This window comes from Streptomyces sp. NPDC023541, assembly GCF_055559995.1.
In genome coordinates, this window is sequence record NZ_JBVHJO010000019.1 from 55,749 (window position 1) to 113,419 (window position 57,671).

Genomic DNA, 57,671 nt, shown 5'->3' on the forward strand with positions numbered 1-57,671 from the left:
TGCGCATCGAGAAGGCGGAGCCGCCCGCCCGGACCGACGCCTTGGAGACCGCGGCGCGTGCGGTGCTGGTGCTGCTCACCGACGAGCGGGCGCGGGGCGAGGGCGAGTGGGCACAGGCGGTCCGCGACTGGCAGGACGCACGGATCCGCAAGGTGGTCCGGCGGGCGCGCGGGGCGGAGTGGCGCAAGGCGCAGACCCTGCCGGGCGTCACGGTCCACGGCGACGCCGCAGAGGTCCGGGTCTTCCCGCCGGTGCCCCTCGACGGCTGGCCCAAGGAGCTGGCCAAGCTCCAGGTGTCGGGCACCGACCTCGACGACCCCGAACCGGTCCCCGCGGCCGGCGGCCCCGGCCTGCCGGTGCTGTGGCTCAACCCCGACCTCGACATGTCGGCGGGCAAGGCGATGGCCCAGGCCGGGCACGCGGCGCAGCTGGCGTGGTGGGAGCTGACGCGTGCGGAGCGGGCCGCCTGGCAGGAGTCGGGCTTCCGCCTGGCCGTACGGACCGCAGCGCGCGAGCGGTGGGCCGGGCTGAGCGGGAGCGGGCTGCCGGTGGTCCGCGACGCCGGGTTCACCGAGATCGCCCCCGGCAGCGCGACCGTCGTCGCGGACCATCCGGCGCTCCGCGCCCGCCTCTGACGGCCGCCCGGCGGCAGGGGCGCGCGCGGCGGCAGGGCACGCGCGGCGGGAACCTCAAATGTTGCTCTGAACGTCCCCTCGTGCGGATTGGCGCGACTGCGTCGGGGCCATGACATCCGCACACGGTACGAAGAGAGGGGGCGAGGGGACATGAAGCCCATGGCACACCTGGGGGTGGGCATCGGCTGGCGGCCGGAGATCGCGGACGCCGTCGAGCGGCTGGACGGCCTGGACTGGGTCGAGGTGGTGGCCGAGAACATCTGCCCGGGCCACCTGCCCGAGCCGCTCCGGCGGCTGCGCGAGCGCGGCACGCGGATCGTGCCGCACGGCGTCTCGCTCGGCCTCGGCGGCGCCGACCGCCCGGACCCCGAGAAGCTGGCGGCGCTCGCCGAGCGGGCGGTGGCGCTGGGGGCGCCGCTCGTCACCGAGCACATCGCCTTCGTACGGACCTCCTCGCCGCTGCTGGAGGCCGGGCACCTGCTGCCGGTGCCGCGCACCCGCGACGCGCTGGACGTGCTGTGCGAGAACGTGACGATCGCGCAGGACGCGCTGCCGGTGCCGATGGCGCTGGAGAACATCGCCGCGCTGTTCTCGTGGCCGGGTGAGGAGCTGACCGAGGGGCAGTTCCTCACGGAGCTGGTCGAGCGGACCGGGGTCCGGCTGCTCATCGACGTGGCCAACCTGCACACCAACCGGGTCAACCGGGGCGAGGACCCGGCCGCCGTCCTCGACGCGATCCCGCTGGAGGCGCTTGCGTACGTGCACGTGGCGGGCGGCGTCGAGCGGGGCGGTGTCTGGCACGACACCCACGCGCACCCCGTACCGCCGGTGGTGCTCGACCTGCTGGCCGAGCTTCGCTCCCGGGTGGAGCCGGCGGGCGTCCTGCTGGAGCGCGACGACGACTTCCCGACCGAGGCGGAGCTGGCGGGCGAACTGGCCGCGATCCGCGAGGTGGTGACGGCCCGCGGCGCGGCACCGCAGCCGGCGGCACCGGAGCCGATGACGACGCTGCCGGTGGCGACGGTGGCGACGGACGCCGGGCAGGCGGCCGCGACGGAGCCCGAGCGGGGGGCCTGCGAGGCAGCCCGGATCCGGGTGGCGCTCGGGCAGGCCGCCCTGCTCTCCGCGCTCGTGGCCGGGACACCCGTGCCCGAGGGCTTCGACCGCGCGCGCATCCGCACGCAGGTGCGGGCACTGGCCGCCAAGCGGGCCGACGTGGTCGCCAAGGTGGCTCCGGAGCTGCCCGGGATCCTCGGCGGCCGCGACCCGTACCGCGAGGCCTTCCTGGCGTACGCCAAGCGCCGGCCCATGACCGCCGGGTACCGCCGGGACGCGCTGGACTTCGCCGAACACCTGCTGATCCAGGACCTGCCTGCCGACCCGGCCGCGCGGCGCCGGCTCACCGCCTGGTGGCGGGAACGAGCGGGGGCCAGGCCGCCGCGCCGCGTCGTGCGCTGGGCCCGGGCGCTCGCGGGGAGGGCAGCGTGAACATCCTCGCCGTCGCGATCTGGATCGCCGTCATCGTCTCCTGCGTCCTGCTCGTGCGCGGGCTGCGCGGGGCCCGGCCCACGCCGACCGGCCCGTCGGCGGGCCTCCACGACCTGTCCGAGACCGCGTTCGTGGTGGGCGGCCCCGGCACCGTCGTGGACACCGCGCTCGTCTCGATGCTCGGGGACGGCCGGCTGGTCGTCGGCGGTCCCGGCATCGTCCAGGTACGCCCCGGGGCGCGGGCCGCCGACCCCGCCGAACGCGCCGTGCTCCAGGCGCACGCCGGAGCCCCCTCGGGGTGGCTCTACCAGGTGCGCTACTCCGCCATGTGCGACCCGGCCGTCCAGGAGATCGGGGACGCCCTGGCCGCCCGCGGCCTGATCGTCCCGCCCGGCACCGGCCGGACCTGGCGCCGCTGGGGACTGGTCCAGGCCGTCGTGTGCGTGGTCTGGCTGGTGGCGTCGGTCCCCCTGACCGTCGTGGGCTTCGCCCTCGACTCCGGCCCCCGCGTGCCGTTCATCGTGATGGTGGCGCCGGCACTGTTCGCGGGCATCGTCGTGGGCCTGTTCTGCACGGCCCGGGCCCGCAACCGGGTCACCCCGGCCGGGCTCCGGGCGCTGCTCGCCATGCGCTCCGCGTACGGGAACGACCGCACGCCGCACGTACAGACCGCGCTCTTCGGCCTGCGCGGCCTGCGGGACCCGTTCCTGCGCCAGCAGCTGGTGCCCGCCGCGCGCGGCACCCGGCTGGCGGCGGCCCAGTCGGGGGCGCGCTCCCACCACCACTCGCACACGCCGTCTTCCGACTCCTCGGCCGAGCTGCTGCCGGTGCTGTGGTGCGCCACGAGCGACGGGGGCGGCGGGAGCGGCGGTTCGGGCTGCGGATCCTCCGGCGGCGGTTGCGGAGGCAGCAGCTCCAGTTGCTCGGGCGGCAGCGGTTCGAGCTGCGGCGGCAGCTCCTCCAGCTGCAGCAGCTCCTCCGGTTCCAGCTGTTCGAGTTCGAGCAGCTCCAGCTGTTCCAGCAGTTCCAGCAGTTCCTGATACGGCGTCCGGGTCACGGCCGCCGACACCGGCCGGTGATCCTTTACAAGGGTGGCACCGCCTGCCTCTCATCGGTCCATCAGATGAGAGGCAGGGGCCGTCATGCGCACGAGAACCGCACGCCACGAAGCCGTCGCGGCCGTCCTCCTCCTCGCCCTGGGCGCGCCCACCGCCGCGGCCGCTCCCGCCCCACGGGCTCCGGCCGCCGCAAGCGCGGAGGACACCGCCGCCGAGAGCGGCGACGCCGAGAGCGCCGGCGCCGCGCTCGTCGCCCGACGCGCGGCCCTCGCGGCGGCCTCCCGGGACGGGGGCCGCGGCGCCGGTCTCGACTTCCGTACCTGCCCCGCCGCCGAGGCCCTGCCGTCGGACGTCCGGTGCGCCACCCTGCGCGTCCCGCTCGACTACGCCCGTCCCGACGGCCCGCAGATCTCCCTCACCGTCAGCCGGGCCGCCGCCACCGGGGCCCGCGGCGCCGCCCGCCAGGGCGCGCTCGTGCAGAACCCGGGCGGTCCCGGCGCCTCCGGAATGCACTTCCCGCTCGTCGCCGGCCTCCCCGGCTGGGAGCGGATCGCCGCAGCCTACGACCTCGTGGGCTACGCCCCGCGCGGAGTCGGACGCTCGGCCCCGCTGTCCTGCCGGGACCCGGCCGCCGGCGCGAAGGGCCCCACCCAGGAGCCGGTCCACCCCTCCGCCGCGTACAAGATGCAACGCCTCGCGCAGGCCCGGGAGTACGCCCGCGGCTGTGCCCGCCGGGCCGGAGCGGCCCTGCCGCACTACACCACTCTGAACAACGCCCGTGACCTGCACGTGCTGCGCGCCGCGCTCGGCGAGGACAAGCTGACCTTCATGGGTGCCTCGTACGGCACCTACCTCGGCGCCGTCTACGCCACCCTGTACCCGGGCCACGTCCGCCGGATGGTCCTCGACTCGGCGGTCGATCCCGATCCGCGCCGTGTCTGGTACCGCAACAACCTCGACCAGTCACGCGGGTTCGAGGCGCGCTGGCACGACTTCCGGGCCTGGGTGGCCCGGCACCACGCCACGTACGGGCTCGGCACCACCCCGGCGGCCGTGCAGGCCGGCTACGAGCGGGTGCGCGACGCGGTGTCCCGCACCCCCGCCGGCGGGACCGTCGGGACGGGCGAACTGCGGGCCGCCTTCCTCCAGGCCGCGTACTACGACGACGTCTGGCCGGAGCGGGCCGCGGCCCTGGCTGCGTTCCTGCGCGGCGATCCCTCGGTGCTGGCCGCCCAGGCCGCCCCCGACCCGGCGGCGGCGGCCGAGACCGAGAACGCGACGGCCGTCTACACGGCGGTGCTGTGCAACGACGCCCCCTGGCCCGCGGACTGGGGCACCTGGGACCGCGACCACACCCAGCTGGCCCGTACCGCGCCCTTCGAGACCTGGGCCAACGCCTTCCTCAACCTGCCGTGCGCCTCCTGGCCCGTGCGCGGCCGGCAGTCGCCGGTGCCGGTCGGGTCCCAGCCCGAGCGGCTGCCGCGGACCCTCGTGGTCGCGGCGGAACGGGACGGCGCGACCCCGTACCCGGGTGCGCTGGAACTCCAGCGGCGGCTCGGTACGGAGGCGTCACTGGTGACGGAGACGGGGGCCGGCTCCCACGGTGTGGCCGGCGGACGCAACGGGTGCGTGGACCGGCACGTGGAGCGGTATCTGCTGACGGGCGCCACCCCGGGGTGGCGCGTCCGTTGCGCGCCGCATCCGGAGCCCGCACCGGTGTCGCTGGACGACCGGGCAGCGAGCGCCCGCAGGGCACTGCTGCCGCCTGTCGTCTGAACTTCCGGGCGGGATCTCCGGCTGCGTCGTTTCGGGGGCTGGGCCTCCCGATCCACCGGAGGCACTCACCTGACGGTGTGGTCGTCCTCCGGTCCTTCCCCCCAGGGGAGGTATCAGGCGAGCCCGGCCACCAGGTCGGCGACGGACTTGCGGCGCCCGGTGTAGAAGGGCACCTCTTCACGGACGTGCATACGGGCCTCGGAGGCACGCAGGTGACGCATGAGGTCGACGATGCGGTACAGCTCGTCCGCCTCGAAGGCCAGCAGCCACTCGTAGTCGCCCAGCGAGAACGAGGCGACGGTGTTGGCACGCACGTCAGGGTAGCCGCGGGCCATCTTGCCGTGGTCGGCGAGCATGCGGCGGCGGTCCTCGTCGGGCAGCAGGTACCAGTCGTAGCTGCGGACGAAGGGGTAGACGCTGACGTAGTCGCGGGCGACCTCGTCGGCCAGGAAGGCGGGGATGTGCGACTTGTTGAACTCGGCCGGGCGGTGCAGGGCCATGTTCGACCACACCGGCTCCATCGCGCGGCCCAGCTTGGTACGGCGGAACAGGTTGTACGCGGTCTGCAGCTCGTCCGCGGTCTCCGCGTGCCACCAGATCATGATGTCGGCGTCAGCACGCAGGCCGGAGACGTCATAGGTGCCGCGGACGGTGATGTCCTTGGCAGCCAGCTGGTCGAACAGCTCCTGGACCTCGTCGGCGAAACCGGCGCGGTCCTCCGGCAGGACGTCCTTCAGCTTGAAGACGGACCACAGGGTGTAGCGGATGACCTCGTTGAGGTCCTTCGCCTTCTTCCCCGCGTTGGGAATCTTCTCTGGTGCAGTCATGTTCCTATTGTCCCGTGCGCTGATCAGTGGTCGGCGCCAGGGGTGCCGTACGCGCAGCGAGCGCGGCGACCACCGCGTCCGCGGCCCGGTCGGCGCTCGCGATGCAGGCCGGAATGCCCACGCCGTCGTAGAGCGCGCCGCACACCGCGAGGCCGGGCAGGGCCTCGACGGCGCCGCGGATCCGGGCGACCCGGCCGAGGTGGCCGACCGGGTACTGGGGCAGCCCGCCGTCCCAGCGGGTGACGGTGGAGGCGACCGGCCGGGCCGTCAGGCCCACGGCCTCGCCGAGGTCGGCGAGGGACACCTCGACGAGTTCGCCGTCCTCGCGCTCCAGGTCGCGCTCGTCGGCGTACCGGCCCACGGAGGTGCGCAGCAGGAACAGGTCGGGATCGGTGCCCGCCCAGGCCCACTTGTTGCTGGAGAAGGTGGACGCCTTGATGGTCCGGCCGTCGACGGGCGGTACGAGGAAGCCGCTGGCGCCGCCGCCGGAGACGGCCCCGGGCAGGTCGCTGCGCCGGAAGGCCATGGTGACCAGTGCCATCGAGGCGTATTCGACCTGGTGCAGTTCGGCGGCGGCGGTCGGCGCGAGGGTGTCCAGCAGTCGGGCGGCGGGCCCGGCCGGGACGGCCAGGACGACACCGTCGGCTTCGACGGTCTCCTCGGCGGCCACGACGCGCCAGCCTTCAGCCGTACGAAGGACCTCGCGGACGGGGGCGCCGGTGACGATGCGCGCTCCGGCCGCGCGGCAGGACTCGGCCACGGCGAGGGGGAGGCGTCCGATGCCTCCCTCGATGCCGGCGAAGACGGGGCCGGCCTGCTGCGACCGGCTCTGCTCCCTGCGCTGGATCTCCCGTACGCCGTCGCCCAGCAGGGCGTGGGTGCGGGCGGCCTCGAAGAGCTGGGGCACGGCGGCCCGCATGGAGATGCGGTAGGCGTCGCCCGCGTACACCCCGCCGAGCAGCGGTTCCACCAGCCGGTCGACGACCTCCCGGCCGAGGCGGGCGGCCACGTACTCGCCGACGGCGACGTCCTCACCGATCTCGGTGGGCGGCAGTGTCCGCTCGGCCTCGATGCGGGCCATGCCCTCGGCGGAGAGGACTCCGGAGGCGGCGAGCGGTCCGAGGTCGCCGGGGACGCCCATGACGTGGCCGCGCGGCATCGGCCGCAGCGCGCCGCGGGTCCACAGGTGGGCGGTGGCGGTGGCGGGCGGCTGCACCGCGTCGGCCAGGCCGACGGCCTCGGCGAGGGCCACGGCCTCGGGGCGGCGGGCGAGCACGGACTCGGCGCCGAGGTCGACGCGGGCCCCGGCGAGCACGCCGGAGTACAGCTTGCCGCCGAGCCTCTGCCCGGCCTCCAGCAGCGTGACGCGGGCGCCTTCGGCGAGCAGCCGGTGGGCCGCCGCGAGGCCCGCGATGCCGCCGCCGATGACGACCACGTGGCCCGGGGAGCCGCTGGAGCGGGTGGGGCTCACCGGCCGATCCGTACGCATGTCCGCTTCGTGCATGGACACATCGTCTCAGACCGATCACCGAGGCCGGACCGTGACCGCATCGGGACCGGCCCGGAACCGCGTGTGCGAAACCCGCGACGGGACCCTGTACGTCGAAACGGCAACACCAGCCGATCATCGGGGGTTTACAAGATGCGTGCTCATGCGGCGGCGGCCCTGGCGGCCCTGTCCCTGGCCGGGGCTCTGACGCTCACCGGCTGCGGTGCGGGCGGCCAGGGGGCCGCTAACGACAAGGCGGCGGTCGCGCCGCCCGCGGCGGACGGGAAGACCCGGGAGGGAGCGGCGGGCGCCGCGGCGGCGCCGGCCCCGGCGGGGTCCGGCGGGTCATCCGGCAAGAACGACGGGGCGCCGGTCGCGGTCCGCCCGAACGTCATCCGTACGGCGACGCTCGGCATCGAGACGGCGGACGTCCAGAAGACGCTCGCCGCGGCCCGTACCGCGGCCGACGGCGCGGGCGGGTACGTCGGCAACGAGTCGACCGAGCGCGGCAAGGACGGCCGGATGACCTCGACGGTGACCCTGCGGGTGCCCGGCGAGCGCTACGACGCCGTCCTCGGTGCCATGGAGGGCAGCGGGAAGCTGCTGCACCGCAAGGTCGACGCGCAGGACGTCACCGAGAAGGTCGCCGACATCGGCAGTCGCGTCTCTTCGCAGCAGGCGAGCGTGGCGCGGGTGCGGGAGATGATGGGCAAGGCCTCGGCGCTGAGCGAGGTGGTGATGCTGGAGGGCGAGCTGAGCCGGCGTCAGTCGGACCTGGAGTCGCTGCTGGCGCAGCAGACGGCGCTGAAGGACCAGACCTCGATGGGCACGATCACGCTGCAGGTCTCGGAGCCGGCGCCGGCCGCGGTGGAGGAGAAGAAGAAGGAGCCGACCTTCCTCGGTGCGCTGAGCGGGGGCTGGGACGTCTTCACGCGGATCCTGCGCTACCTGATGGTGGCGCTGGGCGCGTTGCTGCCGTTCCTGCTGACGGCCGCGGTGGTGGCGCTGCTGGTCCGGGGGTACCGGCGGTGGCGTCCGGCGCGGCCGAAGGCGGGCCCGGCCCCGAAGCGGCCGCCGGTGCCCGCGGCGCGGACGGCGCCCTCGGCGCCGGCCACGACTCCCGCTCCGGCCACGGCTCCGGCTCCGGCTGCGGCTGCGGCTCCGGCTGCGACTGCGGCTCCGGACATCGAGGCCGACGTGCAGGACTGAACGCGCGTTCGCCCGTAGCGTGTTCACCAGTCGACGGCGGTGAAGGGGCGGTACGGGCGATGGCGACGGAACGACTGGTGGTGGTCGGGGGCGACGCGGCGGGGATGTCCGCCGCGTCGCAGGCCCGCAGGCTGCAGGGACCGCAGGAGCTGGAGATCGTCGCCTTCGAGCGCGGCCGCTTCACCTCGTACTCGGCCTGCGGCATCCCGTACTGGGTCGGCGGTCTGGTCGCCGAGCGCGACGACCTGATCGCCCGCACCCCCGAGGAGCACCGCGCCCGGGACATCGACCTGCGCACCCGCACCGAGGTGGTGGAGCTCGATCTGCCCGGGTCCCGGGTCCGCGCCCGCGATCTGGACGGCGGATCCGAATCCTGGACGCACTACGACAAGCTCGTCCTGGCCACGGGCGCCCGGCCCGTACGCCCGCGCCTGCCGGGCATCGGCGCGCACGGGGTGCACGGCATCCAGACCCTGGACGACGGCCAGCGCCTCATGGACGCGCTGGAGCGCACGCGGGGTCGGCGGGCGGTCGTGGTCGGCGCGGGCTACATCGGCGTGGAGATGGCCGAGGCCCTGGTGCTGCGGGGCTACGAGGTGACCGTCCTGCACCGGGGCGAGCAGCCGATGGCCACGCTGGACCCCGACATGGGCGGCCTGGTGCACACCGCGATGAACCGCATGGGGATCCGTACGGTCGCGGGCGCCGAGGTCACCAAGATCCTCGCCGACGAGGAGGGCCGGGCCCGCGCGGTGGCCACGGCGGCCGGCGAGGAGTACCCGGCGGACGTGGTGGTGCTCGGCATCGGCGTGGAGCCGCGGACGGCACTGGCCCGCGCCGCCGGCCTCCCGCTCGGCCCCTCGGGCGGGATCCTCACCGACCTGTCGATGCGCGTGCGCGGTCACCAGGACGTCTGGGCGGGCGGCGACTGCGTGGAGGTCCTCGACCTGGTCGCGGGCCGCACCCGGCACATCCCGCTGGGCACCCACGCCAACAAGCACGGCCAGGTCATCGGCTCGGGCGTGGGCGGCGGCTACGCGACCTTCCCCGGGGTGGTCGGCACGGCCATCAGCAAGGTCTGCGACCTGGAGATCGCCCGTACGGGGCTGCGCGAGCGGGACGCGCTGGAGGCGGGCCTGCGCTTCGTGACGGCCACCATCACCTCCACCAACACGGCGGGCTACTACCCGGGCGCAGCGGAGATGACGGTGAAGATGCTGGCGGAACGCCGTACGGGCCGGCTCCTCGGCGTCCAGATCGTCGGCGGAGCCGGCTCCGCGAAGCGGGTGGACATCGCGGCGGTGGCCCTGACGGCGGGCATGACGGTGGAGCAGGTGGTCTCGCTGGACCTCGGCTACGCCCCGCCGTTCTCCCCGGTCTGGGACCCGGTCCTGGTGGCGGCCCGCAAGGCGGTCTCCGCGGTCCGCGCGGCGGGCGTCTGACCGCTCCGCGCGAGGCGCAGCTCCGAGCGGACCAGTTCCAGGAGGCGGCCCGTCCGGTTACGGCCGCCCCCCGGACCCTTCTCGCGCCTGAACGTGCGGTTCTCTGCTCAGTGGGCCGTCTTGGTGTGGACGTAGTCCACCAGGCGGGTCAGCGCCTCGGGGTCGGTCGTCGGCAGGACGCCGTGGCCGAGGTTGAAGACGTGGCCTTCCAGGCCGGCGGCCGCCGCGAGGACCTCGTCCGTCTTGGCCTCGACCGCCTCCGTGGTGGAGAACAGCACGGCCGGGTCCAGGTTGCCCTGGAGGGCCTTGCCAGGGCCGACGCGGCGGGCCGCCTCGTCGAGCGCGACCCGGTAGTCGACGCCCACGACGTCCGCACCGGCCTCGCCCATCAGGCCGAGGAGTTCGCCCGTGCCCACGCCGAAGTGGATCCGGGGGACGCCGTAGGAGGCGACGGACTGCAGGACCTTCGCCGAGGCGGGCATGACGGAGCGGCGGTAGTCCGCCGGGGCGAGCGCGCCGACCCAGGAGTCGAAGAGCTGGACCGCGGAGGCGCCGGCCTCGATCTGGACCTTCAGAAAGGCGGAGGTGATCTCCGCGAGGCGGTCCAGCAGGTCGGCCCAGAGCTGCGGGTCCCCGTACATCAGGGCCTTGGTGTGCTCGTGGTTCTTCGAGGGGCCGCCCTCGACGAGGTAGCTCGCGAGGGTGAAAGGCGCGCCCGCGAAACCGATCAACGGCGTGGAGCCCAGTTCACCCGTGAGCATGCCGATCGCCTCGGTGACGTAGGTGACGTCCTCAGGGGTGAGGTCGCGCAGCTGTGCGAGGTCCTCGCGGCGGCGGATCGGCTGGGCGACGACGGGGCCGACGCCCGGCTTGATGTCCAGGTCGACGCCGATGGCCTTGAGCGGGACCACGATGTCGGAAAAGAAGATCGCCGCGTCGACGTTGTGGCGCCGCACCGGCTGCAGGGTGATCTCGGTGACCAGGTCGGGCCGCATGCAGGACTCGAGCATCGCGGTGCCCTCGCGGACCTTGCGGTACTCGGGGAGGGAGCGCCCGGCCTGCCGCATGAACCACACCGGCGTGTGAGGTACCGGCTCCCGCCGGCACGCCTTCAGGAAGGCGGAATCGTACGTCTGGCTCGGCTGGCCCTTGGGGCTGTCGTTGGCGCTCACGACCCAAATCTTCGCACGTATGAAGAAGTGCCCGGCCCGGCACGGGTGTCCCTGCGCCGTACGGGCTCACATACCGCCTAGTCTTCCCCGCATGGCTGCGGCTCAGGGACGATTTTCAGATGGCGCCGACGGTACGGACAGTGCGAAGGAGAGCTCCGTCCCACTCCCGTTCCGCCGGGCGGTCGAGGGTTTGAAGAAGGCCCGGCTGCGCCCGGGGGTCGAGATCGACCCGACGAAGCCGCCCCAGCGGCTGGCGCCGTACGCCTACGCGCTGGAGGCCGCGGTGGTGGACGGGGAGGACGACCTGGCCGACGGCCGGCTGATCCTGCTCCACGACCCCGCCGGGCACGACGCCTGGCACGGGACCTTCCGGCTCGTGACGCTCGTACGGGCGGAGCTGGAGCCCGAGATGGCCGCCGACCCGCTGCTGCCGGAGGTGTGCTGGTCCTGGCTGACGGGGGCCCTGGAAGCGCGCGGGCTGCCCTACGGGGAGGCCGGCGGGACGGTGACCATGGCGAGCTCGCACTACTTCGGCGGGCTCGCGGAGCGGCGGCCCGCGACGCAAATCGAGATCAGGGCCTCCTGGACGCCGCGCGAGGGCGTGGGCGGCGTCCCGGACACCGCGGCGCACCTGTCGGCCTGGTGCGAGCTGATCTGCCAGATCGCGGGGCTGCCGCCGGTGGGTCCGACGGACACGGCGACGGGTGTGGTCTCCCTGCCACAGCGGCGCGGCCCGCACCACCCGTAGGCACAGGGCCGTACGGCCGCCTCCCCTCGGGGAACGACCGGCCGAACGCCGCAAGCGGGTGTCACAACGCGGCCTCCGTTGTGGGCTTCTGATCACCCGATGATCGATCGTGCGTCCGAATTGCCCGAATTGTTACTCACCAAATCGTGATCATTCCCTAAAGCCGGGCGGGTGACGTGCCGAAGGAGTCAGTGACCATCCGCACGGTTCGCACCGGCTTCCTTCCCCGAGCCGGCCGTCCCGCCACTCCCCCAGGAGGCCTAGGTGTCCGTTCTTCTCGAGCAGCCCGCAAGCCTGGTCGCCTACCGCCCGAACAAGCCGACGGCCATGGTCGTCGTGGCCGACCCGCGCGTCCGCTCCACCGTGACCCGCCATCTGTGGGCCCTCGGCGTGCGCGACGTGATCGAGGCGTCGTCCATCGCGGAGGCCCGCCCCCGCGTCGGCAGCCCGCGCGACATCTGCGTGGCCGACGTGCACCTGCCCGACGGTTCCGGTCTCACCCTGCTCTCCGAGACCCGTGCCGCAGGCTGGCCCAACGGGCTGGCCCTGTCCGCCGCCGACGACATCGGCGCCGTGCGCAACGCCCTCGCGGGCGGTGTGAAGGGCTACGTCGTCACCGGTACGCGGACCAACATCGGGCTCCCCACCCGGCCCGGTGCCGCCCCCATCGGCGCGGCCGCCGCCCGTATGCACCGCCGCCCCCCGGGTGCCCCGAGCCACCCGGGCGGCTACCGCGAGCTCTCCGGCCGCGAGGTCGAGGTCCTGCGCCTCGTCGCGGAGGGCCAGTCCAACAAGGCCATCGGCGTCTCGATGGGCCTGTCCGCCCTGACCGTCAAGTCCCACCTCGCCCGTATCGCCCGCAAGCTGGGCACCGGTGACCGCGCGGGAATGGTCGCCGTGGCACTGCGCACCGGGATCATCCACTGAACGCGGGCCGCGACCCCCGGATAGACCTCCGGGAGACCCCCGGAAAACACCCCGCGTACTGATCGCGCCCGTCGCCGGAACGTTCCGGCGACGGGCGCGTCGTATACACGGATACCCTTGACCGGTGACCGACGCCCAAGAGACCGCAGCAGACCTGCGCACCACCACCGGGGGCGGCCCCCCGGACGACGTCGTTGTTCCGCCCGGTGGGGTGCCGATCCCATTGTTGGAGCCCCGCGAGGGGATTCCCCCGGTGGTCGCCGACGCGGACGCCCTCGCCGAAGTGGTCGCGGCCTTCGCCGCGGGCACCGGCCCTGTCGCCGTGGACGCCGAGCGCGCCTCCGGATACCGCTACGGCCAGCGGGCCTACCTGGTGCAGCTGCGCCGCGAGGGTGCCGGGTCCGCGCTGATCGACCCGGTGGGCTGCCCCGACCTGTCCGCCCTGGGCGAGGCGCTCTCCGGCACCGAGTGGATCCTGCACGCCGCCACCCAGGACCTCCCCTGCCTGCGCGAAATAGGCATGGTTCCGACCTCGCTGTTCGACACCGAGCTGGCGGGCCGGCTCGCCGGCTTCCCGCGGGTCGGTCTCGGCGCGATGGTCGAGAGCGTTCTCGGCTACGCCCTGGAGAAGGGCCACTCCGCCGTCGACTGGTCCACCCGCCCGCTGCCCGAGCCGTGGCTGCGCTACGCCGCTCTGGATGTGGAGCTGCTGGTGGACCTGCGGGACGCGTTGGAGAAGGATCTGGACCGCCAGGGCAAGCTCGAGTGGGCCCGGCAGGAGTTCGACGCGATCGCCGCCGCGCCGCCGGCCGCGCCGCGCAAGGACCCCTGGCGCCGCACGTCCGGCATGCACAAGGTGCGCCGCCGCCGGCAGATGGCGGTCGTACGGGAGCTGTGGGAGTCCCGGGACCGCATCGCGCAGCGGCGTGACGTGTCGCCGGGCAAGGTGCTGGGCGACGCCGCGATCGTCGAGGCCGCGCTGGCCCTGCCCGCGAACGTGCACACCCTGTCGGCCCTGCCCGGCTACGGGCAGCGCATGGGCCGCCGTCAGCTCGACCAGTGGATGGCCGCCGTGGACCGGGCGAAGGCGCTGCCCGAGAGCGAGCTGCCGCAGCCGGGTGCGACCCCGGCGGGCCCGCCCCCGCCGCGTTCCTGGGCCGACAAGGACCCGGCGGCCGCGGCCCGGCTGGCCGCCGCCCGCACGGCCGTCTCGGCGCTGGCGGAGGAGCTGAACCTGCCCCAGGAGAACCTGATCACCCCGGACACGGTCCGCCGCCTGTGCTGGGAGCCGCCGCAGCGGCTGGACGCCGACGCGGTGTCGCAATCCCTGGCCCTCTACGGCGCCCGCCCGTGGCAGATCGAACAGGTGACCCCGGTCCTGGTCACGGCCCTGTCGGCCACCGCGTAGGACCTCGCCGCCGTGCCCCGGTCCGCGACGCACGGACCGGGGCACGACCGGATCAGAGCGGTTGCTCGGTGTAGTCGCCGTCCGCGTCCATGGAGAAGGTCCCGTTCGTGTGGCCGTCGATCTCGGTGTGCTTGAGCCACTTCCGGGACAGGTGGTGTACGTGCTTGGCCACCCGCTCCCAGGGGATCTGGTGGCCCGCGCAGGCGACTTTGAAGTGCATCTTCTTCGAACCCGGGATGGCCTTGTAGAGCTCGGTCACCGACAGGAAGGGAACGGTGCCCGGAGCGCTGTTCACCGTCTTGTCGTGCTCGCCGACGACGATGAGCACCGGCACCTTGTGGCCGAGGACGTTGTCCACCTTGGCGCCGGCCTTGTTCCAGCCCCACCAGAAGGGGTTGCGGTAGCGCAGCACGCCGGAGGGCACGCCGGACACCGGCGGCCCCCAGTTGCGGCCCACCACGTCACTCTCCATGATCGCCGCCCACACGGTGTCGACCATGCCCTCCTCACGCTGCTCGTCGCCGCAGCCGAGTTCCCTGTCCCAGGCGTCCTCGAAACCGTCCCGGCCGGTGATGTTCATCGGGAAGGTCCACAGGGAGGCCGGCGGGGGCAGCGCGTCCGGCCGGTCCCACTTGGTGCCGGGCTTGCTCGCGGGTCCGTCCGGCCGGAAGACCGGGGCGAGGAGGAACAGGCTGGAGACGTTGTCCGGGTACTGGATGGCGTACGGGCCCAGCGCCACCGCGGCGGCGGACCAGCCGAAGAGGGCGACCTGCTCCACACCGCGCTCGGCCTTGATGTATTCGACGACGCTGTGGACCTCGGCCCAGTCGCTCTCGGAGTCGCCGAGGTGCTTGGCGTACGAGGGGGTGCAGGGGGCCGCCAGCGGGTGGCCGTCGAGCAGGAGCTTCGCCTGCTGGGCGGCTGTGGTGTTGCACGGTTCGTTCATGACCGCCGGGCGCGGTGAGCGGCCGTGGCCCTGGAGGTCCATGGCGAAGACGTCGAAGCCCGCCTTGGCGAGGAACTGCATCCAGTTGTACTCGCCGGTGCCCAGGTCCGCGCCGGGCAGCACGGGGACGCTGCGGCCGTGCAGCATCAGGACGGCCGTGCGCTGGGTGGGATTCTTCGTGCCGTCGCGCTCCCGGACGAAGAGGTTGATCACCTCGCCCTCGTTGACGGGGAGTCTGGAGGCGTGCTTGACCTCGTGGTCGACCGCCTTGATCAGCATGGCGGGGGTCTCCGTTCAGGTCGGCCGGGTCCGGGACGGGCGCCCCGTACCCGGCCAGAATCAGCAGGCGCGCGCGCCTGATGCCATCGACGGGGCCGCCCCCGCCGGGTGTCCGACCCGTTCGGGTAGCGCGGGGCGCTCCGATCGGACGGGCGCGAGGAGGGGGCGCGCGCGGGGTGCGGAGTGTGACCTTCGCCGCTCCTCGGGGAGGGGGTGTGCACATTGGTTACCCGCAAGTAGCATGGTCGGGTGAGCGGGCGCTCAGCAACATGTGCCGAGTGCGCCCCCGCGCAGCAGTGCCATCCCGCACCTGGAGGAGAGCCAACGTGCCTCGTACCGTCAGGGACGTCGTCTTCGTCGACGGCGTCCGCACCCCGTTCGGCAAGGCGGGCCCGAAGGGCATCTACCACGAGACCCGCGCCGACGACCTCGTCGTGAAGGCGATCCGGGAGCTGCTGCGCCGCAACCCGGACCTGGACCCCAAGAAGATCGACGAGGTCGCCATCGCCGCGACCACGCAGATCGGCGACCAGGGCCTGACGCTGGGCCGCACGGCCGGCATCCTCGCGGGCCTCCCGCAGTCCGTCCCGGGCTACTCCATCGACCGCATGTGCGCCGGCGCGCTGACCGCCGTGACCGCCGTCGCGGGCGGTGTGGCCTTCGGTGCGTACGACGTCGCCCTCGCCGGCGGTGTCGAGCACATGGGCCGCCACCCCATGGGCGAGGGCGTCGACCCGAACCCGCGCTTCGTCTCCGAGAAGCTGGTCGACGAGTCCGCCCTGTTCATGGGCATGACCGCCGAGAACCTGCACGACCGGTACCCGGCGATCACCAAGCTCCGCGCCGACGAGTACGCCGTGCGCTCGCAGGAGAAGGCCGCCAAGGCGTACGCCGACGGCAAGATCCAGCAGGACCTGGTCCCGATCTCGGTGCGCAACACCAACGCGGAGGTCGGTGAGACGGGCTGGGGCCTGGTCACCACCGACGAGCCGATGCGCCCGGGCACCACGCTGGAGAACCTGTCCGGCCTGAAGACCCCGTTCCGTACGCACGGCCGGGTCACCGCGGGCAACGCCGCCGGTCTCAACGACGGTGCCACCGCCGCGATCATCGCGTCCGAGGACTTCGCCCGCGAGAACAACCTCCCGGTCAAGATGCGCCTCGTGTCGTACTCCTTCGCGGGTGTCGAGCCGGAGGTCATGGGCTACGGCCCGATCCCGGCCACCGAGAAGGCTTTGGCCCAGGCCGGTCTGACGATCGACGACATCGGTCTCTTCGAGATCAACGAGGCCTTCGCGGTCCAGGTCCTCGCGTTCCTGGAGCACTACGGCATCGCCGACGACGACGCCCGCGTGAACCAGTACGGCGGCGCCATCGCCTTCGGCCACCCGCTGGCCTCCTCCGGCGTGCGTCTGATGACGCAGCTGGCCCGCCAGTTCGAGGAGCAGCCGCACGTCCGCTACGGCCTGACCACCATGTGCGTCGGCTTCGGCATGGGCGCCACGGTCATCTGGGAGAACCCGAACTTCAACGCCGAGGGAGACTCCAAGTGAGCACCACCGCTGAGCTCCTGAAGGGCGCGGCCGAGCTGTTCCCGGACGAGGTCGTCACGTCCGCGCACGTCCGCCACCTGGACCTGCCGTTCGGCGCCGGGCGCTTCGCGCTCATCACGCTGGACAACGGCTTCGACCACACCAAGCCGACCACCTTCGGCCCGCAGTCCCTCGCCAACCTGAACGCGGCGATCGACCAGGTCGAGCAGGAGGCCACCGCCGGCACCATCGTCGGCGCGGGCATCACCGGCAAGCCGTTCATCTTCGCGGTCGGCGCCGACCTCAAGGGCGTCGAGCTGCTGAAGAAGCACGACGAGGCGCTCGCCATCGGCAAGGGCGGCCACGACGTCTTCAAGCGCCTCTCCGCGCTGGCGGTCCCCACCTTCGCGTACTACAACGGCGCGGCGATGGGCGGCGGCGTCGAGGTCGGTCTGCACTGCAGCTACCGCACCGTCTCGAAGGCCATCCCGGCGTTCTCGCTGCCCGAGGTCTTCCTCGGGCTGGTTCCGGGCTGGGGCGGTTGCGCCATCCTCCCGAACCTGATCGGCGCCGAGCGCGCAATCTCGGTCATCATCGAGAACTCGCTGAACCAGAATCGCCAGCTCAAGGGCAAGCAGGTCTTCGAGCTCGGCATCGCCGACGCGATCTTCGAGGGCGCGGACTTCCTGGAGCAGTCGCTCCTGTGGACCGCGAACGTCCTCAACGGCACCACCGAGGTCGTCCGCCCGGAGATCGACCGCGGCGAGGCCTGGGACGCGGCCGTCGCCAAGGGCCGCTCCATCGCGGACTCCAAGGTGCACGGCGCCGCTCCGGCCGCCTACCGCGCGCTGGACATCATCGCCGCGGCCAAGGACGGCGACCTGCAGGCCGGCTTCGACGCCGAGGACACGGCCCTGGCCGACCTCATCATGGGCGGCGAGCTGCGCTCGGGCATCTACGCCTTCAACCTGGTCCAGAAGCGCGCCAAGCGCCCGGCCGGCGCCCCGGACAAGTCGCTGGCCCGTCCGGTCACCAAGGTCGGCGTCGTCGGCGCGGGCCTGATGGCCTCGCAGCTGGCGCTGCTCTTCCTGCGCCGCCTCGAAGTGCCGGTGGTCCTCACCGACATCGACCAGGAGCGCGTGGACAAGGGCGTGGACTACGTCCACGCCGAGATCCAGAAGCTGCTCGGCAAGGGCCGCATCAACCAGGACAAGGCCAACCGCCTGACCGCCCTGGTGACCGGTGTCCTGGACAAGGCCGAGGGCTTCGCGGACGCGGACTTCATCATCGAGGCCGTGTTCGAGGAGATGTCCGTCAAGCAGAAGGTGTTCGCGGAGGTCGAGGCGGTCGCCCCGGCGCACGCGATCCTCGCCACCAACACCTCCTCGCTGTCGGTGTCGGAGATGGCCTCGAAGCTCCAGCACCCGGAGCGCGTGGTCGGCTTCCACTTCTTCAACCCGGTCGCGATCCTCCCGCTCCTGGAGATCGTGCGCGGCGAGCAGACCGACGACGCCTCGCTGGCCACGGCCTTCGGTGTCGCCAAGAAGCTGAAGAAGACCGCGGTCCTCACCAAGGACGCCCCGGCGTTCGTCGTGAACCGCATCCTGACCCGCTTCATGGGCGAGATCCAGAACGTGATCGACGAGGGCACCCCGGTCGCGACGGCGGAGAAGGCCATCGAGCCGCTCGGCCTGCCGATGTCCCCGCTGGTGCTGCTGGAACTCGTGGGCCCGGCGATCGGTCTGCATGTCTCCGAGACCCTGAACCGTTCCTTCCCGGAGCGTTTCACCGTCTCCCCGAACCTCAAGCGCGTGGTCGAGGCGGGCAAGCGCGGCTTCTACGTCTACTCCGCAGAGAACAACTTCAAGCCGGAGCTGGACCCCGAGGTCGCCGCGCTCCTGGTGCAGGGCGACTCGGTCCTGACGGAGGAGCAGGTCCGGATGCGCGTCCTGGACGCGGTGGCGCAGGAGATCGGTCTGATGCTGGAGGAGGGTGTCGTGGCCGAGGCCCAGGACATCGACCTCTGCCTCATCACCGGTGCCGGCTGGCCCTTCCACCTGGGCGGCATCACGCCGTACCTGGACCGTGAGGGCGTCTCGGAGCGTGTGAACGGCAAGAAGTTCCTCGCCCCCGGCATCGCGAGCGTCCCGGCGTAGTCCGGGTCGCAGGCGGCTGTTCGACGGCCGGGCCCGCTCCTTGCGGGGGGCGGGATCCGGCCGTTCGAATACCTGTCTAAGATTCACCCCCATGACGGAAACGCACGCGCGGCCCAGGCGCCGCCGACGCCGCATTCTGCGGATCACCCTGCTGCTGGTCGCCGTGCTGATCCTGGGCGCGGCCGGGGCGGGCTGGTGGACGTACAGCCATCTCAACGGCAACATCGACAGCGTCGACCTGGACCAGGCGATCGGGGACAACCGGCCCGCCAAGGTGGTCGCGAACGCGCAGAACATCCTGGTGCTCGGCTCGGACTCGCGGGCCGGGGCCAACGCGGACCTCGACCACGGCGCGGTCAGCGGGGCCCGCTCGGACACCGCGATGCTGGTGCACATACCCGAGGGCCGGGCGAAGGCCACCGCGGTGAGCATCCCCCGCGACACCCTGATCACCCGGCCCGAGTGCAAGGACCGGGACGGCAAGTCCGTTCCGTCCGCGAAGCGGGTCATGTTCAACTCCGTCTACTCGCTGGCCGGCCCGGCCTGTGTGGTCAACACCGTCGAGCAGATGTCCGGCGTGCGCGTGGACCACTTCGTCGAGGTGGACTTCGCCGGCTTCAAGGGCCTGGTGGATGCGCTGGGCGGGGTCACCGTGACCCTGGACAAGCCGATGAGCGGCGCCAAGGGCGGTCTGAAGCTCGACGCGGGCACGCACCGGCTGAACGGGGCCGACTCGCTCAAGTTCGTCCGTACCCGGTACGGCTACGGCGACGGCAGCGACCTCGGACGCATAGGCCTGCAGCAGCAGTTCATGCTGGCGATGCTGTCGGAGGTCAAGAAGCAGGACGCCCTGGGCAACCCGGCGCGGCTCTACAAGCTCGCGGACGCCGGCACCAAGTCGCTGACCACGGACTCCGACCTGGCCTCGCTCACCGCGCTGTCCGACTTCGCGCAGAGCATGAAGGGCGTGAATCCGGAGACGATGGAGACCATCATGCTGCCGGTCGCCTACGACAAGGTGGACCGCAACCGCGTGGTGGTGGCCGAGCCGCAGGCGTCCCAGCTGTGGGACGCCCTGCGCAAGGACGAGAAGGTCCCCGCCTCCGCGAAGGACTCCCCCGCCAAGGGCTGACGGGGCGGGAGCCCGCGCACACGGAGCCGGCCGTACGGGTGACCCGTACGGCCGGCTCCGGCGTTCGCGCGCGGCGGTTCTTCAGTACTTGGCGTCCGCGCCGACCTGGCCGAGACGGCTGTGCCGGCGTCCGTAGGCGAAGTAGACGATGATGCCGGCGGCCATCCAGATACCGAAGCGCAGCCAGGTCTCGGCCGGCAGGTTGAGCATCAGCCAGAACGAGGCCGCGATCGACAGGATCGGGACCACCGGCACCCACGGGGTGCGGAAGGCCCGGTGCAGGTCGGGGCGGCTCCTGCGCAGGATGATGACACCGAGCGCGACCACCACGAAGGCGAACAGGGTGCCGATGTTCACCAGTTCCGCCAGCTTCTCCAGGCTGGTGAAGCCGGCGACGACCGCGATGACCACACCGAGCAGGACGGTGGCGCGGTAGGGGGTGCGGTACTTCGGGTGGGTCACGGAGAAGACCCGGGGCAGCAGTCCGTCGCGGCTCATGGCGAAGAACACGCGGGTCTGGCCGAGCAGCAGGATCATGCACACGGTGATCAGGCCGACGGACGCACCGAGACTGATGGCCCCCGAGAAGAACGGTTGGTTGACCGATTTGAAGGCCTCGGCGAGTGGCGCGCTCGGTGACATCTCCGAGTACTTCTGCATGCCGGTCACGACCAGCGTCACGGCCACGTAGAGGATCGTGCACACCAGCAGCGAGCCGAGGATGCCGCGCGGCATGTCCCGCTGGGGGTTCTTGGTCTCCTCGGCCGCCGTCGCCACGACGTCGAAGCCGATGAAGGCGAAGAAGATGAGCGAGGCCGCCGTGAAGATGCCCATGACGCCGAAGTTGGTGGGTGCGTAGCCGAAGAGCAGCTGGACCAGCGGCGAGTGCCAGCCGCTGACGCCCTCGGCCTGTGGCTGTGCCGGCGGGATGAACGGCGAGTAGTTGTCGGCCTTGATGAAGAACAGGCCCGCGATGATGACCAGCAGCACGACGGTGACCTTGATGGCGACGACGACTGCGGTGATGCGGGCCGAGAGCTTCGTCCCGACGACCAGGATCCACGTGAGCACCAGGACGAGCAGGAAGGCCAGCAGGTCGAAGTGACCGCCGGCGTCCGGGCCGGACAGGGCGGTCGGCAGGGTCCAGCCGAGGTTGGTGTCCATGAGGTGGCGCACGTAGCCGGACCAGCCGACCGCGACCACCGCGGTGCCGAGCGCGAACTCCAGCACCAGGTCCCAGCCGATGATCCAGGCGGGCAGCTCGCCGATGGAGGCGTAACTGAAGGTGTACGCCGATCCGGCCACCGGGACGGTGGACGCGAACTCGGCGTAGCAGAGCGCCGCGAGGGCGCAGACGATGCCCGCGGCCACGAAGGCGAGGGCGGTGGCGGGTCCGGCGTTGTTCCGGGCCGCGATGCCCGTGAGGACGAAGATGCCGGTGCCGATGATGACACCCACACCGAACACCGTCAGGTCCCAGGCGGAGAGCGACTTGCGGAGCGCGTGTTCCGGCTCCTCCGTGTCGCGGATGGACTGCTCCACCGTCTTGGTGCGGAAGGGGCTGTTCATATCCCTACTCACCGACGCACCTCCGAAAGGTGTCGACGCACGCGAACGGGCCGGGAGGCCCACTCCTCAAGAGTGATCTCCCGGCCCGTGACGTGCAACCGCGCGGCGATCTAGTGGCGGTACCCGTCCTAGTCGACGGTGGCGGCCGGCTCGCTGTCGTAGCGGCCGTCCAGCTTGGCGACCAGGCCGGTGACCTGCCGGGCGATGTCAGGTGCGGTCAGGCCGATCTCCGCCAGGATCTCCTTGCGCAGGGCGTGGTCGAGGAAGCGCTGCGGGATGCCGAAGTCGCGCAGGGGTACGTCGACACCCGCGTCGCGCAGGGCCTGCGAGACGGCGGAGCCCACGCCGCCGGCGCGGCCGTTGTCCTCGACGGTGACGACCACGCGGTGCCGGTCCGCGAGCGGGGCCATGGCCTCGTCCACGGGCTTGACCCAGCGGGGGTCCACGACGGTCGTGGAGATGCCCTGCTTGTCGAGCAGGTCGGCGATCTCCAGGCACATCGGGGCGAGGGCGCCGACCGAGACGAGCAGTACGTCCGGACGGGTGACCTCGGCGCGCGGGGCGCGCAGCACGTCCATGCCGCCGATCCGGCCGACGGCCGGGACGGCGGGGCCGACGACGCCCTTGGAGAAGCGGACCACGGTCGGGGCGTCCTTGACCTCGACGGCCTCGCGGAGCTGTGCGCGCAGCTGCTCGGCGTCGCGCGGTGCGGCCAGGCGCAGGCCGGGAACGACCTGGAGGATGGACATGTCCCACATGCCGTTGTGGGAGGCGCCGTCGTCGCCGGTGACACCGGCGCGGTCCAGGACGAAGGTGACGCCGCACTTGTGCAGGGCGACGTCCATCAGGACCTGGTCGAAGGCGCGGTTGAGGAAGGTCGCGTACACCGCGAAGACGGGGTGGACGCCACCGGTGGCGAGGCCGGCCGCAGAGGTCGCGCCGTGCTGCTCGGCGATGCCGACGTCGTAGATGCGGTCCGGGAAGGCCTCGGCGAACTTGTTGAGGCCGACCGGGTGGAGCATGGCCGCGGTGATGCCGACGATGTCCGAGCGCTCGTGGCCGATCTTGACCATCTCGTCGGCGAAGACGGAGGTCCAGCTGGCGGCGGCGGTCTTGACCGGCAGGCCGGTGTCGGGGTGGATCACACCGACGGCGTGGAAACGGTCCGCCTCGTGCTCCAGGGCCGGGGTGTAGCCGCGGCCCTTCTGGGTGAGGCAGTGCACGATGACCGGGCCGCTGAAGCGCTTGGCGCGCTGCAGGGCGGACTCCAGGGCCTCGATGTCGTGGCCGTCGATGGGGCCGATGTACTTCAGGCCCAGGTCCTCGAACATGCCCTGCGGGGCGATGAAGTCCTTGAGGCCCTTCTTCGCCCCGTGCAGGGTCTCGAAGAGCGGCTTGCCGACGACCGGGGTGCGCTCCAGGAGTTCCTTGCCGCGGGCGAGGAAGCGCTCGTAGCCGTCGGTGGTGCGCAGGGTGGCCAGGTGGTTGGCGAGGCCGCCGATGGTGGGGCCGTAGGAGCGCTCGTTGTCGTTGACGACGATGACGAGCGGGCGGTCCTTGGCGGCGGCGATGTTGTTCAGCGCCTCCCAGGCCATACCGCCGGTCAGGGCGCCGTCGCCGATGACGGCGGCGACGTGGTGGTCCTCTCGCCCCAGCACCTCGTTGGCCTTGGCGAGGCCGTCGGCCCAGCCGAGGACGGTGGAGGCGTGCGAGTTCTCGATCACGTCGTGGTCGGACTCGGCGCGTGAGGGGTAGCCGGACAGACCGTTCTTGGTGCGCAGGCCGGCGAAGTCCTGGCGCCCCGTGAGGAGCTTGTGGACGTAGGCCTGGTGGCCGGTGTCGAAGAGGACCTTGTCCTTGGGCGATTCGAAGACCCGGTGCAGGGCGATCGTCAGTTCGACCACGCCGAGGTTGGGGCCGAGGTGCCCGCCGGTCTTGGAGACGGCGTCGACGAGGAAGGACCTGATCTCGGCCGCGAGCTGGATCAGCTCCTCCTGGCTGAGCCGGTCCAGATCGCGCGGTCCCTTGATGCGGGTCAGCAGCACCCGTGCCTCCTTGCAGTTGCTTGCTGGTCTGTCGAGTCTAATGTTCCGTTCGCGGGCGCGGTCATCGGGCCGTCCCGGTGGGGTCACACCTTTGTCATACATGTACGCACCACCCCACGGCCACACATCGCATACGGGCGTATACCCGCACAGGAGTGCCCGCTTTTCTACGCACGGATGCCCGGCGCCACTTGAGGTGGCGCCGGGCACTGTGACCGTTCTTACCGCCGCGACCGGTACCGGCGGGCGGTCGGGCGCGCGGTCAGGCGCGTCCGGCCGTCTTCTGGGTCTTGCGGGTGACCGAGTCGATCACCACGGTGGCCAGCAGGACCGCACCGGTGATCATGTACTGGATCGGCGTCGCGATGCCTTCCAGTGCCAGACCGTACTGGATCGAGACGATGACCATGACACCGAGGAGGGCGTTCCAGGTCCGGCCGCGGCCGCCGAAGAGGCTGGTGCCGCCGATGACGGCCGCCGCGATCACGTTCATCAGCAGGTCGCCGGCGCCGGCGCTCTGGTTGGCCGCCGCGATCTTGGAGGCCCAGAACAGGCCGCCGATGGCGGCGAAGGTGCTGGAGATCGCGAAGACCGTGATCCGGATCCGGGTGACGTTGATGCCCGCGCGGCGGGAGGCCTCGACGCTGCCACCCAGCGCGAAAACGTTTCGCCCGAAGGTCGTGCGGCGCAGCAGGAAGTCCGTGACGACCAGGGCCAGCAGGAAGAGCACCACCGCGAGCGGCAGGCCCTTGTACTGGTTGAACAGCACGGCGGGACCGAACGCGCACAGGGCGAGCAGGCCGGTGCGCAGCAGGATCTCGGTGAGCGGCCGGGAGGGCATCCCGGCCGTCTCGCGACGCCTCGCGTCGAGGAAGGCCGCGAGGAAGTAGCCGGCCACCGCGAGCGCGGCCAGCCCGTAGGCGACGGCCACGTCCGAGAAGAAGTACGTGGTCAGCTGGCCGACCACGCCGTCGGAGTCGATGTTGATCGTGCCGTTGCTGCCGAGGATCTGCAGCATCGCGCCGAGCCAGAAGAGCAGGCCCGACAGGGTGACGGCGAAGGCCGGGGCGCCCACCTTGGCGAAGAAGAAGCCGTGGATGCAGCCGATCAGGGCGCCTCCCACCACGGCCGCGAGGATGGCCAGCCATTCGTTCATGCCGTGGGTGACGGCGAGGACGGCGACGATGGCGCCCGAGACACCGCTGACCGAGCCGACCGAGAGGTCGATCTCGCCGAGCAGCAGCACGAAGATGATGCCGATGGCGATCATGCCGGTGCCGGTCATCGTGATCGCGATGTTGGTCAGGTTCTCCGGGGAGAGGAAGTTCGAGTTCAGCCCCTGGAAGATGGACCAGATGACGATCAGGCCGATGACGACCGGGAGGGAGCCCAGGTCGCCGGCCTTCATCTTGCGCTTGAACTCGCCCACGTACCCGGCGAGGCCCTCCTCGCGGACGAGCAGGCGGGGGTCCACGGCCGGGATCGCGTCGTGCGCGGCCGCGGGGTTGACCGGGTCGACGTGGCCCTTGTCCAGTGGATCGGTGGCAGGGTTCTGGGTGCTCACTTGCCGGCCTCCGAGGTGCGGGCCGCCCGGCGGGTCACGGCGTTGTCCGTGGCACCGGTGATGGCGGAGATGATCTCTTCCTGCGAGGTGTCGGCGACGTTGAAGACACCGTTGTTGCGGCCCAGCCGCAGGACCGCCACCTTGTCGGCGACGGCCTTCACATCGGCCATGTTGTGGCTGATGAGGATGACGGCGTGGCCCCGCTCGCGCAGCCGCTCCACCAGGTCGAGCACCTGAGCGGTCTGCTCGACGCCGAGGGCGGCGGTGGGCTCGTCGAGGATGACGAGCTGGGGCTCGCCCAGCATGGAGCGGGCGATCGCCACGGTCTGGCGCTGACCGCCCGACAGCGAGGCGATGGGGATCCGGACACTGGGGATCCGGATGGACAGCGTGGTCAGGAGCTCGCGGGCGCGGCGCTCCATCTCCACCTCGTCGAGGACGCCGAACTTCTTGAGCTCACGGCCGAGGAACAGGTTGCCGACGACATCGATGTTGTCGCACAGCGCCAGGTCCTGGTAGACCGTCGCGATGCCCAGGTTCTGGGCGTCGTGGGGCTTGCCGATGGAGACCGGGCGCCCTTCCCACTCGATGACGCCGTCATCGATGGGGTGCACGCCGGCGATCGTCTTGACCAGCGTGGACTTGCCGGCACCGTTGTCGCCGACGAGGGCGACCACTTCACCGGAGTGGATCTCGAGTTCTACGTCGGTCAGGGCCTGAACGGCACCGAACCGCTTCGAGACCCCTCGCAACGCCAGCACGGGCGCAGCGGACACATGAACCATCTCCTTCGCCGCCTGACCGGCGGGGATGTCGTGCAGAAGAGCAGGAGCGGGGCGAATGGGGGAACGTTTCTGCCCGGCGCCCCGCCGGGTGGCGGGGTGAGGAGGGGCGGGACGCCGGTCAGGTATGTGGGACCGCCTCGTGGGCAGGCGGCGGGGGCCTTACTTCAGGCCGAGGGCGGCGCAGGCGGCCGCGTACTTGTCGGTGCAGATCTCGTCGACCGTGTAGACGCCGTCCTTGACGACGGTGTCCTTGATGTTGCCCTTGGTCAGCGAGACGACGGGGATCAGCACGGAGGGGACGCCCTTGGTGGTGGGGCTGTCGACCGTGGAGGTGGTGCCTTCGGGCTTCCCGCCCTTGGCGAGGGCGACGGCCATCTTCGCGGCGGCCTCGGCCTCGGGGGCGTAGGGCTTGTAGACGCTCATGAACTGCTCGCCCGCCACGATGCGCTGCACACCGGCGAGTTCGGCGTCCTGGCCGGTGACCGGCGGCAGGGGGTTGACGCCGGCGGCCTTGAGGGCGGTGATGATGCCGCCGGCCATGCCGTCGTTGGCGGAGTAGACGCCGACGATCTTGTCCTTGCCGAGCGCGGAGAGCGCGGCCGCCATGTTGGTGTTGGCGTTCTCCGGCTTCCACTCGACGGTGTCGTACTCCTTGCCGATGTTCACCTTGCCGTCGAGCTCGGAGTGCGCGCCGGACTTGAAGAGCTTGGCGTTCGGGTCGGTGACCGAACCGTTCATCATGACGATCTGGCCGTCCTTGGCCTTGTCGCCCAGCGCCTCCAGCAGGGCCTTGCCCTGGACCTTGCCGACCTCTTCGTTGTCGAAGGAGGTGTAGGCGTCGATCGGGCCCTCGGCCAGGCGGTCGTAGGAGACGACCGGGATGCCGGCGTCCTTGGCCTTCTTGACCGAGCCGGCGATGGCCTTGGAGTCCACCGCGTCGATGATCAGGACGTCCACCTTGTTGGTGATCATCGTGTCGACCTGGGAGTTCTGCGTGGTCGCGTCCTGCTTGGCGTTGGCGTAGACGACCTCGCCCTTGCCGCCGGTGAGCTCGGCGACCTTCTTCTCGATGAGCGGCTTGTCGAACTTCTCGTAACGCGCGGTCTGGTTCTCCGGCAGGAGCAGCCCGACCTTGATCGCGTCGCCCTTGGCAGCGCCGGAGGACTCCTTCGTCTTGTCGCCGGCCTCCTTGGCACTGCCACAAGCGGCGAGGGAAACGGCCATGGCGCCGGCGGCAACGGCTACGGCAGCTCTGCGCATACGCGTGTTCATTACTTGAACCTCCCTGACGAGGCCGCTACGCCGCGGCCGAGGTGGATGTGAGTCAACCCCGGCCGCGTTTTGCCGTCAAGGAGTGAATTCTTAACGAGATGACAACGGTGCCATTCGTTATCTACCTGAAGGCAAGACGGCTGGAGCTCGCACTCCACTTCCATGATCTGACAAAAGTGTCGAATCGCCCATCTCACTCAGCACCAGCGCCAGCGCGCCCAGCACCTCGGCGCGCCCGCCCAGGGACCCCGTCAGCACGGACAACTGCCGGGCCGCACTGGGAATCGCATACCTCCCCACTGATTCACGGATGGGCGCCAGGACGAGTTCACCGGCCTCCGCCAGCGAGCCGCCCAGCACCACACGGCTGGGGTTGAGGAGGTTGCACAGGCTGGCCACTCCGCTGCCGATGTGGCGGCCGACGTCGGTGATCACCCGGCGGCAGCCGGGGTCCCCCTCGCGGGCCAGCTCGACCACCCGCTCCATCGTCAACTCCGGTCCGTGCGTGCCCTGGAGCAGCGGCAGGACGTACCGGGCCGCGGCGAAGGTCTCCAGGCAGCCGCGGTTGCCGCAGCGGCAGACCGGGCCCGATTCGTCCAGCGTGATGTGCCCGATCTCGCCCGCCGTGCCGCCCGGTCCGCGGTAGATCTGGCCGTTGATGACCAGGCCGGCGCCGACGCCGCTGGCCACCTTGATGTAGGCCAGGTCCTTCACTCCCCGCCCGCTCCCCCAAACGAGTTCACCGAGGGCGCCGAGGTTCGCGTCGTTGTCCACGTAGACGGGCACGCCGAGGCGCTGCGAGAGCTCCTGGCGGGGGTTGATCCCCGCCCAGCCCGGCAGGATCGCGGTCGAGCCCAGGGTGCCGGACTCCACGTCGATCGGGCCGGGGACGCCGAGGCCGACGCCGATGACCTTGTCCAGTCCGACCCCTATGCCGTCGATCAGCCGGCCGACCAGGGCTTCCGCCCGGTCGAAGCCGTCCGCCCAGGAGGCGTCGACGTCCAGCGGTTCGGACTCCTCGGCCAGCACCTGGTGGGCGAGGTTGCCGACGGCCACCCTCAGGTGGGTGTGGCCGAAGTCGACGCCGATCACGATGCCCGCGTCACCGCTCAGCGACACGCTCCGCGCCCGCCGGCCGCCGGCCGAGGTGTCGGTGACCTCGACGGTCCCGCCGTCCTTCAGCTCCCGGACGATGTTGGAGACCGTGGCCGCCGACAGTCCGGTGGTACGGGCGATCTCCGCCTGGGTCAGCGACCCCGCGAGCCGCACCGCCCGTACGACCCGTTCGAGATTCGCGCGGTGCAGTGACGACTGCGATCCGGGAGTCTGCACGACTCATCCACTCCTGCCCATTAGCGACGGCGAACCGTCGCCCCCCGGCCGGGACACGCCTCGGCTACGCGCTCCGAGACCCCGGCGTCTCTCCAACTTGTGAACCTTAAGTCGAGCCTTTGCGCATCCGCACGTCAAGAGGCTGACACGACACGAATCGGTCCTATCGACCGAAAGAGGGAGGGATTCGCCCACCGGATCGCGTTATGGCCGCCGAGGCGCCGGTCCCCGCGGCCCTTCCGGCCGGACCGGCGCCTGCCATGACGGTGTGACCCGCCGTCGACCAACCGGCTGACCCGCCGACCGGGTCGATCGGCCGCCCTTCCCCCGAGCCGCACGGCAGCGGCGTACCACTGCCCGCGCGCTCCCGCTGCGTCCATCGCGCATTCCCCCTTCCGCGTGACCGGACGGCTGTGTCCGTGACCGCTCGGCTCCGCGAGGCAGTCGCGGCGGGGAAAGTACCGCGGGAGAATGAATTGAACACGTTCAGTCCGACTGGCAGTATGGGTCGGGGTCTTCGCCGGCCGGGCCGACGCGCCGGTCCGCCGTGCCCGGAGGGGGATTGCGCATGCATCGGAAACGGTCGTACGGCCGCGTCCTCGTGGTCTCGACGCTGGTGGGGTGCCTGGAGGTCGCCCTCGCCGTCGTGGTGGTCCTGCTGTACGTGCGCACGCAGCCGCCGCCGGACACTCCCCCCGACTACGGCCGCATCACGGGGGCCCTGGCCGCCGCCGCTCCCCTCGTCGGCGTCGCCTCGTTCCTGCTGTCGCTGGTCTTCGTGCTGCCCGCGGTCGCGCTGGCCGACCTCCTCGCCCGGGGGCTCGGCGGGCGCGTGGCGTGGTGGCCGGCCCCGCTGGTGGTGGCGGCCCTGTCGGCGCCGCCCGTCCTGATCTTCGCGACCTACAACGACGCGCAGGCGCACCCCACGCTGGTCTTCTGGGCCTCGGCCACGGCCTCGCTCTCCCTGGGCGCGCTGATCGCCCTGCCCCGGGGCGAGGGGCTGGCCCGCCGGGTGGCGGTGTGGGGCTCGGCGGTGGTGGCGGGGACGGGCCTGGTCGGCGCACTCGGACTCGCCGTCGGCCTGCTGCCCGCCTACGAGCCGCCTCGGATCGGGCCGCGGACCATGACCGGCAGCTGGATCGACCACACGGGCAACACCCTCGTCTTCACCCCGGACGGCCGGGTCACCGCCTCGGGCGTCGGCGGGCGCAGCGCCTTCGACCACCCCGGCGGCGGCCCGTCGCCGAGCTGCTCGGGCTCCGGTACCTGGGCCTACGAAAGCGGCCGTGGCGTCTGGGCGCAGAGGGTCCGCGTGGACGTCCCGGGGTGCACCTGGCCCGCCTGGGGCGTCGGCGGCACCGCCCGGCAGCCCCGGATCCAGCAGGAGATCGGCGACCCGGGTTCCGGGAGGCTGTACCAGCTGCGGAAGGTCTCGGACCGCACCTGACGCCGGGCCGGGCCGCTACTTCAGCGTCGCCGAGGTGAGGCCCGCCTGGATCTGCCGCTGGAAGGAGAGGTAGACCACCAGCATCGGGATCATCGCGATGGTCACACCGGCGAAGAGCACGGGCAGGTCGGTCTCGTAGCCCTGCTGCTGCTGGAGCTGGATCAGGCCCTGGGTGAGCAGGTAGCGCTCGGGGTCCGATCCGGTCTGGGGCTGCATCAGCACGGAGGGCAGGATGTACTGGTTCCACTGGCCCAGGACGTTGAAGATCCCGACGCTGATCAGGCCGGGCTTGGCCATCGGCACCATCACCTGGAAGAAGATCCGGGTGTCGGAGGCGCCGTCGATCACCGCCGCCTCGTGCACCGCCGTCGGCAGCGTGCGGAAGAACGAGTGCATGAAGAAGACGGTGAACGGCATCGAGTACGCCACGTAGACGAGGATCAGGCCCTGGTACGTGTTCAGCATGTCGAACCGCTTGACCATGAAGAACAGCGGGACGAGCGCGAGGAAGACGGGGAACATCGCCCCGCTGACGAAGAAGTAGTAGATGAACCGGTTGCCCGGGAAGGGGTAGCGGGCCAGGACGTACGCCGCCATCGAGCCGAGCAGCATCGTCAGCGGCACGGAGAACACCATCACCACGAGGGTGTTGGCGAAGTAGTCGCCGATGCCCTTGTCCCAGGCCCTGCCGAACGCGTCGAAGTTCCAGTTCGCCGGCCAGCTGAGGGCGGAGCCGCCGATCTGCGCGTCGGTCTTGAAGGAGCCGAGCGCCAGCCAGATCAGCGGCAGCACGATCAGTACGGCCCAGACGACGAGGAAGCCGTGGGAGAAGACGTTGAGGACCATGCCCTCGGAGCGTCCGCCGCCCCGTTCCCCGCCGGGGCCGGCTCCCCCGGACCGTTCCGCAGCGGATTCGCCCGGAGCCTTGATCACTGTGGTCATGACGGTCTCCCGCTCAGAACTCGATGCGCTCGCGGCGGGTGGCGCGCAGCGTGATGACGGAAAGGATCATGGTGAGGACGAGCATGACCACGCCCATGGCGCAGGCGTACCCGCTCTTGCCGAAGTAGAGGAAGTTCCTCATCAGGACCGTGGCCATGACCTCGCTGTGGTGGTCGGGGCCGCCGCCGAACTGGCCCGAGGTCATGGTCGACACCAGGACGAACATGTCCATGGCGGCGATGCCCAGGTAGACCGCTGAGGTCTGCACGGAGTCCCACAGCAGGGGCAGGGTGACCTTGAAGAAGGTCTGGGCGCGCCCCGCCCCGTCGAGGAGGGCCGCCTCGTAGATGTCCTTGGGGACGGATTGCATGGCGGCGGAGAACAGGACGAGGTAGAAGCCCACGCCGTGCCAGACCACCACGAGGAGCAGGCACCACAGGACGAGCCTCGGCTCGTTCAGCCATTCGATGGGATGGAGCCGGTCGACGACGCCGAGCCGGATGAGGACGCCGTTGAGCAGACCGCCCTCGTCGGTGCGGTACACGGCGCCGAAGAGCACGGCGAGGATCGCGAGGGAAAGAACCTGCGGGAAGAAGTAGACGACCTTGTACAGGCGCGAGCCGGCCACGCCCTGCACCCCGCCGGCCCCGCCCCGTCCGCCCGCGTTCACCATGAAGGCGAAGAAGAGGGCGAGCAGGATGGTGACCACGGGGACGAACACCAGGAGCAGCAGGTTGTTCCAGAGGGCTCCGCGGAAGACCTCGTCCTTCATCAGGGCGGAGTAGTTCTCGACGCCGACGAAGTCGAAGGTCGGCGACTGGCCCGTCCAGTTGGTGAAGGAGTAGCCGAACGTCTGTACGTACGGCCAGATGACGAAGGTCAGATACAGCGCGAGGGGTGCGAGGAGGAAGCCGGCGACGAAGCCGGCCCGTCGCCTGCCCTGGACTACTTGGCTCATGGTGTCCGTCCCTGGTGTGCCGGTGACCGGTGGGGCGCGTTGTCAGCTGCGACGGTTGTTCTTGGCGTTGGGATCCTGCGCCGCCTTGTTGACCGCCGCCTGGGCCCGCTTGATCCACTCCTTCGGCTGAATCCGCTTGGCCATGAGCTCGTTGGAGGCGTCCTGGATCGCCGTGTCCATCTCGCTGTACCAGTCGGGATAAAGGTAGTTGAAGGTGTTCGTTCCCGCCGCCTTGAGGGCGGTGACCGCCGACTGGGTGCCGGGCCGCAGTTTCACGCCCGGGTCCACGCCGTCCTTGACCACGGTGAGCGAGTTGGCCTGCTGGGCGAAGATGGTCGACCATTCGCGCGACAGCATCGAACGGATGAACTCAAGGCCGCCGGCTTTGTTGGCGGCCTTCTCCGGGACGATGAAGGGTTCGCCGGCGCCGGCCCGGATCGCCTCGAAGGGCAGCTTGCTGTCGGCGAGCGGGGGGACCGGCAGGAACTGCATGTCGAAGTCTTCGGGCGTCTGCTTGAGCTGCTCGTTCTCCAGCCAGGAGCCGGAGGGGATGAAGGCGGCCTTGTACTGGTTCCAGGCGGTCTGGGACTCGGTGTGGGTCAGGCCGTTCGTGCCCGGGAGGAGCAGGTCCTTCTCGACGACCTCGTAGACCGCCTCGACGGCGGCGAGGGCGGCCGCGTTGCCCTCGAAGGCGTTCGGCTCCAGGTTGTCGACGGCCTTCATGGCCTCCAGACCGCCCTTCTTGGCGATCAGGTCCATGATGACGACGTTGATGTAGTACGGGTACTTGCCCTGGTGGGCGAGGCCGCCGAGGCCGGCCTCCTTCGCCTTCGCGCACACCGCGAGGAACTCGTCCCAGGTCTTGGGCGGCGCCCAGCCCTTCTCCTTGAAGAGCTTGCCGGAGTACCAGAAGCCGTAGACCGTGTAGACGTAGTTCAGCGAGACGAACTTGCCGCCCTGCGTGCCCTGTTCGACGGTGCCCGCGATGAGCGTGTCGCGGACGGTCTTGGCGGGGTCGTCGAGCGAGGGCGCGTCGAGCACCGGGGTGAGGTCGGCGAGCTGGTTGCTCTTGAAGAGCACGTCCAGCTTGATCCTCTGGGCGCCGGAGTTGTCGACGACGTCCGGCGGGTTGCCGCCGTTGAAACGGGTCTGGAGCTTGCCGGTGATCTCCTGGGTGCCGAGGTGGGAGCTGGTGGTGCCCCACTTCTTGTCGAAGGCGGCCTCCCAGGCCTTCGCGTAGTCGTCGCCGAAGCCGCCCTTGAAGACGACGACGTCCATCGTGCCGCCCTTGGCGACGCCGAAGGGGTTCTCCTTGGACACGACCCCCTTGTCGGGGCCCTTCGTGGTGTCCCCCCCGCCGGAGGCGCAGGCGGACAGGAAGCTCATCGTCGGCACGCTGATCAGTCCGAGCGCTGCGGAACGCTTGATCAGATCACGGCGGCCGAAGCCCTCACCAGTGGATCCCATGCTCATGTCCTCGCCTTCGTCAGGAGTGTGAAGGAGGCCGGAAATCGCGGCAGTTGCCGTGCATGCGGGCATCACCGCAGGTCCCCCGGCATCCCCCGGCCCGGAGCCGCTCGTCACGCAGTGGCCCCGGACGGGCACAGGTATAGTCCACTTCCGCTCGGCTGAGCAAGATCGTGCACAAGGATCGTCCCCGGCTTTTCCGAGTTGAGACCTGTCCGTCACCTGAGACCGCCGCAAAAAAGCGGAAGGGCCGCACCCCCTTGAGAGGGGTACGGCCCTATGGTGCCGACAGAGGGCGGATCGCTCCGCCTGGCGCGCCCTTAGCCGCGGATGAGGTTCCGCAGGACGTACTGCATGATGCCGCCGTTGCGGTAGTAGTCGGCCTCACCCGGCGTGTCGATGCGGACGACCGCGTCGAACTCCACACCGGTGTCGGTGGTCACCTTGACGGTGCGCGGGGTGGTGCCGTTGTTCAGCTCCTCCACACCGGTGAAGGAGAAGGTCTCCTCGCCGGTGAGGCCCAGCGAGGCCGCGGTGGCGCCCTCGGGGAACTGCAGGGGCAGGACGCCCATGCCGATCAGGTTGGAGCGGTGGATGCGCTCGTAGGACTCGGCGATGACGGCCTTGACGCCGAGCAGCGCGGTGCCCTTGGCGGCCCAGTCGCGGGACGAGCCGGAGCCGTACTCCTTGCCGGCCAGGATGACCAGCGGGATGCCGGCGGCCTGGTAGTTCTGCGAGGCGTCGTAGATGAAGGAGACCGGGGCGCCCTCGACGGTGAAGTCGCGGGTGAAGCCGCCCTCGGTGCCCGGCGCGATCTGGTTGCGCAGGCGGATGTTCGCGAACGTACCGCGGATCATGACCTCGTGGTTGCCGCGGCGGGAACCGTACGAGTTGAAGTCGCGGCGCTCGACGCCGTGCTCGGTGAGGTACTTGCCGGCCGGGGTGTCGGCCTTGATCGCACCCGCCGGGGAGATGTGGTCGGTGGTGACCGAGTCGCCCAGCTTCGCCAGCACGCGGGCGCCGGTGATGTCGGAGACCGGGGTGGTCTCCATCGTCATGCCCTCGAAGTAAGGGGGCTTGCGGACGTAGGTGGACTGCGGGTCCCACTCGAAGGTGTTGCCGGTCGGGATCGACAGCGCCTGCCACTGGGCGTCGCCCGCGAAGACGTCGCTGTAGGACTTGCTGAACATGTCCTCGCCGATGGCGTTCGCCACGACGTCGTTGACCTCGGCCTCCGAGGGCCAGATGTCCTTGAGGAAGACCGGCTTGCCCTCGGTGTCAATGCCGATGGCCTCGGTGGTGATGTCCACCTTCATGGAGCCCGCGATGGCGTACGCGACGACCAGCGGCGGGGAGGCCAGGTAGTTCATCTTGACGTCGGGGTTGATCCGGCCCTCGAAGTTGCGGTTGCCGGAGAGCACCGAGGTGACCGCGAGGTCGTGCTCGTTGATCGCCTTCGAGATCTCCTCGTCCAGCGGACCGGAGTTGCCGATGCAGGTGGTGCAGCCGTACCCGACGAGGTTGAAGCCCATCTTGTCGAGGTACGGGGTCAGGCCGGCCTTGTCGAAGTAGTCGGTGACGACCTTCGAGCCCGGGGCCAGGGTGGTCTTGACCCACGGCTTGCGGGTCAGGCCCTTCTCGACCGCCTTCTTGGCCACGAGGGCCGCGGCCACCATGACGTAGGGGTTCGAGGTGTTGGTGCAGGAGGTGATCGCGGCGACGGTGACGGCGCCGTGGTCGATCTCGAAGGAGGTGCCGTCGGCCAGGGTGACCGGGGTGGGCTTGGACGGGGCGCCGTTCGGGTGGTTCGCCGGCGCGTCGGAGGCCGGGAAGGACTCCTTGCCCGCCTCGTCCACGTCGTCGACGTAGTTGCGCACGTCCTGGGCGAACTGCTCGGCGGCGTTGGCGAGGACGATGCGGTCCTGCGGGCGCTTCGGGCCGGCGATGGAGGGGACGACCGTGGAGAGGTCGAGCTCCAGCTTCTCGGAGAAGTCCGGCTCGGCGGCCGGGTCCAGCCACAGGCCCTGCTCCTTGGCGTACGCCTCGACGAGCGCGACCTGCTGGGCGTCGCGGCCCGTCAGGCGCAGGTACTTCAGGGTCTCGCCGTCGATCGGGAAGATCGCGGCGGTGGAGCCGAACTCCGGCGACATGTTGCCGATGGTGGCGCGGTTCGCGAGGGAGGTGGCGGCGACGCCCTCACCGTAGAACTCGACGAACTTGCCGACGACACCGTGCTTGCGCAGCATCTCGGTGATGGTCAGCACCAGGTCGGTGGCGGTGGTGCCGGTGGGCAGCTCGCCGGTCAGCTTGAAGCCGACGACGCGCGGGATCAGCATGGAGACCGGCTGGCCGAGCATCGCGGCCTCGGCCTCGATGCCGCCGACGCCCCAGCCCAGTACGCCGAGGCCGTTGACCATGGTGGTGTGCGAGTCGGTGCCGACGAGGGTGTCGGGGTACGCCTGGCCGTTACGGACCATGATCGTGCGGGCCAGGTGCTCGATGTTGACCTGGTGGACGATGCCGGTGCCCGGGGGGACGACCTTGAAGTCGTCGAAGGCGGTCTGGCCCCAGCGCAGGAACTGGTAGCGCTCCTTGTTGCGGCCGTACTCCAGCTCGACGTTCTGCGCGAAGGCGTCCTTCGTGCCGAACTTGTCGGCGATGACCGAGTGGTCGATGACCATCTCGGCGGGCGAGAGCGGGTTGATCTTCGCCGGGTCGCCACCGAGGGCCTTCACGGCCTCGCGCATCGTGGCGAGGTCCACGACGCAGGGGACGCCGGTGAAGTCCTGCATGATCACGCGGGCCGGCGTGAACTGGATCTCCTGGCTGGGCTGGGCCTGGGAGTCCCAGCCACCGAGCGCCCGGATGTGGTCGGCGGTGATGTTCGCGCCGTCCTCGGTGCGGAGCAGGTTCTCCAGCAGCACCTTCAGGCTGTAGGGCAGGCGGGCGGAGCCCTCGACCTTGTCCAGCCGGAAGATCTCGTACGACTCGTCGCCCACCTGCAGCGTGCTGCGGGCGTCGAAGCTGTTCGCCGACACGACAGTCTCCTTCATGCATGAATTCGCGCGTATAACCGCATCCTGCCGCCACGCCCCTTGGCCAATCCGCTGAGGTAAGGCTAAGTTAGGTAACCCTTACCAGCGGGGGCGGCTGCGGTACGCCTTCGGCAGATATCTCGATGTCGAGATAACTCTAGTACATGTCCGGGTGCGACGACGAGGCACGCACCCGCGCCCGGAGGGGCGAGGGGCCGGGAGGGGCACTTCGGCATGCCCTGATCCCGCTTCCGGGGGGCGGCTCGGATGCGTGCGGACGGGCACGGCCCCGGCATTGAACGTGTTCAGATTTTCTGTCAGGATGCGTCCAGCCCCCGGAGGGAGGGCCCTACGAAAGGACGCCGTCCATGACGAGCTCACTGCTCAGACCGCGGGGCCGGACCCGTACGGGCACAAGGGCGCCCGGCGGGGCGGCGGCGGGGAGCACCGCCCCGACCCGGATCCTGGACTGGCGGCACCCCCGGGTCGCCGCACTGGTGCGCGAGCTGGGCACGGGGCCGGCGGACGCGGCGGGGTCGGTGGGCGGGGCGGACCCCGCGCGGCAGGTCGAGTCCCTGCACCGCGTCCATACGTGGATCTCCCGGGCCGTCCGGCCTGTGTACTCCGTGCAGGACGAGCGGCCGGTCTCGGAGGTGCTGCGCCGGGGCCGGGGGTCGTGCAGCCAGCGGCTGGCCGTGCTGGAGGCGGTGGCACGCGCGTACGGGGTGCCCACGCGGGTGCGCGGCCTGCTGGTGGACGGCTCGTTCTGGTACCCGCGGTTCCCGCGGCTGCGCCGGATCGTGCCGGACCAGGTACTGCTGGCCTGGCCGGAGTTCCGGCTCGGAAGGCCGGCGGGGGCGGCCGGGGCTCCCGCGTCCTGGCTGACGGTGTCCGAACTCCTCGGCGGGCTGCGCCCGGTGGCCGCCGAGCAGGGCGGGGGCTTCACCAACGCCGGATCGGAGACCCTCTTCGAGGCGCTGTCGCGGACGGCGATCGACTGGGGCGCCGCACCGGCCGCCTGCCCGAGCACGGGTCCCGGAGCGGGGGCCGCAGCGGGCGCGACAGCGGGCGTGGCGTGCGACCTGTCGGCGTACGTCCTGACCGACCTCGGCCACTACGACTCGCGCGACGAACTCTTCGCGCGGCACGGCCAGACCTTGTGCTGCCTGGCCAGGCTGGTGGCGGAACCGGTCCTTGGGCGCCGCGGAGCGGCGTAGGCGGTACGGCGCGGCCCGGGCGCTTCGGCGTTCGCTCGGCGAGGGCGCGGCGAGGGCGTGGGCGCGGGCGCGGGCGACGATGTCGGCGGGCCCTTCGGGGGTACGTATCGCCTCGAACCGGATACATGCGGCAGGCGGGTACTCGTCGGGCGAGTACTCGTCCGAAACCAGCGGGCGCGGGCGACATTCCCGCCCGACTGCGCGAACTGCGCCAATTGCGCGGCCGACTGCCGCGGCAGGCCTCCACGCACGCACAGCGTTCGGTCGCCGAGGCGCCGGGCCGGGGGGACCCCGGGGCCCGCAGCCGCACCACGCGTACGGCGACGCCCCACCAGGAACCTGACGGTCAGTAACACGCGGGAGCGCGCGACGACACGCCGCCCAACACACCCGTCTGCCACACCCGGCGCAGGAGTCATCTCATATCTGAGATACGGTTCCCCCATGGCAGACGACTACCTCGTACGCATCGGCAAGCTCATCCGTGACGCCCGTCAGCACCGGGGCTGGACACAGAGTCAGCTCGCCGACGCTCTCGGCACCAGCCAGAGCGCAGTGAACCGGATCGAGCGCGGCAACCAGAACATCAGCCTTGAGATGATCGCCCGAATCGGTGAAGCTCTCGACAGCGAGATCGTCTCCCTGGGCTACGCCGGCCCGATGCACCTGCGCGTGGTGGGCGGCCGCCGGCTGTCCGGCGCCATCGACGTCAAGACGAGCAAGAACGCGTGCGTCGCCCTGCTCTGCGCCTCGCTGCTCAACAAGGGCCGTACGGTACTTCGGCGGGTGGCCCGCATCGAGGAGGTCTACCGCCTGCTGGAGGTCCTGAACTCCATCGGCGTCCGCAGCCGCTGGATCAACGACGGTGTGGACCTGGAGCTGGTACCGCCGGCCCGCCTCGACATGGAGGCCATGGACGCGGACGCGGCCCGCCGGACCCGGAGCATCATCATGTTCCTGGGCCCGCTGCTGCACCGGATGGAGACCTTCCGTCTGCCGTACGCGGGCGGCTGCGACCTCGGCACCCGCACCATCGAGCCGCACATGATCGCCCTGCGCCGCTTCGGCCTGGACATCACCGCGACCGAGGGCATCTACCACGCGAAGGTCGCGGCGGGGGTCTCCCCCGACCGCCCCATCGTGCTGACCGAGCGCGGGGACACGGTCACCGAGAACGCGCTGCTGGCGGCCGCCCGGCACGACGGTGTCACCGTCATCCGCAACGCCTCGTCCAACTACATGGTCCAGGACCTGTGCTTCTTCCTGGAGGCGCTGGGCGTCAAGGTCGAGGGCGTCGGCACCACCACCCTCACCGTCCACGGCGTCCCGAACATCGACGTGGACGTGGACTACTCCCCTTCCGAGGACCCGGTCGAGGCGATGAGCCTGCTGGCCGCCGCGGTCGTCACGGAGTCGGAGCTGACGATCCGCCGGGTACCGATCGAGTTCATGGAGATCGAGCTCGCGGTGCTGGAGGAGATGGGCCTCGACCACGACCGCTCGGCGGAGTACACGGCGGACAACGGCCGCACCCGCCTCGTCGACCTCACGGTCCGCCCCTCGAAGCTGGAGGCGCCGATCGACAAGATCCACCCGATGCCCTTCCCCGGGCTGAACATCGACAACGTCCCCTTCTTCGCGGCCATCGCGGCCGTCGCCCAGGGCCAGACCCTGATCCACGACTGGGTGTACGACAACCGCGCCATCTACCTGACGGACCTGAACCGCCTGGGCGGCCGCCTCCAACTGCTGGACCCCCACCGCGTCCTGGTCGAGGGCCCCACCCGCTGGCGCGCCGCGGAGATGATGTGCCCGCCGGCCCTGCGCCCGGCGGTGGTCGTCCTCCTCGCGATGATGGCGGCCGAGGGCACGTCGGTGCTGCGCAACGTCTACGTGATCAACCGCGGCTACGAGGAACTGGCCGAACGCCTCAACTCGGTGGGCGCCCAGATCGAGATCTTCCGCGACATTTAAGTACGCCGCAGGTCAGGACGGACTCACGTCCTGCTGGGCCGCCTGTGGGCCGTCGCCGGTGTCTCCGCCCCGCGGAAGACCCCGTCGACGGCCCTTCGCGCTCGCGCCCGGCTGCCGGGCATGAGGTGCGTACAGCCCCGCCCTCCCCCACGGGATGCCGGACAACCGGCGTTGCTCACCTATGGTTTCGAAGTTCGATCATCAGACGGTGTGAGCAGCGAGGGGGCGCGAGCGTGCGCGGAGGGAAAGTCGCAGTGGGGGCCGCGGGGCTGGCTCTGCTGCTTGTGGGGTGCGCCGGCGACGCATCGGGGCTGGAGTCGGAGTTGCTCGGCAAGGACACCGGTATCCGGTACGACAAGTCCCAGGTGCCGACGGTCCAGAACATGACGTGCGACCGCAAGCGCGGCTCGATCCGGTACGGGCTCAACGCCCACGAGGACGAGTCCCTGCCCGAGTTCAAAGGGGAGAACGGCTCCGAGGACTACGTCTGCCACGGGCCGGAAAGGATCAGTCTTGCCATCGGAGGGCGGACGGTGGCGGTCCCTCACATCGCGGCCGAGTACGACCTCTACGGAGCCGTTCCGGACCCGCTCACGACCGTCAAGACCGTGTACAGCGAATCTTTGGCGGAGGACGCCGAGCGCACCCTGGTCGGCGAGGCGCAGACGGTCACCACCAAGACGGCCGCGATCACCTGCCAGAAGAACGTGTGGGAGACCTTCCCCATGACCACCTGCCTGTGGGCGAACTACGGCGCGGTCGGCGCGGTCGACTTCTTCCCGCCCGCGGGCCGACACCCCGAGCTTGCGGAAGCAGTCGCGAGGACCAAGGAACTCATAGCGACCGGCCTGGTCGGAAGAGCCGGGAACTCCTGAGCTGCTGAAACACGGGAGGCGCGTCGGGCCTTCGGAGCCGTGTGCCTCTCAGTCGGTGGCGTCCGGCGAGAGCACCGTGGATGCGGCGGCTGATCCGCGCAGGCGGTGGCCCACCAACTGTCGCCGCCGGCGTCGCTGACCCGCACGGTCCACGCCGGGGGTGTGGGAGCAGGGGGTTGCACAGGTGCACTCGCCCCGCGCGGAAGCCGTACCGACGCGGTGGTTGCCCGCCGCGCACTCCCGCTTCGCTCGGAGCTCCACGGGCACCATTGAAGCGTTGGCGCGCGCAGCCTCGCCACCAGCCCAGACCATGTCCGCGTCCGGGGGGCGAGCCCGCGGTCGTCGTACACCGTCTCGAATTTCTGCATTAACCCGTACAAGCTTCAACTTGCCGAGTATCTTGCTCGCCATCCCAAGTGTCCCCTCCATCCAGGAGCCACCGATGGCCATGCGTCCGCCCGGCATCAAGAACACCCTCAACAGGCGCTACGGGGGCGCCCTCGCCGCCGTCACCGCCGTTCTGCTGATTGGCGCGTGCGACCCGAGCGCCGGCGCCGGCGCCGGCGCCCCGAGTGCGAGCACGAGCGCCGCCACCACGGTCGGCGCCACCCCCTCGGCGGCGCCCACCTCCCCGAGCCCGAGCGCCAGCCCCACCGCGAGCGCCGACCCCACCACCGCTGCGCCGGCCCCCCGGCCCACGACGCAGGCCCCTGCCGCCACCAAGCCCGCCCCCGCACCTCCCGCTCCGACGCGAACCCGTACGGCGGCACCGGCTCCCGAGCCCACCAAGGCCCAGGAAAACAGCACCTGTTACCCGCTCTCCAACGCGGGGAACTGCTACAGAGCCGGCCAGATATGCAGAAAGGCCGACATCGGAAGTTCCGGACGCGACGCCAACGGCCGCGCGATCCACTGCCGTCAGGACAGCAGCGTCGGTCAGCGCTGGGGCTACTGACCCGTTCCCCCTCACACCGGAAGCACAGGTCACAGCAGCTAGAGTCACGGTATGGGGGATTTCGCGAGCAGGGGCCGCACGGTGCTGTGCAAGTGGTGCAACCGGCAGATTCCGCAGGAGCGGCGCTGGTTCCCGCGCCAGTACTGCAACCGCCGGCACAAGTGGAAGCACCGCATCACGGAAACGGTCGGCAGCATCCTCGACAGCGCCTAGAGGGAGTTCCGCTCCGCCGGCGAGCCGTCGGGCCCCATCGTGCGGACGTGCGGCGGCCCCGTGCGTCCATCGCCTCCCACAGCGCCGCTTCCCGGGCTGCGGCGTCGGGGGCGCGCGGGTCCGACGGGGGCCGGCCCCTCCGGCCGTCGCGTCGGAACCCCTATGCTCGGATCTTCGAGGCGGGCTGCCTCGGCACCACCCGCCCGGAGGACACGGCGTGACGACCACCATCAGCCGGTCCGGCGCGTCCCGGGCCGCGCGTCTGGTGACCGACGGGCTCGATCCCAAGACCTGGATCATCGCCGACACCGTCCTCATCGGGTGGCACGCCGGCCGCCTCACGGGGGTCGCTTGGGGACTTCTCGGCTGCCTGTTCGCCGCCGGCATTCCCCTGGCCTTCATCAAGTACGGCATCCACCGCGGCAGCTGGGCCGACCGGCACGTCGGGCAGAGGCCGCAGCGCATCCTGGTGATGGCCTTCGCCGGCACCTCGGTGGCCACCGGCACCCTGCTGCTGTGGCTCTTCGGCGCCCCACGGCCGATGATCGCGCTGATCGCGGCGATGCTGGCCACCCTGGCGGCGCTGCTCGCCGTGACCCCCGCGTGGAAGATCAGCGTGCACGCGGGCGTGTCCTCCGGGAGCGTGGCCATGATCGCCATGACCTACGGGCCCCGGCTGCTGCTCGCCTACCCCCTGGTCGCCCTCGTCGGCTGGTCCCGGGTGCGGCTGCGTGACCACACCCCCGCCCAGGTCCTCGCGGGGGCGGCGCTGGGCGGAGCCGCCGCGGCCGGCACGTTCGCCGTGCTCCGCTAGGACACCCGACGTGAGCGCGGCCTGATCGGATCGGTTCGCGGCGGTCGGGTGCGGGCTGGGTGGCCGCTGCCAGGGTTGGAGTCGAAAGGAGGCCTCGTGATCTCGGCACTCAACCAGCTCGTCGACCTCGTCGAGGAGCACCTCGCGGAGGATCCCGATGTCCACGGACTGGCGGGGTCGCTCGGCACGACCGAGTACCACCTGCGCCGGATGTTCTCGTCGCTGGCCGGCATGCCGCTGTCGGAGTACGTACGCCGCCGGCGCATGACCGTCGCCGCCGCCGACGTCGTCCGCGGCGAGGCGGACCTGCTGGGCATCGCGGTCCGGCACGGATACGGGTCGAGCGAGGCGTTCGGACGAGCGTTCCGGGCGGTCCACGGCGCCGGTCCCGGTGACGTGCGCCGCGACGGAGGCCCCTTGCGCACACAACCGCAGCTCAGGTTCCGCCTGACCGTCGAAGGGAGCGTCCCCATGGACACCCGCCTCGTCAACCGACCCGCGTTCCGGCTGGTCGGACACGCCACCCGGGTCCCGCTCATCCACCAGGGCGTCAACCCGCACATCCGGGAGCACATCGCCGCACTGCCGCCGGAGGAACACCTGCGGCTGAAGGCCCTCGGCGACACCGAACCGCAAGGCCTGCTGCAGGTCTCCGACAACCTCGACCCCGACAGCGCGGAGGGCAGCGAAGTGACCTACTTGCACGGGGTCGCCCTCGGCCGGGACACGCCTGCCCCGGACGGCCTCGACGCCATCGAGGTGGTGGAGGGGATGTGGGCCGTCTTCCGTACCAGCGGACCGCATCCGCAGGCCCGGCAGACGACCTGGGCGGCGACCGCGACCGACTGGTTCCCCTCGAACCCGTGGCGCCTGCGACCGGGCCCCTCGATCGTCGCCACCCTCGACCGCGCGGCCGACTTCAGCACCGCGACCTGCGAGCTGTGGTTGCCCGTCGAGCCCACGTGACACCACCGGTGCCCGCCCCCCGACCGGTCGAACGGCGAAACTGACAGGGCACGACGCCGTGACCGCCGTGGACTGCGGGGACAACCTGGAGAGGATCCTGTGAAGCAGATCAGGGCCCACGTCCGAGCCTCGGCCGCCGCCCGTCGGTAATCGGTGGTCCGGCCCGAAGGCCGTGGCCTACCTTGGCGCGATGGTGCGCGTGCGTGAGATGAACGAGGCCGACATCGAGGCCGTTTCGGCGATCCGGGTGCGGGGTTGGCAGGCGGCGTACGCCGGCATCGTTCCCCGGTCCTACCTGGACGCGATGACGATCGAGGACGACGCCGGCCGGCGGCGGGAGTCGTTTTCCCACCCCGGGCGCGAGTCGAGGGACCTCGTGGCGCTCGGCGACCGCGGCCCGGTGGGGTGGATCTGCTTCGGGCCGTCGCGGAACCGGGTGTCCGGCGAGGGGCGGGCGGGCGAGGTCCACGCCCTGTACGTGGCGCCGGACCTGATCGGTACGGGTGTGGGCCGCGGGCTCCTCGGCGAGGCGCACGCCGCGATGAAGGACCAGGGCTTCGGGACGTCGGCCCTGTGGGTCCTGCGGGACAACCGGCGGGCCCGGCACTTCTACGAACGGGCCGGCTACGCGGCCGACGGCGCGACACAGGACGACGTCTACGACGACGTCACCCTCCTCGAGCTCCGCTACCTGCGGGAGCTGTGACGGCGCGTTCGAGTACCACGGCCGGATCAGCGTCCAGGAGAGCGCCGACGCCGACGACAGCGACCACGGAGACGTCCTTCTGGGACGGATCGCCGAAGCCGTCGCGGCCCGGATCGAGGAGATCGACAGTCCCGGCCGGCCCCATCCGGCCCGTTCCGGCCCGGCGGGGCACGCGCCCTCGCCAGGGGCGGGCGCGGGCGGCAGAATCGGGCTCCGGCAGGGCGAGGGGACGAAGGGACGAGGGGACGGGCATCCGGATGGCACTGGGCACGAACACGGGCGGCGGCGTCGGTGCGGGTACGGAGGTTCCGGCGCTGTCCGGGGCGCCGCTGCTCGGGTCGCTCCACGACCTGAAGTCGGACTCCCTCGGCACCTACCTGCGGGCACAGCAGCGGCACGGTGACGTCGTGCGGGTCTCGGCCGGGCCACCCGGGATGCGGGCCGACCTGTACTGCGTCTTCTCCCCCGAGGGCGTGCAGCAGGTGCTCGCCTCCGAGGCGGCCAACTTCCGCAAGGACAACGCCTTCTACCAGGAGGTCCGGGAGTCCTTCGGCAACGGACTGCTGACCAGCCAGGACGAGGACTACCTGCGCCAGCGCCGGCTCGTGCAGCCGCTGTTCACCCGGCGCCGGGTGGACGGGTACGCCGGGGCCGTCGCCGCCGAGACCGCGTCGGTCGTCACCGCCTGGGAGGAGGCCCTGGACGGCGTCGTCGACGTCTCCGACGAGATGACGCACCTCGCCCTGCGGGCGGTCGCCCGGATCCTCTTCGGCACCGACGTGGAGGCCACCGCCGAGGCCGTCGCCCGCTGCTTCCCGGTCATCACGGAGTACGTGCTGCGCCGCGGGTACTCCCCCGCCAACATCCCGCGCACCTGGCCCACCCCGGGCAACAGGCGGGCGGCCGCCGCGATGGAGGAGCTGTACGGGGTCTGCGACCGGATCATAGGACAGCGGCGGCGGGCCGGCGCAGACGCCTCCGGCGAGGACCTGCTGACGCTGCTGGCCGCCGCCCGGAGCTCGGACGACGACGAGTTCGACGCCGCCGAGCTCCGCGACCAGGTGCTGATCTTCCTGCTCGCCGGGCACGAGACGACCGCCACTTCCCTCTGCTTCGCCCTGCACCTGCTGGCCCGCCACCCCGAGCAGCAGGACCGGGCCCGCGAGGAGATCACCCGGGTCCTGGGGGACCGTCCGCCGCAGGCCCGCGACCTGGAGCGGCTCCCGTACCTCTCGCAGGTGGTCAAGGAGGCCATGCGGCTGTACCCGGCGGCGCCGGTCATCGGCCGCAAGGCGGTCGCCGCCACCCGGATCGGCGGGCACGCCGTCCCCGCGGGCGCGGACGTGATCCTCGCTCCCTGGGTGACGCACCGCCGCCCGGAGCACTGGCCGGACCCGGACCGCTTCGACCCGGAGCGCTTCACCCCGGAGGCGGAGGCGGGGCGGCCGCGCTACGCGTGGTTCCCCTTCGGCGGCGGCCCGCGCGCCTGCATCGGGCAGCACTTCTCGATGCTGGAGTCGGTGGTGGCGCTCGCGATGATCCTGCGGGCGTACTCGTTCGAGGCGGTGGACACCGAGATCCCGGTCGGCGCGGGGATCACCCTGCGGACGGAGGGCCCGGCACGCTGCCGGATCCGCCGTCTGGACGGCCGGGTGGGGCCCCGCTAGACGGGCGCAGGAGGCAGGGCCACGGCCCGGCCCGGATATTGGGGTGCGGGCCGGCCGGGGCGCGCAATAGGGTCGATGTCCGTGGAACCACTCACCGAGAAACAGATCCGCGCATCCTTCGTGAACTGCACCAAGGGTGAGGCGGCGCGCATGCGCCTGCCCCTCGACTTCGCCGAACTGCCCTGGGAGGACCTGGACTTCCTTGGATGGGTGGATCCGGGGGCGCCGCTGCGGGCCCATCTGGTGCTGCCGCGGGAAGAGGGCCCGCTGGGGATCTCCCTGCGCGTGCCGTCCGTGGGCCGCACCAGCGCGGTGAAGTCCAGCCTGTGCCAGATCTGCCTGACGGGGCACGCCTCCTCCGGGGTCACGCTGCTGGCCGCGCCGCTGGCGGGCGCCCGCGGCCGCGAGGGCAACACGGTCGGCACCTACATCTGCGCGGACCTGGCCTGCTCCCTGTACGTACGCGGCAAGCGGCAGCCGAAGCTGCGCGCCGGCCGGCAGGAGGAGTCGCTGACCCTGGACGAGCGTCTCGCACGCATGGAGGGCAACCTGAGCGGCTTCGTGTCCCGTGTCACCGGGGTCACGGTCGCCTGACCCGCCGGAGGAGTATCGGCGGCCGGCGGCTCAGAGGCGCTCGGCCGCCGGTTTGTGGTTGCCCTGGAGGCGTTCGAGGTCGGAGGGGCGCACCTGGATGACGAACAGCGCGATGGCCGCGCCGACCAGGGTGAAGAGGGCCGCGACGACGAAGGCCGTACTGATGCCCGAGGTCAGCACCTGGTCGCCCCAGGGCTTCGGGAGCTGGCCGGTGCGTTCGAAGAAGGCCTTCTGCGCGGGGCCGGCCGTGGCGAGGAAGTCCGGCACCTGCTCCTTGGCCTCGTTGCGGCTGGCCGTGCCGAAGACGGTCACCAGGATCGACAGGCCGAGCGAGCCGCCCACCTGCTGCGTCGAGTTCAGCAGTCCGGATGCCGCTCCCGACTCCCGGTCGGAGACGTTGGACAGGGCCATCAGGGTCAGCGAGACGAACTGCAGGCCCATGCCGAGCGCGAAGAACAGCATCGGGCCCAGGATGCTGCCGAGGTAGGTGGAACGGGCGTCGATCTGGGTCAGCCAGGCCAGTCCGGCCGCCGAGGACAGCGCGCCGCAGACCATGAACGGTTTGGGCCCGAACTTCGGCAGCAGTTTCGCGGTGAGGCCCGCGCCCACCGCGATCACCGCGCTGACCGGGAGGAAGGCGAGGCCGGCCTGGATCGGGCTGAAGCCGAGCACGTTCTGTACGAAGAGGGTCAGGAAGAAGAACATGCCGAAGATCGCGCAGGCGAGCATGAGCATGATCCCGTAGGTCCCGGCCCGGTTGCGGTCGGCGAACATGTGCAGCGGGGTGATGGGCTGCGGCGACCGCCGCTCGTTGAGGACGAACAGGGTCAGCAGGACCACGGCCGCGCCGAAAGAGCCGAGCGTCACCGGGTCGCGCCAGCCCTCCTGGGAGGCCCGGATGAAGCCGTAGACGAGCGCGACCATGCCCACGGTGGACAGCAGCGCGCCCGCGAAGTCGAAGTGCCCGGGGTGGCGTTCGGACTCGCGCAGGACCTTCGCGGCCAGCACGGCGATCACGAGCGCGATGGGGACGTTGACGAAGAGGACCCAGCGCCAGTCGAGCCACTCGACGAGGATGCCGCCCGCGAGGAGTCCGATCGCACCGCCGGCCGCCGAGACTCCGGCGAACACGCCGAACGCCCGGTTGCGGGCCGGGCCTTCACGGAAGGTGGTGGTGATCAGGGCGAGGGAGGTCGGCGAGGCGATGGCACCGCCGACGCCCTGGAGGGCCCGTGCGGCCAGCAACTGGCCCTCGTTCTGGGAGAGACCGCCGAGGAGCGAGGCCAGGCCGAAGAGCAGGACGCCGAAGATGAAGACGCGTTTGCGGCCGAGGATGTCGCCGATGCGGCCGCCGAGGAGCAGCAGACCGCCGAAGGCGAGGGTGTAGGCGTTGACGACCCAGGAGAGGCTCTCGGTCGAGAAGTTCAGGGCGCTCTGGATGTGCGGGAGCGCGATGTTCACGATCGTGATGTCGAGAACCACCATGAGTTGACAGGACGCGATGACGAACAGGGCGAGTCCGTTGCCGCTTCCTCGGACCGTGCCGTCGGTCCGTTTGCTGCTCGGCGTTGCGTTCGGGTCCACCTTCTCGACGCTAAGCCCGCTCCACCGGCGTCACCACTCGAACGGCCTAGTGCAGGTGACATTTCACATGTCACACTACGATCATGGATGACTTCCTCAGGCTCTCCGCGAGCACGGCCCGATTCACCTACGGCGCCCCGCGGGCACTGGCCTTCGGGGACGGCGGCAGGCTCCTGTGGTTCCTCCGGTCGAGCGGAGGAACCGACGCCTTCGACAGCCTCTGGGTGCTCGACACGGCCACCGGCGAGGAAATCCGGCTTGCCGATCCCCGGGAGCTGTGCCCCGAGCCCGGCCCGCTCCCCACCGCCGAGCGCCGGCTGCGCGAACGCACCCGGCTCGTCGCGGCCGGGATCGGCTCCTACGCCCTCTCCGGCGACGGGCGCCGCGCCGCCTTCGCCCTGTACGGACGGCTCTACGAGGTCACCGCCGACGGCGCCGGGACCCTGAGGGAGATCCCCGCCGCCGGGCCCGCACTGGACCCGCGGCCCAACACCGACGGCTCGCGCACCGCCTACGTCGCCGACGACGCCCTGTACGTCGTCCCCGGCGGGCGGGTCAGCCCCGACGACGGGGCCCGCTGGGGCCTGGCCGAATTCGCCGCCGCCGAGGAACTGGGCCGCTCCCGGGGCCACTGGTGGTCACCCGACGGGAGCACACTGCTCGCCGCCCGCGTCGACGAATCCGCCCTCCAGCGCCGGTGGTTCGCCGACCCCGCCCACCCCGAGCTGCCGGCCGAGGACTTCGCCTACCCGGAGGCGGGCGGGCCCAACGCCGACGTCCAGCTGTGGGTGCTCGGGGAGACCCGGACACGGATCGACTGGGACGCCGAGACCTACCCCTACGTCTGCGACGCCGGCTGGGAGTCGGCCGAGGAAATCCTCCTCACCGTCCAGGACCGGCTCCAGCGAAACGTCGTCCTGCTCTCCGCCGACCCGGCCACCGGCCGCACCCGGGAGCTGTCCCGCACCACGCACCCCCTGTGGGTCGACCCCGACGTCACCGGCACCCCCTGCCGCCTCCCCGACGGGCGGATGCTGACCGTCACCGACACCCCGAGCGGCGGCGCGCGCGGCCTCGCCCTGGACGGCGTACCGCTCACCGGCGACGGCATCCAGGTCCGCCGCGTGGCGGGGGTCCACGAAGGCCGGCTGCTGATCGAGGCGGCCCTGCGCGACCCGGCCGAGCAGCAGGTGCTGCTGCTCGACACCGCCACCGGGGACGCGACCCCGCTCGCGGACGGTCCCGGCGTCCACAGCGTGACCGCCTCGGCCGGGTACCTGCTGCTGACCTCCGCCGACGCCGACGGCGTGCGCCGCGTCGTACGCACCCCCGACGGGCGGGAGTTCACGCCCGCGGACCTGTCCCGGCCGCTGCCGTACCGGGTCGCCCCGGTCCTGGAACGGGTCACCGAGCACGCGATCCCCACCGCGCTCGTGCTGCCCCGCGGGCACGTCGCCGGCCGGAGGCTGCCCGTCCTGATGGACAGCTACGGCGGCCCCTGCGCCCAGGACGTCACCGCCGACCCGCGCCGCTGGCAGCACCGCCAGTGGTGGGCCGACCAGGGCTTCGCGGTGGTGACCGTCGACAACCGCGGCACCGCGTACGTCTCCCCCGCCCACACCCGGGCCATGTACCGCGGCTTCTCCCAGGTCACCCTTGACGACCAGGTCGCGGCGCTGCACGCACTGGCCGCCCGCCACGGCGACCTCGATCTCGGCCGGGTCGGCATCCGCGGCTGGTCGTACGGCGGCTACCTGTCGGCGATGGCCGTCCTGCGCCGCCCCGACGTCTTCCACGCGGCGGCCGCCGGGGCCGCGCCGACCGACTTCCGGCACTACGACACCGCCTACACGGAGCGGTACCTGGGCCTTCCGCAGGAACACCCGGACGTCTACGAACGGGACTCGCTCCTGCCCGACGCCCCGAAGCTGTCCCGCCCGCTGCTCCTAATCACCGGCCTGGCCGACGACAACGTCCACCCCTCGCACACCCTGCGCCTGTCACAGGCCCTGACGGACGCGGGCCGCCCGCACCAGCTGCTGGCCCTCCCCGGCGTCACCCACATGACACCGGGCGGCACCCGCGAGAAGATCATGGCGCTGGAACTGGACTTCTTCCGCCGCGAACTGGCCTAGTGCGGCCCCAGCACTAGCTTGATCTTTAACCTGTGCGGCGGGGTCGTGGGATCGTCGGCTTCGCCTTCCTGGACGCTGCAGTGCCCGTTGTGCGGGGTGTGTGGACGTCATGACGTGGGGTGGGCCGCGTGTTCTTGCGTCCTGGTGGACGCCCAGGTCCGGGGCGGGTGGGTTTCGGTGCTTGGGCTGGGCAGGCGGTGTTGGGGCGGATGTGCCGGAAGTCGCGACGGACTCGAGCTGGAGTGAGGCGGTCGGGCGAGGTGGGTTTCTCCCATGGACGATGTCGGTCGGCCGCCAGTGGCCGGGCCAGTCGCAGTTGGGTGTAGGCCGCGAGGATCAGCCGGGTCCAGCGGTCCGCCGCCTGAGGTGTGCGGACCTTCGGGCAGGTCCAGCCGAGAGTCTGTTTGAACAGGCGGAAGGTGTGCTCGATGTCGAAACGCCGCAGGTATGCCTGCCACAGACGGTCGGTGTCCGCCTCAGTGGCGTCGGTGCCCGACCACCACAACCAGACCGGCTTCAAAGTGGCTCCGCTGGGCAGGTGGTCGATGTCCAGGCGGATCACCGTTCCCTCAACGATCGGGAGGGTGCCGTCGGCCGCGGCCCAGGAAGAGCGGTGGGTGAGTTTGGGGTGGAGCCGGTCCCACGAGCGTGCTCGGGCGGTGCCGTAGAGGCGGGTGTGGGTGGCGGTTTCGGTGTCCGGGGTGCCCCAGGTAACGCCCGACGTGCACCCGGCGCAGGTCTGGAGAGCCGTACTCGGCGGTGCCCTCCGGACGGGGCTGGTCGGCGAGCAGGTCGACGGCGTCCATCAGCTGCCGCAGCCCGGCGGGGTCGTCCTTGAGGAACCGGGCGGCCGCGATCGAAGTCGTCGGCCGCCTCGCCGAAATGGCCGACGCCGCCGCCAAGTTCACGAGCGTGTTCGCGGATCCGTGACCACCCTTCCGGCGCCCGGGTTCCAGCCGCGGCGGGGCACGGAGTCGAGGAGGAGGCGCGGGTAGGCGTGCGGGTGACCACTCCTGCCGCACACCAGCCCCCTCGCCGTCGGGCCCCACGGGCGTTCACCCGCTCGGCTCAACGAGAGCGCAGGGCGCCGGGAAACGGCGCGTGCGGACCTCCCAGGAACTACCGGCTGGTTACTTGTTCCCCGGTGTCTGCGCCAGGAGCTCGGGGCCGACACCTGCGCTTCAACTTCCCCAGGGCGTCCTGGAGCTGGTGCGAGGTCGTCACCCGGCCTCACATGCTGGTCCTGCGCGGCGATCTGGGCTGCTGGTCCTTCAGCAGCGTCGAGGACATGTCGGACTTCTTTCGCGAGCCCGAGGACGTCGCCCGGATGGACCCGGCGTACTGGGCGGAGAAGCTGGTGCTCGGCGGTCGCGACAGCGCCAGGACGTACGCCCCTTCACGCGCCACCGCCTACGTCGTGCAGACGATGGACGAGAACGCCGCCGAACACCCCGGTCTGCCGGGCGACGCCCAGGACGTGTTCTTCGCCGATGCGGACCTGAGCACCGAGACCGGCCATCCGGCATCCAAGATCAGTTGTAGGGAGACGAGTTCAAGACATCTGACCAGAATTCCAGGAGACGTGTTGAAGACCCGAAAGATCGCCATACCCTTCGCCGCCGCGCTGCTCGTGCTCGCCGGAGCCCAGGTCGCCAGTGCCGACACCGTCGACCCCGCCGCAGCGCAGGCCAAGGAGCAGGCCGACCGAGCCGGCACCAAGAAGACCGGTGACATCTTCGCCACGTACAAGGGCAAGAAGATCAACCTGACCAAGGACGGCTGGGGCACCGCCAAAAACTGCGCCGAATACCCCGACCTCACCGTCAAGTGCTTCGACACCGAAGACGAGGAGAAGGCCGCCACCAACTCCTACAAGAAGACCAAGAAGGGGACCAAGCACGCGATCCCCGAGGCGCCCGAAGGCAGATCCACCTGACGATGAAGAAGGGCGCACCGAACAAGGCCGGCTCGATGGCCATCGCGGTCGACGGTAACGGCACCGCCTACACCCCGTTCGGTTCCACCCGCATCTGGGCCGACACCTGGTACTACGGCCGCCAGCTCACCTTCTACAGCGACGGCTCGAAGAACCTGGGAGACTACTCCTTCCGCGACCAGGCGTCGTCCACCTGCAACAACGACGAGACCGGCGGCATGTCGCTCTACGACTGGCGCACCGGGCTGCCGGACCCGCAGATCATCACCGGCCTGGGCGGATGCCTCGGAAACCTGCACAGCTACAGCTACCCCACGGGCGGGAACTGGGGCGACAAGGCCGACGAACTGACCATGTGACACCCCACTGTCACCCGAGCCCCCGCACTGACTACGGTGTGGGGGGCTCTCCCATTCCTGCACCCGAGGAGCCCGCCTTGATCACACGCCGTCTGCTGCTGACCGCATCTCTCCTCGCGCTGGCCGGATGCTCACTGGAGACCCAGCCGAAGACAGACCTCGCCGTACCCGACCGTCTCACACTCCAGCCCCACGGGTTCTACCTTCAGGACGAGGCCAGGGACGGCGAACTCTTCAAGACATGGGCAGCCTCCGAAAACAACCCGGACTGGTCCGTCGTGAGCCACGTGAAGGCGGTGCAGCGCGTGGTGGAGGGAGACGCGGTGTACGCCTACATCCACACCGACCTGAACCCGAAGGACGACCCCGACATGCAGACCCAGGCGATCGGAGAGGCGTATACACAGTGGCCTCAGCGTGCCACGGACGCGGTCCGGATCGGTGTCTTCGACGCACAGGGCAAGCGCATGGGAAGGGCCATGATGGTGGAGCCTCAGCGAAGCTGACGACATCACCGGTATGACCGAGCCTTCCCGGCTACCCGGCCGGCACCCGCCTGATCGTGCGCCGCGAACGCCCCCACCCCGGCGCACAGCTCTCCCTCTTCGACCGGGACGAAGGTATGCGCCACCAGGTGTTCCTCACCGACGCCCGCTACTCCGGCGGCGGCTCCATCCAGCATCTGGAGGTCCGCCACCGCGGACACGCCATCGTCGAGGACCACATCCGCTGCGGCAAGGACACCGGCTTCGGCCGCTTCCCTTCCCGCCACTGCCCGATCAACGCGGCCTGGCTGGAACTGTCCCTGGACGCAATCGACCTCACTGCCGCCGAACCCGAGAAGCTCCGCTACCGGCTCCTGCACGTCGCCGCCCGTCTCACCCGCGGCGGCCGCCGCCTTCACTTGCGGATCTCCAAGACCTGGCCCTGGCGGAACGCACTCGCCACCGCTTGTTACCGCCTGGCCGCCCTACCCCGCCCGGTCTCCTGACCACCGGCTGTCCTGACCGCCCCCGACCCGAAAGACCTCGGAGACTCCGGCCCCGCGTCGGCACCCCGGCATGCCCACACCACAAAAACCGCACGGCCACCGACAAGTTGACGACGATCAGTGTCCCGCCACGGCAACCGAAACGGCGAGGCTAAGGCAGAGGCCAGGCCGGGTGTCCGGTCGCCCGTAACCCGCAACATGCCTCACGTGCCTGCAAGGACGAGACGCTTCCGGCCAGCCGTCGTCTCTCGGCCGCCGGCGACGGCAAGCTTGCCGTCCTGCGCGAGGCGGATCAGCTGCCGCTGCGTGGGGACCACGGCGGGCCCGCCGTAGTCCTCGCGGTCGGTTCCCCGGGCCGCATCGCCCCACGGGTCGCCGCCGGGGAACGTCAGGGCGAGTGGCACGCCGCCCTCGACGATCCTGGCGAGCAAGCCCATGCGCTCGCCGAGCTCGCGCAGGCCGGCCGCGCTGGAGCGCAGGGAATCGATGGTGTCGGCGAGCTCGACCGGAGTGGCGGGCACCTCGGCGGCCCGGGCGAGCTGCCGCAGCCGCAGCTCCATCCCGGCCAGCTCCACGGCCATCTCGTCCAGCGTGATGTTCTTGCCCGCCATCAGTCCGGCGGTGTTCTCCTCGGCGGCGGACTCGTGGGTGTCGGTACGCATGGTCAGCTCCATGTGGTCGGGGGCGGGTCGAGCAGGGTGAAGTCGCGGCCGTCGAGGGCGCCCCATAGGCGGGCGGCGACGAGGCGCGAAATGGCGAGGTTGGCGCCGCTGCCGTCGGCCAGGACGACCGCGACCACCATGGCCTTACTGCCATCGGTGAGGGCGGTCGCCTCCCAGGCTTCGAGGACGTCGGCGACGTGGATGAGTGGATCGGTACTGCTGCTCACAAGTTGACTCTCTGTTCAGGCAGGGCACCGCGGGCCGGTGGTACCAGGGGGCTTCGCCGCCCAATGCAGTTGCTTTTGAGCTGCGGGGGGACGTTGCCCCGGGTGTGACGGGGTGGGGAGCAGGACAGCGGGTGCGGATCGGGATCCTGACGAAGGTGTTCACCACCGAGCTGGTCGACGCGGCGATAGCCAAGCACGGCCGAGCTGAGCAGCGGCGCCGCCTCCTACCCGCGCGGCTGGTCGTGTACTTCGTCCTGGCCCTATGTCTGTTCGCCCGGGAGTCGTACGAGAAGGTGCTGCGCGTGCTGACCAGCGGGATACCGGGCAGCCGGGCCCTGGCCAGAGTGAACCGGTCCTCCTTATGCCGAGCACGGTCCCGGCTCGGCGAGGACGTGCTGGAGACCCTGTTCAGAGAGGTAGCCGGTCCGTTCGCCACTCCGGACACACTCGGGGCCTGGTGGCGCGGGCTAGCTTCCACCACGGGCGGCCTCCCCTTCGGGTTCCCCCAGGTGAGGGCGGTGGTCCTCGTCGAGATCGGAACACGCGGAGTGCTTGATGCCCGCCTCGGCGGCTACCGCGACGGCGAACGGAGCCTTGCCTACCCGCTGGCCGGATCCACCAGTTCGGGGGACCTGGTCATCGCCGACCGCGGCTTCTGGTCGGTCGAGTTCGCCCACACCTTCACCGTTACCGGCGCGAACCTGCTGGTCAGACTCCAGTCCAATCACCTCGGCACCCTCCAGGAGGAGCTTCCCGACGGCTCGTACCTGTCGATAGCGCGTCCGGGCAAGGCACTCCGGCTCCGGGCAGGCCGCGAAGGCCGAACCCTGCCCAAGCACACGATCTACCGCGTCATCACCTTCACGAAGGACGACAAGGTCACCTTCCTCGGCACGACACTGCTGGACCCCGAGCAGTACCCGGCGGCCGAGCTGGTCGCGCTCTACCGCGAACGTTGGGAGATCGAGCTGGCCTTCGACGAGATCAAGAACCACCTCGGCCCCGGCGGGCCGATCCGGTCCCGCACGCCGGAAGGCGTCCGGCAGGAGCTGTGGGCCTACCTCGCCGTCCACCACGCGATCCGCCGGTTCGCCCACGCCGCAGCCCTCGCCGGCCCCGCCGTGGACACAGACCGCGTCTCCTACCTCAAGTGCGTTCGCATCATCCGCCGAAGCGTTCCGTCCCAGCTCGGAGCCACTACGGCCAAGCTCACACGCTCCCTGGCTCAGGCCGGGCAAGAGGCACGCAGCCGCTTACTCCCAGCCCGCCGGAACCGGAATTGCCCCCGGGCGATCAAGAAGCCCAACCGGTGGCCCGTGCTGCGGACCCGCGCCAAACGGGATGCGGTCGAGCCGGGCCGCTGGGCCCTCAACCAAACCAAGAAGGCCAAGACCAACCGGCGGGCGGGGAGACCCGTACTCCGGTCGTCCCCGCCCACGAGACCGCCCTCGCCCTCAGCAGGCGTCGACTGGACGCCTCAATGATCGATCTGTTTGTGCGTGCCGCTTACGCCGAGGTCCACGCGCATGGCCTCCCCCATGGACCTCAGGTGGCGCCACAGGTCCTTCACCTGACGCCGGGCCTGCTCGATGGTGTCGTCTGGCTGGGGAACGCCGCCATCCATACGTCGCAGCGACCCGTAGAGAACGCTGATCTTGTCGTTCACGGTGCGGGCCTCGGCAAGGACTCTGTCCGAGACCAGCATCTGCGCCTCGTCATACTGCACCCGATGAGTGTTCACGGCGGTGGCTGCTCTTTCGCGGATCTCGTCCGTCAAGGTGCCGGTAGCCAGGGCTTGGACGTAGTCGGCGAGCGCGTAACGACAGCTGCGTGCTCCACTGTTGACACCGATGTAGCAGTTGCAAAGGTTTTCACGGTGCTGGCGCATACCCTCCCAGCGCAGCGTCTGGTGGGCGGCGCGTTGGGCCAGGTAACCCGATGCCACGGTTCCGCTGACACCTGCGATTCCGACAAGCAGAGTGGCTAGGGCTGCGTCCATCGGCCCAGTACAGCAGCCACGCCCGTCCTCGTGCGCAAGGTATGCGCGACCTCGACGGTTCATCACACAGTGTGCGTAACGGGCGCCGTCATAGGTCTGAAAAGGCGCAGGCGTGGCGCCAAGGGCGGCACACCCAAAAGCAACTGCATTGGGCTTCGCCGCCCCCTGGACCCCGCTACCCCCGGCACTCCCCGGCGCGAGACGGCATCGTCGTGGCAGATGCCCGTGCGCGCCGGGGAGCACCGGGGCCTGGTCGCCTTGGCTGGGCGGGGTTTCCGGTGTGCGCCCTCGGGTGAGGCGCGTTCAGACGTCCGGGTCGGTGCAGCCGGTGTCCAGCTGCAGATAGGTCCGACCTCCGTCGTACGGCCGGCCGGACGTGCACCGGAAGCTGGTCTCCAGGACGTCCAGCACCGCCCGGGTGGTGGCCTCGTCGGCGATGATCCGGATGTCCGCGATCCCGGGCAGGTGCAGGCGTTCTGGCCGCTCGCGGCGGGGGCGGGCGGCCATCAGTGGAAGCTCACGCGGGCGACGACCGCCAGGAGCTCGCCGGCCTCGCCCGCGGTGTTGAGCGTCCCGGGCTCGGCGTCCTTGACCGGGCCGACCAGGAGGACGTGCTGGGCCCGGTCGAGCAGCGCCCACCACTCCGCGGGCAGGGACACCGACTTGGACGCACGCCACAGCTCGATGTCGTCCTCGCTGGCTTCGTTCACGTCAACCGACAGCGTTTGTTCGTGGGTTCCGGCGGCGTTCAGTGATCATCGACGCTCTGGATGTTCACGGGAAATAGCAGCAGCACCTTGGTCGTCCCGCTCGTCGACCGGCTTCGGAGATCGGTCGTGATCGTTCGGCGGAAAAGGAGCCGTGCTGTCCGCGGCAGAGGTGACACCATGCGGTGTCATGGCAGATGACAGCACCAGTACGTTTCAGGCAGGCCAGACGGGGCTCATCGTCCGGATCCCGGAGGCGGAGCCGTCCGTCCGTGGGTGGCGTGAACGGCTCGATCCCTCAGCCCAGGCCGGGGTTCCAGCCCACGTCACCGTGCTCTTCCCGTTCCTCGATGAGAGCCGAATAGATGCGCTCGTCTACTCCGCTCTCGCGGACGTGCTGGGCAGCCACCAGGCTTTTGACCTGCGGTTCGAGAGGTGTGGACGGCTCCC

The 57,671-nt window shown here is 71.0% G+C and carries 49 protein-coding genes and 2 pseudogenes (2 of these 51 cut by a window edge); 30 read left to right on the top strand and 21 right to left on the bottom strand.

Annotated features, from left to right (window positions below):
* From ACZ3X1_RS32015 to ACZ3X1_RS32030, 4 genes are all read left to right on the top strand, one after another.
* Positions 1-635: the 3' portion of an aminoacyl-tRNA hydrolase gene (locus ACZ3X1_RS32015; RefSeq protein WP_356812558.1), read on the top strand. 118 nt of this gene lie to the left of the window's left edge; the window shows 635 of its 753 coding nt (coding positions 119-753); the start codon falls outside the window, past its left edge; it ends in the stop codon at positions 633-635.
* Between the two features lie 150 nt (positions 636-785).
* A complete protein-coding gene (locus tag ACZ3X1_RS32020; protein WP_467282342.1) occupies positions 786-2,123 on the top strand; it encodes an MbnB/TglH/ChrH family RiPP precursor modification enzyme in 1,338 nt (445 codons plus the stop codon).
* Entirely contained in the window at positions 2,120-3,163 is a 1,044-nt protein-coding gene (locus tag ACZ3X1_RS32025; protein ID WP_467282344.1) for a TIGR04222 domain-containing membrane protein, read from the top strand. Before ACZ3X1_RS32020 ends, ACZ3X1_RS32025 begins: the two co-directional genes overlap by 4 nt.
* 102 nt (positions 3,164-3,265) lie before the next feature.
* Positions 3,266-4,957 carry an alpha/beta hydrolase gene (locus tag ACZ3X1_RS32030; protein ID WP_467282346.1) on the top strand — a complete coding sequence of 564 codons (1,692 nt, stop codon included), beginning with the start codon at positions 3,266-3,268 and terminating at the stop codon, positions 4,955-4,957.
* Between the two features lie 113 nt (positions 4,958-5,070).
* Here ACZ3X1_RS32030 and hemQ read toward each other — a convergent pair whose 3' ends face one another.
* On the bottom strand, positions 5,071-5,784 hold the full coding sequence (gene hemQ / locus ACZ3X1_RS32035; RefSeq protein ID WP_030032685.1) for a hydrogen peroxide-dependent heme synthase: 714 nt from the start codon (positions 5,782-5,784) through the stop codon (positions 5,071-5,073).
* 4 nt (positions 5,785-5,788) lie between these two features.
* Positions 5,789-7,288, bottom strand: a complete 1,500-nt coding sequence (gene hemG / locus ACZ3X1_RS32040; protein ID WP_467282348.1) for a protoporphyrinogen oxidase — start codon at positions 7,286-7,288, stop codon at positions 5,789-5,791.
* 138 nt (positions 7,289-7,426) lie between these two features.
* On the opposite strand from hemG, the gene ACZ3X1_RS32045 reads away from it, so the two are divergent.
* Positions 7,427-8,482: a DUF4349 domain-containing protein gene (locus ACZ3X1_RS32045; RefSeq protein ID WP_467282350.1), complete on the top strand. Its 1,056-nt coding sequence runs from the start codon at positions 7,427-7,429 to the stop codon at positions 8,480-8,482.
* 59 nt (positions 8,483-8,541) lie between these two features.
* The gene (locus ACZ3X1_RS32050; RefSeq protein ID WP_467282352.1) at positions 8,542-9,924 is read left to right on the top strand and encodes an FAD-dependent oxidoreductase; all 1,383 of its coding nucleotides are present in this window, start codon (positions 8,542-8,544) and stop codon (positions 9,922-9,924) included.
* 107 nt (positions 9,925-10,031) lie between these two features.
* Here the strand turns inward: ACZ3X1_RS32050 and hemE are convergent, their stop codons facing one another.
* Positions 10,032-11,096: a uroporphyrinogen decarboxylase gene (gene hemE, locus ACZ3X1_RS32055; protein ID WP_467282354.1), complete on the bottom strand. Its 1,065-nt coding sequence runs from the start codon at positions 11,094-11,096 to the stop codon at positions 10,032-10,034.
* A 91-nt stretch (positions 11,097-11,187) separates the two neighbouring features.
* Between hemE and ACZ3X1_RS32060 the strand changes: the two genes are divergently transcribed.
* From ACZ3X1_RS32060 to ACZ3X1_RS32070, 3 genes are all read left to right on the top strand, one after another.
* Positions 11,188-11,844, top strand: a complete 657-nt coding sequence (locus ACZ3X1_RS32060) for a DUF3000 domain-containing protein (RefSeq protein WP_356812564.1) — start codon at positions 11,188-11,190, stop codon at positions 11,842-11,844.
* Between the two features lie 264 nt (positions 11,845-12,108).
* Positions 12,109-12,771: a helix-turn-helix transcriptional regulator gene (locus ACZ3X1_RS32065; protein ID WP_007267191.1), complete on the top strand. Its 663-nt coding sequence runs from the start codon at positions 12,109-12,111 to the stop codon at positions 12,769-12,771.
* Between the two features lie 124 nt (positions 12,772-12,895).
* Positions 12,896-14,179: a ribonuclease D gene (locus ACZ3X1_RS32070; RefSeq protein WP_356812565.1), complete on the top strand. Its 1,284-nt coding sequence runs from the start codon at positions 12,896-12,898 to the stop codon at positions 14,177-14,179.
* A 52-nt stretch (positions 14,180-14,231) separates the two neighbouring features.
* Here ACZ3X1_RS32070 and ACZ3X1_RS32075 read toward each other — a convergent pair whose 3' ends face one another.
* Complete coding sequence (locus tag ACZ3X1_RS32075) at positions 14,232-15,404, bottom strand: alpha/beta hydrolase (protein ID WP_362632570.1); 1,173 nt, start codon at positions 15,402-15,404, stop codon at positions 14,232-14,234.
* Between the two features lie 326 nt (positions 15,405-15,730).
* Here ACZ3X1_RS32075 and ACZ3X1_RS32080 point away from each other — a divergent pair, with 326 nt between their 5' ends.
* The 3 genes from ACZ3X1_RS32080 (at position 15,731) to ACZ3X1_RS32090 (ending at position 20,224) form a co-directional block, all read left to right on the top strand.
* Positions 15,731-16,957, top strand: a complete 1,227-nt coding sequence (locus ACZ3X1_RS32080) for a thiolase family protein (RefSeq protein ID WP_356812567.1) — start codon at positions 15,731-15,733, stop codon at positions 16,955-16,957.
* Entirely contained in the window at positions 16,954-19,092 is a 2,139-nt protein-coding gene (locus ACZ3X1_RS32085; RefSeq protein WP_467282359.1) for a 3-hydroxyacyl-CoA dehydrogenase NAD-binding domain-containing protein, read from the top strand. The genes ACZ3X1_RS32080 and ACZ3X1_RS32085 overlap by 4 nt, the downstream gene beginning before the upstream one ends.
* A 91-nt stretch (positions 19,093-19,183) precedes the next feature.
* Complete coding sequence (locus tag ACZ3X1_RS32090; RefSeq protein ID WP_356812569.1) at positions 19,184-20,224, top strand: LCP family protein; 1,041 nt, start codon at positions 19,184-19,186, stop codon at positions 20,222-20,224.
* 81 nt (positions 20,225-20,305) lie between these two features.
* Here ACZ3X1_RS32090 and ACZ3X1_RS32095 read toward each other — a convergent pair whose 3' ends face one another.
* From ACZ3X1_RS32095 to ACZ3X1_RS32120, 6 genes are all read right to left on the bottom strand, one after another.
* Positions 20,306-21,793: an amino acid permease gene (locus ACZ3X1_RS32095; RefSeq protein WP_467282361.1), complete on the bottom strand. Its 1,488-nt coding sequence runs from the start codon at positions 21,791-21,793 to the stop codon at positions 20,306-20,308.
* A 128-nt stretch (positions 21,794-21,921) separates the two neighbouring features.
* The gene (gene dxs, locus ACZ3X1_RS32100; protein ID WP_467282363.1) at positions 21,922-23,838 is read right to left on the bottom strand and encodes a 1-deoxy-D-xylulose-5-phosphate synthase; all 1,917 of its coding nucleotides are present in this window, start codon (positions 23,836-23,838) and stop codon (positions 21,922-21,924) included.
* Positions 23,839-24,100: 262 nt separating this feature from the next.
* A complete protein-coding gene (locus ACZ3X1_RS32105) occupies positions 24,101-25,402 on the bottom strand; it encodes a sugar ABC transporter permease (RefSeq protein WP_356812572.1) in 1,302 nt (433 codons plus the stop codon).
* A complete protein-coding gene (locus tag ACZ3X1_RS32110; RefSeq protein WP_030036503.1) occupies positions 25,399-26,187 on the bottom strand; it encodes an ATP-binding cassette domain-containing protein in 789 nt (262 codons plus the stop codon). Before ACZ3X1_RS32110 ends, ACZ3X1_RS32105 begins: the two co-directional genes overlap by 4 nt.
* Before the next feature lie 159 nt (positions 26,188-26,346).
* Positions 26,347-27,459, bottom strand: coding sequence for a sugar ABC transporter substrate-binding protein (locus ACZ3X1_RS32115; RefSeq protein ID WP_356812573.1), 1,113 nt, complete (start codon positions 27,457-27,459; stop codon positions 26,347-26,349).
* 117 nt (positions 27,460-27,576) lie between these two features.
* Complete coding sequence (locus tag ACZ3X1_RS32120; RefSeq protein WP_467282366.1) at positions 27,577-28,791, bottom strand: ROK family transcriptional regulator; 1,215 nt, start codon at positions 28,789-28,791, stop codon at positions 27,577-27,579.
* Positions 28,792-29,359: 568 nt separating this feature from the next.
* Here ACZ3X1_RS32120 and ACZ3X1_RS32125 point away from each other — a divergent pair.
* Positions 29,360-30,238 (top strand): hypothetical protein, encoded by an 879-nt coding sequence (locus tag ACZ3X1_RS32125; protein ID WP_467282368.1) that lies wholly within the window; start codon positions 29,360-29,362, stop codon positions 30,236-30,238.
* Between the two features lie 15 nt (positions 30,239-30,253).
* Here ACZ3X1_RS32125 and ACZ3X1_RS32130 read toward each other — a convergent pair whose 3' ends face one another.
* From ACZ3X1_RS32130 to acnA, 4 genes are all read right to left on the bottom strand, one after another.
* Positions 30,254-31,180 carry a carbohydrate ABC transporter permease gene (locus ACZ3X1_RS32130; RefSeq protein ID WP_356812576.1) on the bottom strand — a complete coding sequence of 309 codons (927 nt, stop codon included), beginning with the start codon at positions 31,178-31,180 and terminating at the stop codon, positions 30,254-30,256.
* 13 nt (positions 31,181-31,193) lie between these two features.
* Entirely contained in the window at positions 31,194-32,138 is a 945-nt protein-coding gene (locus tag ACZ3X1_RS32135) for a carbohydrate ABC transporter permease (RefSeq protein WP_467282371.1), read from the bottom strand.
* Positions 32,139-32,180: 42 nt separating this feature from the next.
* A complete protein-coding gene (ngcE, locus tag ACZ3X1_RS32140) occupies positions 32,181-33,605 on the bottom strand; it encodes an N-acetylglucosamine/diacetylchitobiose ABC transporter substrate-binding protein (protein WP_390078485.1) in 1,425 nt (474 codons plus the stop codon).
* Positions 33,606-33,925: 320 nt separating this feature from the next.
* Complete coding sequence (gene acnA, locus ACZ3X1_RS32145) at positions 33,926-36,643, bottom strand: aconitate hydratase AcnA (RefSeq protein ID WP_356812589.1); 2,718 nt, start codon at positions 36,641-36,643, stop codon at positions 33,926-33,928.
* A gap of 365 nt (positions 36,644-37,008) precedes the next feature.
* Between acnA and ACZ3X1_RS32150 the strand changes: the two genes are divergently transcribed.
* The 10 genes from ACZ3X1_RS32150 (at position 37,009) to ACZ3X1_RS32195 (ending at position 46,621) form a co-directional block, all read left to right on the top strand.
* The gene (locus ACZ3X1_RS32150) at positions 37,009-37,857 is read left to right on the top strand and encodes a transglutaminase domain-containing protein (RefSeq protein WP_467282373.1); all 849 of its coding nucleotides are present in this window, start codon (positions 37,009-37,011) and stop codon (positions 37,855-37,857) included.
* Positions 37,858-38,301: 444 nt separating this feature from the next.
* Entirely contained in the window at positions 38,302-39,831 is a 1,530-nt protein-coding gene (locus ACZ3X1_RS32155; RefSeq protein WP_030651535.1) for a helix-turn-helix domain-containing protein, read from the top strand.
* Positions 39,832-40,064: 233 nt separating this feature from the next.
* Positions 40,065-40,706: a hypothetical protein gene (locus tag ACZ3X1_RS32160; RefSeq protein WP_467282375.1), complete on the top strand. Its 642-nt coding sequence runs from the start codon at positions 40,065-40,067 to the stop codon at positions 40,704-40,706.
* Positions 40,707-41,148: 442 nt separating this feature from the next.
* Complete coding sequence (locus ACZ3X1_RS32165) at positions 41,149-41,661, top strand: hypothetical protein (RefSeq protein WP_467282377.1); 513 nt, start codon at positions 41,149-41,151, stop codon at positions 41,659-41,661.
* A gap of 51 nt (positions 41,662-41,712) precedes the next feature.
* The gene (locus ACZ3X1_RS32170; RefSeq protein WP_157854831.1) at positions 41,713-41,874 is read left to right on the top strand and encodes a hypothetical protein; all 162 of its coding nucleotides are present in this window, start codon (positions 41,713-41,715) and stop codon (positions 41,872-41,874) included.
* Between the two features lie 217 nt (positions 41,875-42,091).
* Positions 42,092-42,688, top strand: coding sequence for a phosphatase PAP2 family protein (locus ACZ3X1_RS32175; RefSeq protein ID WP_467282380.1), 597 nt, complete (start codon positions 42,092-42,094; stop codon positions 42,686-42,688).
* Positions 42,689-42,784: 96 nt separating this feature from the next.
* Positions 42,785-43,654, top strand: coding sequence for an AraC family transcriptional regulator (locus tag ACZ3X1_RS32180; RefSeq protein WP_467282382.1), 870 nt, complete (start codon positions 42,785-42,787; stop codon positions 43,652-43,654).
* 190 nt (positions 43,655-43,844) lie between these two features.
* The gene (locus tag ACZ3X1_RS32185) at positions 43,845-44,360 is read left to right on the top strand and encodes a GNAT family N-acetyltransferase (RefSeq protein ID WP_390078476.1); all 516 of its coding nucleotides are present in this window, start codon (positions 43,845-43,847) and stop codon (positions 44,358-44,360) included.
* Positions 44,361-44,617: 257 nt separating this feature from the next.
* Positions 44,618-46,027 carry a cytochrome P450 gene (locus tag ACZ3X1_RS32190; protein ID WP_467282386.1) on the top strand — a complete coding sequence of 470 codons (1,410 nt, stop codon included), beginning with the start codon at positions 44,618-44,620 and terminating at the stop codon, positions 46,025-46,027.
* Between the two features lie 81 nt (positions 46,028-46,108).
* Positions 46,109-46,621 (top strand): FBP domain-containing protein, encoded by a 513-nt coding sequence (locus ACZ3X1_RS32195; protein ID WP_390078561.1) that lies wholly within the window; start codon positions 46,109-46,111, stop codon positions 46,619-46,621.
* Between the two features lie 30 nt (positions 46,622-46,651).
* Here ACZ3X1_RS32195 and ACZ3X1_RS32200 read toward each other — a convergent pair whose 3' ends face one another.
* Positions 46,652-48,205, bottom strand: coding sequence for an MFS transporter (locus tag ACZ3X1_RS32200; protein WP_390078474.1), 1,554 nt, complete (start codon positions 48,203-48,205; stop codon positions 46,652-46,654).
* 83 nt (positions 48,206-48,288) lie between these two features.
* Between ACZ3X1_RS32200 and ACZ3X1_RS32205 the strand changes: the two genes are divergently transcribed.
* Positions 48,289-50,340, top strand: a complete 2,052-nt coding sequence (locus ACZ3X1_RS32205) for a S9 family peptidase (protein ID WP_467282388.1) — start codon at positions 48,289-48,291, stop codon at positions 50,338-50,340.
* Between the two features lie 25 nt (positions 50,341-50,365).
* Here the strand turns inward: ACZ3X1_RS32205 and ACZ3X1_RS32210 are convergent.
* Positions 50,366-51,052, bottom strand: a pseudogene (locus tag ACZ3X1_RS32210) (NF041680 family putative transposase); the annotation flags it as partial.
* 522 nt (positions 51,053-51,574) lie between these two features.
* Here ACZ3X1_RS32210 and ACZ3X1_RS32215 point away from each other — a divergent pair.
* The 4 genes and pseudogenes from ACZ3X1_RS32215 to ACZ3X1_RS32230 all read left to right on the top strand — a co-directional run.
* Positions 51,575-52,276 (top strand): hypothetical protein, encoded by a 702-nt coding sequence (locus ACZ3X1_RS32215; RefSeq protein WP_467282390.1) that lies wholly within the window; start codon positions 51,575-51,577, stop codon positions 52,274-52,276.
* A gap of 2 nt (positions 52,277-52,278) precedes the next feature.
* Positions 52,279-52,635 (top strand): hypothetical protein, encoded by a 357-nt coding sequence (locus ACZ3X1_RS32220; protein ID WP_467282392.1) that lies wholly within the window; start codon positions 52,279-52,281, stop codon positions 52,633-52,635.
* A gap of 77 nt (positions 52,636-52,712) precedes the next feature.
* The gene (locus tag ACZ3X1_RS32225) at positions 52,713-53,141 is read left to right on the top strand and encodes a hypothetical protein (protein WP_467282394.1); all 429 of its coding nucleotides are present in this window, start codon (positions 52,713-52,715) and stop codon (positions 53,139-53,141) included.
* Between the two features lie 29 nt (positions 53,142-53,170).
* A pseudogene (locus tag ACZ3X1_RS32230) lies at positions 53,171-53,626 on the top strand (transposase); the annotation flags it as partial.
* Positions 53,627-53,829: 203 nt separating this feature from the next.
* On the opposite strand, the gene ACZ3X1_RS32235 reads toward ACZ3X1_RS32230, so the two are convergent.
* A complete protein-coding gene (locus ACZ3X1_RS32235) occupies positions 53,830-54,288 on the bottom strand; it encodes a hypothetical protein (RefSeq protein WP_467282396.1) in 459 nt (152 codons plus the stop codon).
* A 2-nt stretch (positions 54,289-54,290) separates the two neighbouring features.
* Complete coding sequence (locus ACZ3X1_RS32240) at positions 54,291-54,515, bottom strand: hypothetical protein (protein ID WP_467282399.1); 225 nt, start codon at positions 54,513-54,515, stop codon at positions 54,291-54,293.
* A gap of 131 nt (positions 54,516-54,646) precedes the next feature.
* On the opposite strand from ACZ3X1_RS32240, the gene ACZ3X1_RS32245 reads away from it, so the two are divergent.
* Positions 54,647-55,999: an IS4 family transposase gene (locus ACZ3X1_RS32245; RefSeq protein ID WP_467282402.1), complete on the top strand. Its 1,353-nt coding sequence runs from the start codon at positions 54,647-54,649 to the stop codon at positions 55,997-55,999.
* On the opposite strand, the gene ACZ3X1_RS32250 is transcribed toward ACZ3X1_RS32245, so the two are convergent.
* The 3 genes from ACZ3X1_RS32250 to ACZ3X1_RS32260 form a co-directional block, all read right to left on the bottom strand.
* The gene (locus tag ACZ3X1_RS32250) at positions 55,993-56,514 is read right to left on the bottom strand and encodes a hypothetical protein (RefSeq protein WP_467282404.1); all 522 of its coding nucleotides are present in this window, start codon (positions 56,512-56,514) and stop codon (positions 55,993-55,995) included. The genes ACZ3X1_RS32245 and ACZ3X1_RS32250 overlap by 7 nt on opposite strands.
* A gap of 303 nt (positions 56,515-56,817) precedes the next feature.
* Positions 56,818-57,021: a hypothetical protein gene (locus tag ACZ3X1_RS32255; protein ID WP_467282406.1), complete on the bottom strand. Its 204-nt coding sequence runs from the start codon at positions 57,019-57,021 to the stop codon at positions 56,818-56,820.
* Complete coding sequence (locus tag ACZ3X1_RS32260) at positions 57,021-57,224, bottom strand: hypothetical protein (protein WP_467282409.1); 204 nt, start codon at positions 57,222-57,224, stop codon at positions 57,021-57,023. The genes ACZ3X1_RS32255 and ACZ3X1_RS32260 overlap by 1 nt, the downstream gene beginning before the upstream one ends.
* Positions 57,225-57,411: 187 nt before the next feature.
* Between ACZ3X1_RS32260 and ACZ3X1_RS32265 the strand changes: the two genes are divergently transcribed.
* Positions 57,412-57,671, top strand: partial view of a 2'-5' RNA ligase family protein gene (locus ACZ3X1_RS32265; RefSeq protein WP_467282412.1) — the 5' end (the start) only. The gene runs 280 nt beyond the window's last position; only the first 260 of its 540 coding nucleotides appear in the window; it begins with the start codon at positions 57,412-57,414; its stop codon lies beyond the right edge, outside the window.

What these genes read in the sequence shown, in the direction of transcription:
- ACZ3X1_RS32155 (WP_030651535.1), top strand. Translation starts at nt 38,302, where the DNA reads ATGGCAGACGACTACCTCGTACGCATCGGCAAGCTCATCCGTGACGCC.
- ACZ3X1_RS32115 (WP_356812573.1), bottom strand. Translation starts at nt 27,459, where the DNA reads ATGAACACGCGTATGCGCAGAGCTGCCGTAGCCGTTGCCGCCGGCGCC.
- ACZ3X1_RS32110 (WP_030036503.1), bottom strand. Translation starts at nt 26,187, where the DNA reads ATGGTTCATGTGTCCGCTGCGCCCGTGCTGGCGTTGCGAGGGGTCTCG.
- ACZ3X1_RS32060 (WP_356812564.1), top strand. Translation starts at nt 11,188, where the DNA reads ATGGCTGCGGCTCAGGGACGATTTTCAGATGGCGCCGACGGTACGGAC.
- ACZ3X1_RS32220 (WP_467282392.1), top strand. Translation starts at nt 52,279, where the DNA reads ATGAAGAAGGGCGCACCGAACAAGGCCGGCTCGATGGCCATCGCGGTC.
- ACZ3X1_RS32135 (WP_467282371.1), bottom strand. Translation starts at nt 32,138, where the DNA reads ATGAGCCAAGTAGTCCAGGGCAGGCGACGGGCCGGCTTCGTCGCCGGC.
- ACZ3X1_RS32090 (WP_356812569.1), top strand. Translation starts at nt 19,184, where the DNA reads ATGACGGAAACGCACGCGCGGCCCAGGCGCCGCCGACGCCGCATTCTG.
- ACZ3X1_RS32150 (WP_467282373.1), top strand. Translation starts at nt 37,009, where the DNA reads ATGACGAGCTCACTGCTCAGACCGCGGGGCCGGACCCGTACGGGCACA.
- hemQ (WP_030032685.1), bottom strand. Translation starts at nt 5,784, where the DNA reads ATGACTGCACCAGAGAAGATTCCCAACGCGGGGAAGAAGGCGAAGGAC.
- ACZ3X1_RS32190 (WP_467282386.1), top strand. Translation starts at nt 44,618, where the DNA reads ATGGCACTGGGCACGAACACGGGCGGCGGCGTCGGTGCGGGTACGGAG.
- ACZ3X1_RS32050 (WP_467282352.1), top strand. Translation starts at nt 8,542, where the DNA reads ATGGCGACGGAACGACTGGTGGTGGTCGGGGGCGACGCGGCGGGGATG.
- ACZ3X1_RS32185 (WP_390078476.1), top strand. Translation starts at nt 43,845, where the DNA reads ATGGTGCGCGTGCGTGAGATGAACGAGGCCGACATCGAGGCCGTTTCG.
- ACZ3X1_RS32170 (WP_157854831.1), top strand. Translation starts at nt 41,713, where the DNA reads ATGGGGGATTTCGCGAGCAGGGGCCGCACGGTGCTGTGCAAGTGGTGC.
- ACZ3X1_RS32215 (WP_467282390.1), top strand. Translation starts at nt 51,575, where the DNA reads ATGCTGGTCCTGCGCGGCGATCTGGGCTGCTGGTCCTTCAGCAGCGTC.
- hemG (WP_467282348.1), bottom strand. Translation starts at nt 7,288, where the DNA reads ATGCACGAAGCGGACATGCGTACGGATCGGCCGGTGAGCCCCACCCGC.
- ACZ3X1_RS32130 (WP_356812576.1), bottom strand. Translation starts at nt 31,180, where the DNA reads ATGACCACAGTGATCAAGGCTCCGGGCGAATCCGCTGCGGAACGGTCC.
- ACZ3X1_RS32030 (WP_467282346.1), top strand. Translation starts at nt 3,266, where the DNA reads ATGCGCACGAGAACCGCACGCCACGAAGCCGTCGCGGCCGTCCTCCTC.
- ACZ3X1_RS32235 (WP_467282396.1), bottom strand. Translation starts at nt 54,288, where the DNA reads ATGCGTACCGACACCCACGAGTCCGCCGCCGAGGAGAACACCGCCGGA.
- ACZ3X1_RS32075 (WP_362632570.1), bottom strand. Translation starts at nt 15,404, where the DNA reads ATGCTGATCAAGGCGGTCGACCACGAGGTCAAGCACGCCTCCAGACTC.
- ACZ3X1_RS32205 (WP_467282388.1), top strand. Translation starts at nt 48,289, where the DNA reads ATGGATGACTTCCTCAGGCTCTCCGCGAGCACGGCCCGATTCACCTAC.
- ACZ3X1_RS32125 (WP_467282368.1), top strand. Translation starts at nt 29,360, where the DNA reads ATGCATCGGAAACGGTCGTACGGCCGCGTCCTCGTGGTCTCGACGCTG.
- ACZ3X1_RS32020 (WP_467282342.1), top strand. Translation starts at nt 786, where the DNA reads ATGAAGCCCATGGCACACCTGGGGGTGGGCATCGGCTGGCGGCCGGAG.
- ngcE (WP_390078485.1), bottom strand. Translation starts at nt 33,605, where the DNA reads ATGGGATCCACTGGTGAGGGCTTCGGCCGCCGTGATCTGATCAAGCGT.
- ACZ3X1_RS32165 (WP_467282377.1), top strand. Translation starts at nt 41,149, where the DNA reads ATGGCCATGCGTCCGCCCGGCATCAAGAACACCCTCAACAGGCGCTAC.
- ACZ3X1_RS32095 (WP_467282361.1), bottom strand. Translation starts at nt 21,793, where the DNA reads ATGAACAGCCCCTTCCGCACCAAGACGGTGGAGCAGTCCATCCGCGAC.
- ACZ3X1_RS32255 (WP_467282406.1), bottom strand. Translation starts at nt 57,021, where the DNA reads ATGGCCGCCCGCCCCCGCCGCGAGCGGCCAGAACGCCTGCACCTGCCC.
- ACZ3X1_RS32045 (WP_467282350.1), top strand. Translation starts at nt 7,427, where the DNA reads ATGCGTGCTCATGCGGCGGCGGCCCTGGCGGCCCTGTCCCTGGCCGGG.
- ACZ3X1_RS32250 (WP_467282404.1), bottom strand. Translation starts at nt 56,514, where the DNA reads ATGGACGCAGCCCTAGCCACTCTGCTTGTCGGAATCGCAGGTGTCAGC.